55 protein-coding genes (1 of these 55 cut by a window edge) are annotated in these 55,783 nt (G+C 74.3%); 29 read left to right on the top strand and 26 right to left on the bottom strand.

Features of this window, described 5'->3' with window-relative positions; genetic code table 11:
- The 10 genes from AB0H28_RS15410 to AB0H28_RS15365 all read left to right on the top strand — a co-directional run.
- Window positions 1-250, top strand: partial view of a lysylphosphatidylglycerol synthase domain-containing protein gene (locus AB0H28_RS15410; protein ID WP_358039695.1) — the 3' portion only. 671 nt of this gene lie to the left of the window's left edge; only the last 250 of its 921 coding nucleotides appear in the window; the start codon falls outside the window, past its left edge; its stop codon occupies window positions 248-250.
- A gap of 70 nt (window positions 251-320) precedes the next feature.
- On the top strand, window positions 321-950 hold the full coding sequence (gene ribA, locus AB0H28_RS15405; protein ID WP_358039497.1) for a GTP cyclohydrolase II: 630 nt from the start codon (window positions 321-323) through the stop codon (window positions 948-950).
- Entirely contained in the window at window positions 947-1,636 is a 690-nt protein-coding gene (locus AB0H28_RS15400; RefSeq protein WP_358039494.1) for a RibD family protein, read from the top strand. Before ribA ends, AB0H28_RS15400 begins: the two co-directional genes overlap by 4 nt.
- A 102-nt stretch (window positions 1,637-1,738) precedes the next feature.
- The gene (locus AB0H28_RS15395; RefSeq protein ID WP_358039491.1) at window positions 1,739-3,418 is read left to right on the top strand and encodes an extracellular solute-binding protein; all 1,680 of its coding nucleotides are present in this window, start codon (window positions 1,739-1,741) and stop codon (window positions 3,416-3,418) included.
- Window positions 3,415-4,425 (top strand): ABC transporter permease subunit, encoded by a 1,011-nt coding sequence (locus AB0H28_RS15390; RefSeq protein ID WP_358039488.1) that lies wholly within the window; start codon window positions 3,415-3,417, stop codon window positions 4,423-4,425. Before AB0H28_RS15395 ends, AB0H28_RS15390 begins: the two co-directional genes overlap by 4 nt.
- Window positions 4,425-5,345 carry a carbohydrate ABC transporter permease gene (locus tag AB0H28_RS15385; RefSeq protein ID WP_358039485.1) on the top strand — a complete coding sequence of 307 codons (921 nt, stop codon included), beginning with the start codon at window positions 4,425-4,427 and terminating at the stop codon, window positions 5,343-5,345. Before AB0H28_RS15390 ends, AB0H28_RS15385 begins: the two co-directional genes overlap by 1 nt.
- Before the next feature lie 47 nt (window positions 5,346-5,392).
- Complete coding sequence (locus AB0H28_RS15380; protein WP_358039482.1) at window positions 5,393-5,965, top strand: PadR family transcriptional regulator; 573 nt, start codon at window positions 5,393-5,395, stop codon at window positions 5,963-5,965.
- Window positions 5,962-7,683 carry an acyl-CoA dehydrogenase family protein gene (locus tag AB0H28_RS15375; RefSeq protein WP_358039479.1) on the top strand — a complete coding sequence of 574 codons (1,722 nt, stop codon included), beginning with the start codon at window positions 5,962-5,964 and terminating at the stop codon, window positions 7,681-7,683. Before AB0H28_RS15380 ends, AB0H28_RS15375 begins: the two co-directional genes overlap by 4 nt.
- Window positions 7,684-7,733: 50 nt before the next feature.
- Entirely contained in the window at window positions 7,734-8,276 is a 543-nt protein-coding gene (locus AB0H28_RS15370) for a GNAT family protein (RefSeq protein WP_358039476.1), read from the top strand.
- 38 nt (window positions 8,277-8,314) lie between these two features.
- Window positions 8,315-8,725, top strand: a complete 411-nt coding sequence (locus AB0H28_RS15365; RefSeq protein ID WP_358039473.1) for a type II toxin-antitoxin system Phd/YefM family antitoxin — start codon at window positions 8,315-8,317, stop codon at window positions 8,723-8,725.
- Between the two features lie 95 nt (window positions 8,726-8,820).
- Here the strand turns inward: AB0H28_RS15365 and pgi are convergent, their stop codons facing one another.
- The gene (gene pgi / locus AB0H28_RS15360) at window positions 8,821-10,455 is read right to left on the bottom strand and encodes a glucose-6-phosphate isomerase (RefSeq protein WP_358039470.1); all 1,635 of its coding nucleotides are present in this window, start codon (window positions 10,453-10,455) and stop codon (window positions 8,821-8,823) included.
- Window positions 10,456-10,688: 233 nt separating this feature from the next.
- Here pgi and AB0H28_RS15355 point away from each other — a divergent pair, with 233 nt between their 5' ends.
- Entirely contained in the window at window positions 10,689-12,629 is a 1,941-nt protein-coding gene (locus AB0H28_RS15355; RefSeq protein WP_358039468.1) for an ABC transporter ATP-binding protein, read from the top strand.
- 230 nt (window positions 12,630-12,859) lie between these two features.
- Here the strand turns inward: AB0H28_RS15355 and AB0H28_RS15350 are convergent, their stop codons facing one another.
- From AB0H28_RS15350 to AB0H28_RS15335, 4 genes are all read right to left on the bottom strand, one after another.
- Window positions 12,860-13,369, bottom strand: a complete 510-nt coding sequence (locus AB0H28_RS15350; protein WP_358039465.1) for an NUDIX domain-containing protein — start codon at window positions 13,367-13,369, stop codon at window positions 12,860-12,862.
- Window positions 13,370-13,635: 266 nt separating this feature from the next.
- Window positions 13,636-14,298 (bottom strand): peptidoglycan recognition family protein, encoded by a 663-nt coding sequence (locus AB0H28_RS15345; protein ID WP_358039462.1) that lies wholly within the window; start codon window positions 14,296-14,298, stop codon window positions 13,636-13,638.
- A gap of 67 nt (window positions 14,299-14,365) precedes the next feature.
- Window positions 14,366-15,112, bottom strand: coding sequence for a lysozyme (locus AB0H28_RS15340; RefSeq protein ID WP_358039459.1), 747 nt, complete (start codon window positions 15,110-15,112; stop codon window positions 14,366-14,368).
- A gap of 127 nt (window positions 15,113-15,239) precedes the next feature.
- Window positions 15,240-16,565 carry an FAD-dependent oxidoreductase gene (locus AB0H28_RS15335; protein WP_358039456.1) on the bottom strand — a complete coding sequence of 442 codons (1,326 nt, stop codon included), beginning with the start codon at window positions 16,563-16,565 and terminating at the stop codon, window positions 15,240-15,242.
- 135 nt (window positions 16,566-16,700) lie between these two features.
- Between AB0H28_RS15335 and AB0H28_RS15330 the strand changes: the two genes are divergently transcribed.
- From AB0H28_RS15330 to AB0H28_RS15300, 7 genes are all read left to right on the top strand, one after another.
- Window positions 16,701-16,880 carry a hypothetical protein gene (locus tag AB0H28_RS15330; protein ID WP_358039453.1) on the top strand — a complete coding sequence of 60 codons (180 nt, stop codon included), beginning with the start codon at window positions 16,701-16,703 and terminating at the stop codon, window positions 16,878-16,880.
- A 73-nt stretch (window positions 16,881-16,953) separates the two neighbouring features.
- On the top strand, window positions 16,954-17,784 hold the full coding sequence (locus tag AB0H28_RS15325; RefSeq protein WP_358039450.1) for an ABC transporter ATP-binding protein: 831 nt from the start codon (window positions 16,954-16,956) through the stop codon (window positions 17,782-17,784).
- A complete protein-coding gene (locus AB0H28_RS15320) occupies window positions 17,781-18,497 on the top strand; it encodes an ABC transporter ATP-binding protein (RefSeq protein WP_358039447.1) in 717 nt (238 codons plus the stop codon). Before AB0H28_RS15325 ends, AB0H28_RS15320 begins: the two co-directional genes overlap by 4 nt.
- 13 nt (window positions 18,498-18,510) lie before the next feature.
- The gene (locus tag AB0H28_RS15315) at window positions 18,511-19,389 is read left to right on the top strand and encodes a branched-chain amino acid ABC transporter permease (protein WP_358039444.1); all 879 of its coding nucleotides are present in this window, start codon (window positions 18,511-18,513) and stop codon (window positions 19,387-19,389) included.
- Window positions 19,386-20,534, top strand: coding sequence for a branched-chain amino acid ABC transporter permease (locus tag AB0H28_RS15310; RefSeq protein ID WP_358039440.1), 1,149 nt, complete (start codon window positions 19,386-19,388; stop codon window positions 20,532-20,534). The genes AB0H28_RS15315 and AB0H28_RS15310 overlap by 4 nt, the downstream gene beginning before the upstream one ends.
- Before the next feature lie 50 nt (window positions 20,535-20,584).
- The gene (locus AB0H28_RS15305; protein ID WP_358039437.1) at window positions 20,585-21,856 is read left to right on the top strand and encodes an ABC transporter substrate-binding protein; all 1,272 of its coding nucleotides are present in this window, start codon (window positions 20,585-20,587) and stop codon (window positions 21,854-21,856) included.
- Between the two features lie 93 nt (window positions 21,857-21,949).
- The gene (locus tag AB0H28_RS15300; protein ID WP_358039434.1) at window positions 21,950-22,576 is read left to right on the top strand and encodes a TetR/AcrR family transcriptional regulator; all 627 of its coding nucleotides are present in this window, start codon (window positions 21,950-21,952) and stop codon (window positions 22,574-22,576) included.
- A 31-nt stretch (window positions 22,577-22,607) separates the two neighbouring features.
- Here AB0H28_RS15300 and AB0H28_RS15295 read toward each other — a convergent pair whose 3' ends face one another.
- Entirely contained in the window at window positions 22,608-23,027 is a 420-nt protein-coding gene (locus AB0H28_RS15295; protein ID WP_358039431.1) for a MarR family transcriptional regulator, read from the bottom strand.
- A gap of 122 nt (window positions 23,028-23,149) precedes the next feature.
- On the opposite strand from AB0H28_RS15295, the gene AB0H28_RS15290 reads away from it, so the two are divergent.
- Window positions 23,150-24,901 (top strand): ABC transporter ATP-binding protein, encoded by a 1,752-nt coding sequence (locus AB0H28_RS15290; RefSeq protein WP_358039428.1) that lies wholly within the window; start codon window positions 23,150-23,152, stop codon window positions 24,899-24,901.
- Window positions 24,902-25,010: 109 nt separating this feature from the next.
- Here the strand turns inward: AB0H28_RS15290 and AB0H28_RS15285 are convergent, their stop codons facing one another.
- Window positions 25,011-25,898 (bottom strand): hypothetical protein, encoded by an 888-nt coding sequence (locus AB0H28_RS15285; protein ID WP_358039425.1) that lies wholly within the window; start codon window positions 25,896-25,898, stop codon window positions 25,011-25,013.
- Between the two features lie 401 nt (window positions 25,899-26,299).
- Here AB0H28_RS15285 and AB0H28_RS15280 point away from each other — a divergent pair, with 401 nt between their 5' ends.
- A complete protein-coding gene (locus AB0H28_RS15280; protein WP_358039422.1) occupies window positions 26,300-27,487 on the top strand; it encodes a hypothetical protein in 1,188 nt (395 codons plus the stop codon).
- Here the strand turns inward: AB0H28_RS15280 and AB0H28_RS15275 are convergent.
- Window positions 27,415-27,771: a hypothetical protein gene (locus AB0H28_RS15275; protein ID WP_358039419.1), complete on the bottom strand. Its 357-nt coding sequence runs from the start codon at window positions 27,769-27,771 to the stop codon at window positions 27,415-27,417. The genes AB0H28_RS15280 and AB0H28_RS15275 overlap by 73 nt on opposite strands.
- A 464-nt stretch (window positions 27,772-28,235) precedes the next feature.
- Between AB0H28_RS15275 and AB0H28_RS15270 the strand changes: the two genes are divergently transcribed.
- Window positions 28,236-28,490 carry a winged helix-turn-helix domain-containing protein gene (locus tag AB0H28_RS15270; protein WP_358039416.1) on the top strand — a complete coding sequence of 85 codons (255 nt, stop codon included), beginning with the start codon at window positions 28,236-28,238 and terminating at the stop codon, window positions 28,488-28,490.
- A 437-nt stretch (window positions 28,491-28,927) separates the two neighbouring features.
- Here AB0H28_RS15270 and AB0H28_RS15265 read toward each other — a convergent pair whose 3' ends face one another.
- The 8 genes from AB0H28_RS15265 to AB0H28_RS15230 form a co-directional block, all read right to left on the bottom strand.
- Window positions 28,928-29,653 (bottom strand): HD domain-containing protein, encoded by a 726-nt coding sequence (locus AB0H28_RS15265; protein ID WP_358039413.1) that lies wholly within the window; start codon window positions 29,651-29,653, stop codon window positions 28,928-28,930.
- A gap of 7 nt (window positions 29,654-29,660) precedes the next feature.
- The gene (locus AB0H28_RS15260; RefSeq protein WP_358039410.1) at window positions 29,661-30,113 is read right to left on the bottom strand and encodes an ATP-binding protein; all 453 of its coding nucleotides are present in this window, start codon (window positions 30,111-30,113) and stop codon (window positions 29,661-29,663) included.
- A gap of 208 nt (window positions 30,114-30,321) precedes the next feature.
- Window positions 30,322-31,671, bottom strand: coding sequence for a pectate lyase (locus AB0H28_RS15255; RefSeq protein ID WP_358039407.1), 1,350 nt, complete (start codon window positions 31,669-31,671; stop codon window positions 30,322-30,324).
- A 16-nt stretch (window positions 31,672-31,687) separates the two neighbouring features.
- Entirely contained in the window at window positions 31,688-32,869 is a 1,182-nt protein-coding gene (locus AB0H28_RS15250; RefSeq protein ID WP_358039404.1) for a Gfo/Idh/MocA family oxidoreductase, read from the bottom strand.
- Window positions 32,866-34,356 carry a mannitol dehydrogenase family protein gene (locus AB0H28_RS15245; protein ID WP_358039401.1) on the bottom strand — a complete coding sequence of 497 codons (1,491 nt, stop codon included), beginning with the start codon at window positions 34,354-34,356 and terminating at the stop codon, window positions 32,866-32,868. The genes AB0H28_RS15250 and AB0H28_RS15245 overlap by 4 nt, the downstream gene beginning before the upstream one ends.
- Complete coding sequence (locus AB0H28_RS15240; protein WP_358039398.1) at window positions 34,347-35,648, bottom strand: enolase C-terminal domain-like protein; 1,302 nt, start codon at window positions 35,646-35,648, stop codon at window positions 34,347-34,349. Before AB0H28_RS15240 ends, AB0H28_RS15245 begins: the two co-directional genes overlap by 10 nt.
- Entirely contained in the window at window positions 35,645-37,078 is a 1,434-nt protein-coding gene (uxaC, locus tag AB0H28_RS15235) for a glucuronate isomerase (RefSeq protein ID WP_358039395.1), read from the bottom strand. The genes AB0H28_RS15240 and uxaC overlap by 4 nt, the downstream gene beginning before the upstream one ends.
- A gap of 17 nt (window positions 37,079-37,095) precedes the next feature.
- Entirely contained in the window at window positions 37,096-38,424 is a 1,329-nt protein-coding gene (locus tag AB0H28_RS15230) for a Gfo/Idh/MocA family oxidoreductase (protein ID WP_358039392.1), read from the bottom strand.
- Window positions 38,425-38,663: 239 nt separating this feature from the next.
- Between AB0H28_RS15230 and AB0H28_RS15225 the strand changes: the two genes are divergently transcribed.
- From AB0H28_RS15225 to AB0H28_RS15190, 8 genes are all read left to right on the top strand, one after another.
- Window positions 38,664-39,710 (top strand): LacI family DNA-binding transcriptional regulator, encoded by a 1,047-nt coding sequence (locus tag AB0H28_RS15225; protein ID WP_358039389.1) that lies wholly within the window; start codon window positions 38,664-38,666, stop codon window positions 39,708-39,710.
- Between the two features lie 97 nt (window positions 39,711-39,807).
- On the top strand, window positions 39,808-41,151 hold the full coding sequence (locus tag AB0H28_RS15220; RefSeq protein WP_358039386.1) for an extracellular solute-binding protein: 1,344 nt from the start codon (window positions 39,808-39,810) through the stop codon (window positions 41,149-41,151).
- Window positions 41,152-41,180: 29 nt separating this feature from the next.
- Complete coding sequence (locus AB0H28_RS15215) at window positions 41,181-42,161, top strand: sugar ABC transporter permease (protein WP_358039383.1); 981 nt, start codon at window positions 41,181-41,183, stop codon at window positions 42,159-42,161.
- Window positions 42,161-43,033 carry a carbohydrate ABC transporter permease gene (locus AB0H28_RS15210; protein ID WP_358039380.1) on the top strand — a complete coding sequence of 291 codons (873 nt, stop codon included), beginning with the start codon at window positions 42,161-42,163 and terminating at the stop codon, window positions 43,031-43,033. The genes AB0H28_RS15215 and AB0H28_RS15210 overlap by 1 nt, the downstream gene beginning before the upstream one ends.
- Window positions 43,030-43,671 (top strand): hypothetical protein, encoded by a 642-nt coding sequence (locus AB0H28_RS15205; protein ID WP_358039377.1) that lies wholly within the window; start codon window positions 43,030-43,032, stop codon window positions 43,669-43,671. Before AB0H28_RS15210 ends, AB0H28_RS15205 begins: the two co-directional genes overlap by 4 nt.
- Window positions 43,668-44,594: a DUF6807 family protein gene (locus tag AB0H28_RS15200; protein WP_358039374.1), complete on the top strand. Its 927-nt coding sequence runs from the start codon at window positions 43,668-43,670 to the stop codon at window positions 44,592-44,594. The genes AB0H28_RS15205 and AB0H28_RS15200 overlap by 4 nt, the downstream gene beginning before the upstream one ends.
- Window positions 44,591-45,574, top strand: coding sequence for a sugar kinase (locus tag AB0H28_RS15195; protein ID WP_358039371.1), 984 nt, complete (start codon window positions 44,591-44,593; stop codon window positions 45,572-45,574). Before AB0H28_RS15200 ends, AB0H28_RS15195 begins: the two co-directional genes overlap by 4 nt.
- Window positions 45,571-46,185, top strand: coding sequence for a bifunctional 4-hydroxy-2-oxoglutarate aldolase/2-dehydro-3-deoxy-phosphogluconate aldolase (locus tag AB0H28_RS15190; RefSeq protein ID WP_358039367.1), 615 nt, complete (start codon window positions 45,571-45,573; stop codon window positions 46,183-46,185). Before AB0H28_RS15195 ends, AB0H28_RS15190 begins: the two co-directional genes overlap by 4 nt.
- Here the strand turns inward: AB0H28_RS15190 and AB0H28_RS15185 are convergent.
- From AB0H28_RS15185 to AB0H28_RS15140, 10 genes are read right to left on the bottom strand one after another with little or no spacing between them, the layout of a single operon-like run.
- Entirely contained in the window at window positions 46,178-46,942 is a 765-nt protein-coding gene (locus AB0H28_RS15185) for a hypothetical protein (RefSeq protein ID WP_358039364.1), read from the bottom strand. The two genes, AB0H28_RS15190 and AB0H28_RS15185, sit on opposite strands and share 8 nt — an antisense overlap.
- 27 nt (window positions 46,943-46,969) lie before the next feature.
- The gene (locus AB0H28_RS15180) at window positions 46,970-47,446 is read right to left on the bottom strand and encodes a hypothetical protein (protein ID WP_358039361.1); all 477 of its coding nucleotides are present in this window, start codon (window positions 47,444-47,446) and stop codon (window positions 46,970-46,972) included.
- Window positions 47,447-47,501: 55 nt separating this feature from the next.
- The gene (locus tag AB0H28_RS15175; RefSeq protein WP_358039358.1) at window positions 47,502-48,422 is read right to left on the bottom strand and encodes a hypothetical protein; all 921 of its coding nucleotides are present in this window, start codon (window positions 48,420-48,422) and stop codon (window positions 47,502-47,504) included.
- Entirely contained in the window at window positions 48,419-49,015 is a 597-nt protein-coding gene (locus tag AB0H28_RS15170) for a phage tail protein (protein WP_358039355.1), read from the bottom strand. The genes AB0H28_RS15175 and AB0H28_RS15170 overlap by 4 nt, the downstream gene beginning before the upstream one ends.
- Window positions 48,996-51,656: a putative baseplate assembly protein gene (locus AB0H28_RS15165; RefSeq protein WP_358039352.1), complete on the bottom strand. Its 2,661-nt coding sequence runs from the start codon at window positions 51,654-51,656 to the stop codon at window positions 48,996-48,998. Before AB0H28_RS15165 ends, AB0H28_RS15170 begins: the two co-directional genes overlap by 20 nt.
- Complete coding sequence (locus AB0H28_RS15160; protein ID WP_358039349.1) at window positions 51,653-52,102, bottom strand: GPW/gp25 family protein; 450 nt, start codon at window positions 52,100-52,102, stop codon at window positions 51,653-51,655. Before AB0H28_RS15160 ends, AB0H28_RS15165 begins: the two co-directional genes overlap by 4 nt.
- Window positions 52,099-52,437, bottom strand: coding sequence for a hypothetical protein (locus tag AB0H28_RS15155; protein WP_358039346.1), 339 nt, complete (start codon window positions 52,435-52,437; stop codon window positions 52,099-52,101). The genes AB0H28_RS15160 and AB0H28_RS15155 overlap by 4 nt, the downstream gene beginning before the upstream one ends.
- The gene (locus AB0H28_RS15150) at window positions 52,437-54,008 is read right to left on the bottom strand and encodes a phage baseplate assembly protein V (RefSeq protein ID WP_358039343.1); all 1,572 of its coding nucleotides are present in this window, start codon (window positions 54,006-54,008) and stop codon (window positions 52,437-52,439) included. Before AB0H28_RS15150 ends, AB0H28_RS15155 begins: the two co-directional genes overlap by 1 nt.
- Window positions 54,005-54,745, bottom strand: a complete 741-nt coding sequence (locus tag AB0H28_RS15145) for a hypothetical protein (protein ID WP_358039340.1) — start codon at window positions 54,743-54,745, stop codon at window positions 54,005-54,007. The genes AB0H28_RS15150 and AB0H28_RS15145 overlap by 4 nt, the downstream gene beginning before the upstream one ends.
- A complete protein-coding gene (locus AB0H28_RS15140; protein ID WP_358039337.1) occupies window positions 54,745-55,251 on the bottom strand; it encodes a hypothetical protein in 507 nt (168 codons plus the stop codon). The genes AB0H28_RS15145 and AB0H28_RS15140 overlap by 1 nt, the downstream gene beginning before the upstream one ends.
- Window positions 55,252-55,783 lie beyond the last annotated feature (532 nt).

Below are 55,783 nucleotides of genomic sequence, written 5' to 3'. Positions count from 1 at the left end.
CCCGCTGTCCCGCCTGCTGCCGCTGACCCTGCTCGCCCTGCTGGCCATGGCCCTGCCGCTCAACGTGGGCGGCTTCGGGCCGCGCGAGGGGGTGGCGGCCTGGGCGTTCGCGGCGGCCGGCCTGACCGCGGCGCAGGGGGTGGCCACCGGCACGGTCTACGGCGTGCTGGTCCTGGTGGCCAGCCTGCCCGGCGCGGTGGTGCTGCTGGCGCGTCGGCTGCCCCGGCGGGAGCCCGGCAACTGTCGGTGATCCCGCCTACGGTGAGGGTGCGAGGTGTGTGTCGCCGGGGGTTTCCCCGGTGACCGGACGGAGGAGAACCATGGACGAAACCCTGCCCACCGCGACGGTCCGGACCCGGGTCACGGTCCCGCTTCGGTTCCCCGACGGTTACGTGACCACCGCCCTGGTGCACACCTTCCACGGCCTGGTGGACGGTCGCGAGCACCTGGCGTTCGGCCTGGGTGAGCACGGGGCGGCCGATCCGCCGTTGGTGCGTCCGCACAGCGAGTGCCTCACCGGCGACGTGTTCGGCAGCCAGCGCTGCGACTGCGGCCCGCAACTGCGCGAGGCGGTCGAGCGGATCGCCGACGCCGGCGGCTACCTGCTCTACCTGCGTCAGGAGGGCCGGGGCATCGGCCTCTACGCCAAGCTCGACGCGTACGCGCTGCAGGACGGCGGCCTGGACACCTACGAGGCGAACCTGGCGCTGGGCCGGGGCGCCGACGAACGGGACTACACGGTGGCCGCGCAGATGCTCGCCGCGCTGGGCGTGGACCGGGTCGCGCTGCTCAGCAACAATCCGGACAAGGCGGCCCAGCTCGAACGCCTCGGCGTCACGGTGGCCGACCGGGTGGTCACCGGCGTGCACCTGTCCCCGGCGAACGCCGACTACCTGGCGGCCAAGGTCAGTCGGGCCGACCACGCCCTCGACCTGCCGTTCGTGCCGTGACCACCCGCCCGTACGTGCTGCTGAGCTGCGCGATGTCGATCGACGGTTACATCGACGACGCGACGACCGAGCGGCTGCTGCTCTCGAACGACGACGACCTGGACCGGGTCGACGCGACGCGGGCCGGGTGCGACGCGATCATGGTGGGCGCGGCCACGGTCCGCCGGGACGATCCGCGGCTGCTGGTGCGCAGCGAGCGGCGGCGGGCCGAGCGGGTGGCCCGGGGGCTGCCCCCGTCACCGGTGAAGGTGACGGTCACCGGCAGTGGTGATCTCGACCCGAGGGCCCGGTTCTTCCGCGCCGGTGCCGGGCCCAAGCTGGTCTACTGCCCGAGCGGCGTGGTGGAGAAGGCCCGGGAGCAGGTCGGCGCGGTGGCGACGGTGGTCGACGCCGGCGAGCCGGCCACGCCGGAGGCGGTCGTCGCGGACCTGGCCGGGCGCGGGGTCGGCCGGCTGATGGTCGAGGGCGGCGGCACGGTGCACTGCCAGTTCCTCACCGCCGGCCTCGCCGACGAGCTGCACCTGGTGGTCGCCCCGTTCTTCGTGGGCGACGGGCGGGCGCCGCGGTTCGTGGGGGAGGGTCGCTTCCCCTGGCACCCGGGGCGACGGGCCCGGGTGGTCGAGGTGCGCCAGATCGGCGACGTGGTGCTGACCCGCTACGCGCTCTCCGAGCGCTGTCAGGCCTGACCGGCGCTGTCCGGTTCGCTCTTGTGCAAGCTCACGGTCGAGATTAGTTTGTTGACCATCCATACGAATACTCCTCCGTGCATCCCTCCGAAAGGGGGACCGATGAGCGTGCACCACCCCGAACCGGGCTCCTCCCGCCGCCACTTCCTCGGCCTGGTGGGCCTCGGCGTGGCCGCCACCACCGCCGGCCCGCTGCTCGCCGCCTGTTCCGAGAAGCCGGCCGGCTCCGGCGCCGCCCAGCAGCTCGACGCCGTCTCCGGCGTGCTGCCCACCCACAAGGAGCTGACCGGCGGCGTCAAGCCCGACATCGTCGGCACCCGCCCGGTGCCCGACGGCTACACCAGCTACCCGGCGAACCTGATCGACGCCATCACCGACAAGCCGGGCACCAGCGGCAAGCAGGTCACCGCGATGACGCCCGCCTGGGGCCCCGCGCCGCCCGGCGTCGCGCAGAGCGCCTACCTGCAGGCCGTCAACGCCGAGCTGGGCACGCCGGTCAACTTCACCATCCAGGACGGCAACACCTACGCCGACAAGCTCAACGCCATGTTCGGCGCCCGCGACGTGCCGGAGCTGCTGTGCGTGCCGGGGTGGGAGGTGGAGAAGATCCCGCGCTTCGCCGAGGCGATCAAGGTGCTCTTCGAGGACCTCACCGACCACCTCAAGGGCGACGCCGCGAACGCGTACCCGATGCTGGCCAGCTTCCCGACCGGCGCCTGGCGCGAAGCGGTCTGGAACGAGCGGCTGATGGCGGTGCCCAACCCCACCGACGGGCCGTTCCCCTGGGCGCTGTTCGCCCGCAAGGACCTGCTCGACGCGCGCGGCCTCGGGCTGCCGGCCAACCTGGACGAGCTGCTGTCCACCGCCAAGCAGGTCACCGACCCGGCCCGCAGGGTGTGGGCGTTCGACGACGTCTTCGCCATGATCCAGATGTTCCACCGGGTGCCCGGCTCCAACGGTGGCTGGCGGCTGCGCTCCGACGGGACGCCGGAGTTCAAGTACGAGACGCCGGAGTTCCGCCAGGCACTCGAGGTGATGGCGAAGGTCTACTCCGACGGCCTGGTCCACCCCGACGTGGTGGCCAGCAAGGGCGCCGACGCCAAGCAGTTGTTCGCCAAGAACGGCGCGATCGTGTTCAAGCAGGACGGCGTCGGCTTCTGGCAGGGCGCCCAGGCCGAGCACCAGAAGACCAACCCGAGGTTGAACATCCAGCCGGTGCCGATCTTCTCCGCCACCGGTGGCGACCCGCTGGTCTGGGGCGGGGACAAACCGATCTCCTTCACCTTCGTCAAGAAGGGCCTCGGCAAGGACCGCGTCCAGGAGCTGCTGCGCATCATCAACTGGTGTTCCGCGCCGCTGGGTAGCCAGGAGGCCCAGCTCCGCGACTTCGGCGTCGCGGGCAAGCACCACACCGCGTCGCCGAACGGGCCGGTCAAGACCGACCTGGCGTTCAAGGAGATCGCCAACCAATACTTCTTCATCAGCGGCCGTAACCCCACCATCGGGCCGTTCCCGGAGACCCCCCGCTACGTGCCGGACGTGCTGAACTACTCCAACCAGATGGTGAAGTTCCTGGAGAAGGACCCCTGGGCCGGGGTGAAGCTGGAGATGCCGGCCGCCTACAAGGCCAGCCAGGTGCCGACCGAGGACAAGTTCACCGACGTGCTGCGTGGCCGGCGTCCGCTCAGCGACGTGGACGCCATCGTCGCCGAGTGGAAGACCAACGGCGGGGAGGAAGCCCGCAAGCTGCTCGCCGACTCGCTGCCCAAGGCGGCCAAGTGAGCGAGCCGGCCGTCGTGGTCGGGCCCGGACGGGCCCGACCCGGCGACCCGGCCCCGCCGGAGCGCGCGCCCCGCCGTCGCCGGGTGCCGCTGGGCAGCCGGCTGCGCCGCGACTGGCAACTGCTGGCCATGGTGACGCCCGGCTTCGTCGTGCTGCTGGTCTTCAGCTACCTGCCGATCGCCGGCAACGTCATCGCGTTCCAGGACTACAACCCCTACCTGGGCGACAGCCCGTGGGCGGCGTTCGCGCACAGCAACTGGATCGGCTTCGGCCAGTTCCAGCTCCTCTTCGACGACCCGGCCTTCTGGGACGCGTTCCGCAACACCCTGGCCATCACCGCGTTCCAGCTCGTGTTCTTCTTCCCGCTGCCGATCCTGCTGGCGGTCATGCTGCACAACCTGCTCTCCAGCCGGCTGCGCGGGTTCGTCCAGACCGTCGTCTACCTGCCGCACTTCTTCAGCTGGGTGCTGGTGGTCAGCTTCTTCGTCGCCATGCTCGGTGGCGCCGGGCTGCTGGCGCAGACCATGCGCGACGCCGGCATGCAGCCGTGGCACGTGATGACCAACCCGGACACGTTCATCGTCCTGGTCACCGCCGAAGCGGTGTGGAAGGACGTGGGCTGGGGCACCATCGTGTTCCTGGCCGCGCTGTCCACCATCGACCAGCACCTCTACGAGGCCGCCGCCGCGGACGGCGCCGGGCGGTGGCGGCGGCTGTGGCACATCACCCTGCCCGGCCTGCGCCCGGTCATCGTGCTGCTGCTCATTCTGCGCCTCGGCGACGCGCTCTCGGTCGGCTTCGAGCAGTTCCTGCTGCAACGCGACGCCGTCGGCCGGCAGGTCGCCGAGGTGCTCGACACCTTCGTCTACCACTTCTCCATCGCCACCGGGAACTACGGCTACGGCGCGGCGGCCGGCCTGTTCAAGGCCGTCGTCGGCCTCGTGCTGATCCTGGCCGCGAACCGGGTGGCGCACCTGCTCGGCGAACGAGGGATCTACTCGAAGTGATGACCGCGACCATCCGCCGGCCACCCGGCGCGCGACCCCGTCGCCCGGTCTGGGAGGAGCCGCCGACCCCTCTCGGCCAGGGGCTCAAGGCGCTCCTGCTCACCCTGCTGGTGCTCGGCGTGCTCTTCCCGCTCTGGGTGGTGCTGGTGACCAGCCTCTCCTCCCGGCAGACCATCGCCGACGCCGGCGGCCTGGTGGTCGTGCCGAAGGGCATCGACACCTCCGCCTACCAGACCATCCTGGCCGGCGGCGCGGTCACCCGGGCGCTGTGGATCAGCACCCTGGTCACCGTCTGCGGCACCGCGATCGCGTTGACCGCCACCGTGCTGGCGGCGTACGGGCTGTCCCGGCCGGGTTCGGTCGGTCACCGCTGGCTGCTGGCGTACTTCCTGATCCCGTTCCTGGTCTATCCGCCGCTGGTGCCCCGCTATCTGGTGGTCACCGGGCTGGGCCTCAAGGACACCATCTGGGCGCTGGTCCTGCCGCCGGCGATCAGCGTGTTCAACCTCGTCGTGGTGCGCGGCTTCTTCCAGGGCATCCCGCAGGAACTGCTGGACAGCGCCCGCATCGACGGGGCCAGCGACTTCCGCACGTTGGGTCGGATCGTGCTGCCGTTGTCCCGGGCGGTGATCGCCGTGGTCGGCCTCTTCTACGCGGTCAGCTACTGGAACGTCTGGTTCGACGCGCTGCTGTTCATCGACCGCAACGACAGGTATCCCATCCAGCGGGTGCTCCAGAGCTATCTGCTGGCCGGGCAGGCGCCGCACACCTCGGGCGGCACCACCGGGGTGACCATGCCACCGACCGAGGCGATCAAGATGGCGGTGGTGGTGCTGACCGTCGCGCCGATCGTCGCGGTCTACCCGTTCATCCAGCGGCACTTCATCAAGGGGGTGCTGATCGGCGCGGTGAAGGGCTGATCCTCCCGGGCTTGCTATGCAACAAAGTGCATAGCAAGATGGCCGGCATGTCCCTGGAGCACGCCATCCTCGTCTCGCTGCTGGAGCAACCCGCCTCCGGCTACGAGCTGGCCCGCCGCTTCGACCGCTCGATCGGGCGCTTCTGGACCGCCACCCACCAGCAGATCTATCGCGTGCTCAAGCAGATGGCCGACGACCGGCGGATCACCGGAGTCCTTGTCGGCCAGGAAAGCCTGCCCGACAAGAAGGTCTGGTCGGTCACCCCGGCCGGCCGGGCCGCGCTGGTCGGCTGGCTGCACGCCCCGGTGCGCCCCGAGGCGGTCCGGCACGACCTGGCCGTCAAGATCCGCGGCGCCGCGTTCGACGACGTCGCCGGCCGCGCCACCCTGGTCGCCGAGGTCGAGCGTTACCGCGCCGACCACGAGGCCGTCCTCGCCGGCTACCTGGCCGGCGAACGCCGCGACTTCGCCGGCCCCGCCGCCCCCGACGCCCGGGCGGCGTTGCAGCACGTCGTGCTGCGCGGCGGCATCGCGTACGAGCGGATGGTGCTGGCCTGGCTGGACGACGTCCTGGCCACCCTCCGCGCCCTCGACCCCGACCCGGAAAGGCCCGCCGCGTGAGCGACCCGCTGCTGTTCCACCCGCACCACTACGACCCCGCCGACCTCGATGACACCTCCCGGCGGCTGCTGCGCGCCACCATCGACTGGTTCGAGACCCGCGGCAAACGCGCCCTGGTCGACAGCTACCACGAGCGCGAGTGGTACGCCGACTTCCTCGCCTTCGCCGCCCGGGAACGCCTCTTCGCCACCTTCCTCACCCCGTCCGCCGACGGCGCGGACGACAAGGACAAGCGCTGGGACACCGCCCGCAACGCCGCGCTCAGCGAGATCCTCGGCTTCTACGGCCTCGGCTACTGGTACACCTGGCAGGTCACCGTGCTCGGCCTCGGACCCGTGTGGCAGAGCGGGAACGCCGCCGCCCGGGCCCGCGCCGCCGAACTGCTCGACCAGGGCCACGTGATGGCCTTCGGCCTCTCCGAACGGCCGCACGGCGCCGACATCTACGCCACCGGCATGCTGCTCACCCCCGACGGCGAAGGCGGCTTCCGGGCCACCGGCGGCAAGTACTACATCGGCAACGGCAACATCGCCGGGCTGGTCTCCGTCTTCGGCCGGCGCGCCGACGTCGAGGGCCCCGAGGGGTACGTGTTCTTCGCCGCCGACAGCCGCCACCCCGCCTACCGGCTGGTCCGCAACGTGGTCAACGCCCAGATGTACGTCTCCGAGTTCCGGCTGGAGGACTACCCGGTGCGGGCGCACGACGTGTTGCACACCGGACCGGCCGCCTTCGACGCCGCGCTGAACACGGTCAACGTCGGCAAGTTTAACCTCTGCACCGCGTCCATCGGCATCTGCGAGCACGCCATGTACGAGGCGGTCACCCACGCCCACGGCCGGGTGCTCTACGGCCGGCGGGTCACCGACTTCCCGCACGTGCGGCGCGAGCTGACCGACGCGTACGCCCGCCTGGTGGCGATGAAGCTGTTCAGCGACCGGGCGGTCGACTACTTCCGCTCGGCCGGCCCGGACGACCGCCGCTACCTGCTGTTCAACCCGATGACCAAGATGAAGGTCACCACCGAGGGCGAGAAGGTGGTCGACCTGCTCTGGGACGTCATCGCCGCCAAGGGTTTCGAGGCCGACACCTACTTCGACAAGGCCGCCAAGGACATCCGCGGCCTGCCGAAGCTGGAGGGCACGGTGCACGTCAACCTCGCCCTGATCCTCAAGTTCATGCCGAACTACCTGTTCCGGCCGCAGCCGTACCCGGCGGTGCCGACCCGGCGCGACGCCGCCGACGACGAGTTCCTGTTCCGGCAGGGCCCGGCCCGCGGCCTCGGCGCGATCCGCTTCCACGACTGGCGCGCCGCCTACGACGCGCACGCCCGGGTGCCGAACGTGGCCCGGTTCCGGGAGCAGGCCGACGGCCTGCTCGCACTGCTCGCCGCGCACGCGCCGGACGAGACACAGCAGCGCGACCTGGACTTCCTGCTCACCATCGGCCAGCTCTTCGCGCTCGTGGTCTACGGCCACCTCATCCTGGAGCAGGCCGAGGCGACCGACCTCGACGCGAACCTGCTGGACCAGATCTTCGACCTCCTGGTGCGGGACTTCTCCGGCTACGCCACCGAACTGCACGGCAAGCCCGCCGCCACCGACGAGCAGGCCGCCTGGGCGCTCGCCCACGTGCGCCGCCCGGTGGTGGACGCCGACCGCACGGCCCGCGTCTGGCAGCGGGTGGTCGAGCTGGCCGGGGCGTACGAGATGCGACCGTGACCGGCGGAATCGGCGGGCGGGACGGCTCGCCCGACCGGTACGGTGCACGGATGTTCGCGATCGCCCTGACCGACGACGCCGAGCTGCGGCCCTTGCAGCCCTGGCACGCCGACGAGTTCCTCGCCAACCTCGACCGCTGCCGGGAGCACATCAGGCCCTGGGTCGGCGCGTCGTTCGTCGCCACCGACGCCGGGTCGGCCCGCCGGGTCCTCCAGGCGTACGCCGACCGGTGGGCCCGCGACGACGGCGGGATCTGGGGCATCTGGCAGCGCGGCACGCTCGTCGGGGGAGTGCTGCTGGTGTCGCTGAGCACCGCCCGCGGGGTGTGCGAGGCCGGCTGCTGGCTGGAGGCGGACGCCCAGGGTCAGGGCCTGGTCACCCGGGCCGCCCGGGTGGTCGTCGACTGGGCGGTGCGGGAGCGCGGCATCCATCGCGTCGAGTGGGTGACCCGGGCCGGCAACGAGCGCAGCGTCGCGGTGGCCCGGCGGCTCGGCATGCGCCGCGACGGGGTGCTCCGGGGTGCCGCGCCGACCCCCGAGGGCCGGGCCGACATGGAGGTCTGGTCGGTGCTGGCGCCGGAGTGGACGGCCTGAGCGACCTTCTTGTCGTACCCGGACGTCAACATGTGTCCATGGCTGTCCCCGCACTGGCCGACCGGTCCCCCCAGCCGCGCGCCCTGCCGCTGCGCGAGGTCCGCACCCGGCTCACCCAACTCGTCACCCTCGCCGAGCTGACCGACACCGTCACCGTGGTCACCCGCGACGGCGACCCGCGTCCGATCGCCGCCATCGTGCCCGCTTCGGCGGCCCGCACCGCGGCCCAGGCCCGTGCCGACGCCGACCGGGTCGCCGCCGTCAGCGCCGGCTGGGCCCGCCGCCTGGAGGAGCTGCACCGCCAGTCCGGGCGGCGGCACGCCGCCGAGCTGCGCGCGCTGACCGACGCGCTCGCCGAGGCGTGGGCCGAGCTGGATCGGCGCGCGCCGGCCGGAGATCCGGCGCTCACCCGGCTCCGCGCCGCCCACGCCGACCTGCTGCGTCCCTGACCCACGGCCGGCGCTCCCGGCGAACCGGGGCGGGCGGTTCCGGGAGGCGACGGTGACGCCCGCGCGGTCGACGGCGCGGGCGTCACCGATGGCGGTCAGTTCCGGCCGCGCTCGGCGCGGTAGCGGCGGATCAGCTCCGCGGTGGACGTGTCCACGTCGGCCAGGTCCGCCTCCGGGCCGGTGAGCTTCGGGGCGAGCTGGTTGGCCATCACCTTGCCCAACTCCACACCCCACTGGTCGAAGGCGTTGATGTCCCAGACCGCGGCCTCGGTGAAGACGATGTGCTCGTAGAGCGCGATCAGCTGGCCCAGCGTCGCCGGGGTGAGCTTCGGCGCGAGGATCGAGGTGCTCGGGTGGTTGCCGGCCATCACCCGGTGCGGCACCACCTCGGCCGCGGTGCCCTCGGCCTCCACCTGCTCCCGGGTCCGCCCGAAGGCCAGCGCGGCGGTCTGGGCGAAGAAGTTCGACATGAACAGGTCGTGCATGTCGCCCAGGTCGTGGTTGGGCCGGCTGAACGCGATGAAGTCCGCCGGGACCAGCCGGGTGCCCTGGTGGATGAGCTGGTAGAAGGCGTGCTGCCCGTTGGTGCCGGGCTCGCCCCAGAAGATCTCCCCGGTCGGGCAGGTCACCGGGGATCCGTCGACACGGGTCGACTTGCCGTTGCTCTCCATGGTGAGCTGCTGGAGGTAGGCCGGGAACCGGTGCAGATACTGCGCGTACGGCAGCACGGCGTGCGTCTCCGCGCCGAGGAAGTCGGTGTACCAGACGTTGAGCAGGCCGAGCAGCGCCGGCACGTTGCGCTCGACCGGCGTGGCGCGGAAGTGCTCGTCGACGGCGTGGTAGCCGGCCAGCATCTCGCGGAACCGGTCCGGGCCGATGGCCAGCATCACCGACAACCCGACCGCCGACGGCAGCGAGTAGCGCCCGCCCACCCAGTCCCAGAAGCCGAACATGTTCTCCGGGTCGATGCCGAAGTCGCGGACCCGCTGCTCGTTGGTGCTGACCGCGACGAAGTGCCGGGCGACGGCGTCGTCGTCGGCGTCCAGCCCGGCGAGCAGCCAGCGCCGCGCCTGGTCGGCGTTGGCCAGCGTCTCCTGGGTGGAGAACGTCTTCGAGACCACCACGAACAGGGTGCTCGCCGGGTCCAGGTCGGTGGTCTTGTCGTGGATGTCGGTCGGGTCGATGTTGGACACGAACCGGCAGGCGATCCCCGCGTCCCGGTAGGCCTTCAACGCCTCGTACGCCATCACCGGCCCCAGGTCGGAGCCGCCGATGCCGATGTTGACCACGGTGGTGATCCGCTCGCCGGTGTGGCCGCGCCACGTGCCGGAGCGCACCCGCTCGGCGAACGCCGCCATCCGGTCCAGCACGGCGTGCACGTCGGCGACGACGTCCTGGCCGTCCACGTCGAGCGAGGCGTCGCGGGGCAGGCGCAGCGCGGTGTGCAGCACCGCGCGGTCCTCGGTGAGGTTGATGTGCCGCCCGGCGAACATCGCCGCGATCCGCTTCGCCAGGCCGACCCGCTCGGCGAGCGCGGTGAGCAGCGCGACCGTCTCGTCGGTGACGAGGTTCTTGCTGTAGTCCACGTGCAGGTCGGCGACCTCGCCGGTGAGCCGTTCGCCGCGCTGCCCGTCGGCGGCGAAGAGTTCACGCAGGTGGGTGCCGCGCATCGCCTCGGCGTGCTTGCGCAGCGCCTGCCATTCGTCAGTGGTGGTGACGTCCACAGCCATCGGGTCGATCTTCTCCTTCACGACGGGCGGTCGGCATTTGCCGGCGACCCCACTAGCCTGCCACCCGGAGCCGGTCGTCGCGACGCGACCCGACGTCGCCCACCCGCTGGGCGTGCGGGGCGGCGGCGCGGCGACACGTGGTTGGGACACGTGTTCGACACGCCGATCACCGGCTGACACCGGATCGTCGCCGACAGTAGGATCCTGCTGCTCGACCGCACGCAGGAGGTGTCATGGCCGGGGTGGTTCATCCGCGTTCCGCATCCGACCCCGTCGACTCGGCCGACGAGCCGGCGCTGCCCGAGCTGGTCGATCCGCACTGGATGCACCGGGCGACCGAGCTGGCCGACACCGGTTTCTGGTCGGTGGCGCGGCGGCTGCCCGAGCTGGTCCGCGAGGCGATCAGCCTGGCCTGGTCGAGCAGTCGCCGGGACACCGCGGCGTCGCTCGGCCTCAACGTCGCCGCCGGTGTGCTCACCACGCTCGGCCTGCTCGCCACCACCGGGGTGCTCCAGCAGCTCTTCGCGGCCGGGCCGACCCCGAACCGGGTCCGGGCCGCGCTGCCCGCGCTGGCCCTGGCCGCGGCGGCCGTCACCGCCCGGGGCGCGCTCACCGTCGCCGCCGGGTGGGCGCAGGCCCGGCTCATCCCGCAGATCAACTACACGGTCGAGCAGCGGCTGTTCGAGACGACCTCGCAGGTCGAGCTGGCGGCCTTCGACGACGCCGGCTTCGCCGAGGAGATGGACCGCGCCCGCGACCGCGGGGTGGCGGAGGCGGGATCCCTGGTCAACGACACGGTCAACCTGGTCACCGGCGTGGTGGGGGTGGTGGCCACCGCCGCGGCGGTGACCATCATCCACCCGCTGCTGCTGCCCTGCCTGCTGGTCGCCGCCGCTCCGGAGGCGGTGACGGCGGTGCGGATGGCCCGCCGGCAGCGCGTCGACTGGCTCGCCCGGATCACCAGGCGCCGGCGCAAGTGGATGCTCGGCGACCTGATGGCCAACCGGCACACCGCGGCCGAGATCCGCGCCTACCAGATGCGGGACTTCCTGCTCTCGGAATTCCGGCTGATGACGCGCCTGGAAACGCGGGCCGAGCTGCGCCTGGCCCGGGCCCAGATGATCACCCGGGCCGTCGGCCTCACCGTCACCGGGCTCGCCACGTTCGGGCTCTACCTGGTGCTCGGCGGCCTGCTGCTCACCGGCGTGGTCGCGCTCGCGGCGGCGGCCACCGCGCTGCTCGCCCTCCAGGCCGCGCGCGGCAGTCTGCGCACGGCGATCTTCGCGACCAACTCGCTCTACGAGGACGCCCTCTACTACCAGGACTACCGCGACTTCCTCGATCGTGCCGGCCGGCGGATCCCGACCGGGGGCGAGCGGCCGGTCGACGGGTTCGACCGCATCGACCTCGACCGGGTCAGCCTGCGCTACCCGGACACCGACGGCGCGGCCGTCGACGAGGTCAGCCTGACGTTCCGACGCGGCGAGGTGGTCGCGCTGGTGGGGGAGAACGGCTCCGGCAAGACCACGTTGGCCAAGCTGATCGCCGGCCTCTACCGGCCCACCGGCGGCAGCGTCCGCTGGGACGGGGTGGACGCCACCGACCTCGACCCGAGGCAGGTCGCCGCCCAGGTCGCGGTGATGAGCCAGGACTGGTGGCGGTTCCCGTTCACCGCCGGGCAGAACATCCGGGTGGGTCGCCACGACCGGGCCGGCCGGGCCGGTCCGAGCGTGGAGACCGCCGCCCGGGAAGCCGCGGCGCACGAGATGATCAGCGAGCTGCCGTTCGGGTACGACACGTTGCTGGACCGGCAGTTCAAGGACGGCCAGGACCTCTCCGGCGGGCAGTGGCAGCGGCTGGTGGCCGCGCGCGGGCTGTATCGCGACGCCCGGCTGCTGATCTGCGACGAGCCCTCCGCGGCGCTGGACGCGCGGGCCGAGCACGGGCTCTTTCAACACCTGCGTCGGCACCCGGACCGGGCGGTCGTGCTGATCACCCACCGGTTGGCAAACGTCCGGCACGCCGACCGGATCTTCGTGCTGGACCACGGTCGGCTGGTGCAGCACGGCGACCACGACACGCTGATGGCCTCCGACGGGCTCTACCGGGAGCTGTTCGAGTTGCAGGCGTCCGGCTACCTGGCCGACGCCGGGGGACCGGCCGCCGACCGTTGACCCGCTCAATTCGGTCGACGAGGCCGGGCCGAGCGCCCACGCTGTCAGGGTGGAACACCGTGACCTGGTCCGGGTGAGCAAGCCGATGTCGCCGGCGCTGCGCCACCGGGTGTGGCTGACCGACGCCGTGCCGGCGGCCTACCTGACCGTCAGCCCGCCGTGATCGAAAGCGCCACCACGGCGTCGTAGCGGTCGGCTCACCACCGCTGAACCGACCCCGCCATGCCCGGTCAGCCCTGCCGCTGCGTGGCGAGGAAGTCGGCGAGCGCCCGGGTGTGCGTGGAGAACGCCAACTCGACCGGCTCGGTGAGCACCAGCCACTCGGTGGCCTCCTCGGTCGGCGCGGACGGCGGCAGGTCGCCGGCCAGCCGCTCGGGCAGCACCCCGAAGATCATCATGGTGCCGCCGGCCGGGGCGCCGTGCACCGCGAACAGCCGCGCGTCGCCGGCCTCGGCGTGCAGCCCGGTCTCCTCGCGCAACTCACGCACCAGCGCCTCGGACCACTCCTCGCCGTACTCGACGAAGCCACCGGGCAGCGCGAGCCGGCCACGGGCCGGTTCGATGTCGCGGCGGACGGCCACCACACCGACGCCCTCCGGCGTGCGGACCGGCAGCACCGCCACCGCGACCGGCACCGGGTTGCGCCACACCGTCTCCCCGCAGGCGGGGCAGACCCGCGGCCACCCGGCGTGCGCCGGGTAGGCCGCGCCGCAGAACGAGCAGTGCGAGTACGCGGTCACGCCGCAGCACGTTACCCCTCGGGTCCGGCCGGGACCCGCCGCGGGACAAGATCGCCGGACTGACCTGGGGCGGCGACGACCACGTGACGAAGCCGTTCTCGGTCGGCCGGGCCAACCGGTGGCGGCCCGGCCGGCGGAACCGGGCCACCGAGCGGGTGCCGGCGGGCTGATGGCGCGACGCCTGACGTCCGGCGCACCCGGTCCGTTGAGTTGAGCGGGGCCCCTTCCTCTACCGAATGCGTTAAGAAGGGGCCCCGCCTTACATCTCAGCCGCCGAGGCGGGCGGCGACGGTGCTCCGCAGCTCGGGCAGTCGGTCGTGCAGCAGGCCGGGGCACTGGGTGGAGTTGAAGTCCTTGTGCCCGTAGATCTCGGTCGGCGCGATGCCGTACTGCTGGCAGGTGAAGGCGCAGAACCAGACCAGGCTGTTCCAGAGCGCCTGCGGCGGCTGCACGTCGAGGTAGATGCCGTCGTTCTCGATGCCGATGGCCTGGCTGTTCTGCCCGACGCAGTGCGCGCCCTGCACCATGCTCTGCCCGTGCAGCAGCCCGTAGAGGCTGCCGTGCCGGCCCTCGGTGAGGTAGCCGCCGCGGCTGTTGGTGAAGTGCTGGCCGGAGTCGAGCCAGCCGTTGGAGTCCATGTGCAGGTTCTGGATGTCGCGGGAGTTGCGGTAGGCCTGGGCCCGGCTGTAGTCGGTGGTGTTCGGGAACGCGGTGTGATGAATGATGATCTTGTTGGGCCGGCTCTGCACCACGCTCACCGGCGACGAGGGCGGGCGGGCGCCCCAGGTCGCGCAGTTGGCGATGGTCGGCTGGTCGACCCGGGCCGCGGCGGCCCGGGCGTCGCCGCCGGCACTGGCCTGGGTGAGCGCGGTGGCGCCGAGCAGGACCGCGCCGCGCAGCACGGCTCGCCGGGGAAGGGGAACGGACATCGGGGCCTCCTCGTCGGTTCGGACACGGCGGTGGGGCGGGCCGCCGGGGCCCGCCCCGTCCGGTGGGTCAGCAGGGGCCGTTGCAGGCCAGCACGCGGAGCCGGTCCAGGGTGCCGTTCCAGACGTTCTGGTCGCCGGGGAAGACGCCGGAGGAGGACCACTGCCAGAACGAGTACGTGCCCCAGCCGGCCGGCAGCGTGCCGACGCTGCCGGCGTAGCGGGCGATCCACAGTGGGTTGTTGGCGGCGAACTGCGACGTGTTGCCGGTGCAGGTGCTCCACCAGTCGGTGGTGGTGTAGATGGTGGCCCACCGGCCGGTGCGGGCGTGGTACTGGTTGACGAACGAGGCGATCCAGTTGCGCATCGACGCCTGGCTCAGCCCGTAGCAGGTGGCGCCGTACGGGTTGTACTCGATGTCGAGCGCGCCAGGCAGCGTCCGGCCGTCCTTCGACCAGCCGCCGCCGTGGTCGACGAAGTAGTTGGCCTGGGTGGCGCCGGTGGTGGTGTCCGGGCGGGCGAAGTGGTAGGACCCGCGGATCATCCCGACGTTGTAGGAGCCGTTGTACTGCTGGGCGAAGTACGGGTTGGTGTAGTAGGTGCCCTCGGTCGCCTTGACGTAGGCGAACCGGGCGCCGTTGGCCCAGGCGGTGGACCAGTTCACGTTGCCCTGGTAGCCGGAGACGTCCATGCCGGGCAGGCCGCCCGGGGCGGCGTGGGCGGGGGCCGCGCCGATCAGGGCCGCCGCGGCGGCGGTGACGGCGGCGAGCGCGGCGGCGCCACCCGCGCGCAGCGCCGATCGCAGGAGACGGTGCATGTTTCCTCCCTGGGGGTTGCCGCGCGTCGGCGGCGGGAGTGCGACGAAAGGAACTGTCAACATTAGGTCACAGAGTGGAGAAACTTTTCAATAGATACATCGAAGATTTTCTTTGAGGCGCGGCTGCTCAGCCGAGCGCGGCGAGCGCCGCACCGGCGGCGCGCTCGCCGGCGGTCACCGCACCCTCCAGGTAGCCGCTCCACCGGGTAGCGGTCTCCGTCCCGGCCCAGTGCAGCCGGCCCACCGGCACCCGCAGCTCGGGCCCGTAGTCGCACCACGAGCCGGGGGTGAAAAAGCCGGAGAAGCAGCCCCGGGTCCACGGATCGGCCGACCAGTCGTACTCGGCGAGATCCTCGGGCTCGGCGGCGGCCGGGCCGAACAGCGCGACCAGCGCGTCCCGCAGCGCGGCGCGGCGCGCGGCGTCCGGCAGCCGGCGCAGCGCCCGCGCCTGCGCGCCGTAGCTGAACCCGGTGAGCACCCCGCCCGGCAGCCCCGGCAGCGAGTTGTCCACCGTCTCGGTGAGCGGCCCGGTGTCCGTGGTGGCCACCCCCGAGCGGCCGTCGGCCCGCCAGAACGGCTCCGGGTAGCGCGCGTGCACCTTCAACGCCGCGCCCATCGGCATCCGTTGGGTAAGCCCGTCGCGCAGCGCCGGCAACGGCGGGTCGTAGCGGATCCGGCCGGCCAGCGCCGGGGCCAGCGCGACCACCGCCGCGTCGCCGGCGTGCACCTCGTCACCGGCGCGGACCCGCACCCCGGCGGCGTCCTGGGCGATCGCGTCCACCGGCGCGCCCAGGCGCAGCCGCTCCGGCGGCAGCGCGGCGGCCATCCGCCGCGCCAGCGCCGCCGGCCCACCGACGATCCGGTCCTGCTGGGCGCCGCCGGCCATGCCGAGCAGCGAACCGGTGCCACCGCCGCTGCGCAGGTAGAACAGCATCTGTAACACCGACACCTCGTCCGGCGCGGCGGCCAGCAGGCCACCGGCGAGCAGACGGCCGGCGTAGCGCGCACAGACCGGGTCGCCCGCGGTGGCGTCGAGCCAGGCGCCGAGCGTGGTGCGGTCCCACTCCGCCGCCCCGGCGGCCCGCCACGGCGCACCGGGGTCGACCCCGGCGGCCAGTTCGTCCAGCGCGCCGAGCAGCCCGGCCAGCCCGGCCGGCTCGTCCGCGCCCGGCCGCCCGGCCAACAGCCGCGTCGGCGCGCCGTGCGCCGGCGACGGGAACGTCTCCAGGCCGTACGCGGCGACCAGCGCGTACATCCGGTCCTGGGTCGGGCCGATCCACTGCGCGCCGAGGTCGAGCCAGCCGCCGCCGGGCAGCGGGCGGCTCAGCGTCCGGCCGCCCACCCGGTCCCGGGCCTCCAGCAGCAGCGCCTCGGCGCCGGCCGCGTGCAGGGCGAGCGCGCAGGCCAGGCCGGAGAACCCCGCCCCCACCACGATCACCCGCCGCCCGCGCACGCACCGGCATACCCCGATCCCGGCCGGAAATCCGCACCCCCGGCGTGTCGAAACCGGCATCCGCCGTTGGTGTGAAAGGTGGAGGGCGGCACCGGGCCGCCGCAGTCGACGAGGAGCAAACCGTGAAGCACCCGGTTGGACCTGGCCGGCTACCACGTGTGGCACGCCGTCCGGGCCGACCTGCTGCGCCGACTCGACCGGCCGGCCGAGGCCCGGGTCGCGTACGAGGCGGCGATCGCCGGCACCGCGAACGCGGCGGAGCGGGCGTTCCTCGCCCGGGCCCGGGACCGGATGCCGGAGTCGCCGCGGCATTGACGCGGCGATCGAGAAAAGTACACTCCCGGTGTAAATAGTTTTTCCGCGCTCCGTCGACCGCCCCGAGGTGACGATGAGCCCACCGGCCGCCCCCGCCCCCGCCGACACCGACGCCCCCGGCCTGGCGCTGCACCACGTCGGCGTGCGCTTCGGCGGCCTGGTCGCCCTCGACGACGTCTCGCTGCGCGTGCCGCCCGGCCGCGTCGTCGGCGTGATCGGCCCGAACGGGGCCGGCAAGACCACGCTGTTCAACGTGGTCTGCGGCTTCGTCCGGCCGACCGGCGGCTCGCTCACGCTCGACGGCCGGCCGCTGCGGCCCCGCCCGCACCGGCTCACCCGGCTCGGCATCGCCCGCACCCTTCAGGGCGTCGGCCTGTTCGCCGGCCTGACCGTGCTGGAGAACGTGGTGGCCGGCGCGAGCCACACCGCCCGGGCCGGGTTCGCCGCCGCGCTGTTCGGCCTGCCCGGCAGCGACCGCGACGAGCGGCGGCTGCGCGCCCGCGCCCTCGACCTCCTCGCCGAGCTGGGCATCGACAGGCACGCCGACGCCGCCCCGGCCGCCCTGCCCTATCCGGTACGCAAACGGGTGGCGCTGGCCCGGGCGCTGATCGCCCGGCCCCGGCTGCTGCTGCTCGACGAACCGGCCGGCGGCCTCGGTGCCGACGACGTGGCCGAGCTGGCCGGCCTGGTCCGCGCGCTGCCCGAGCGCGACGACGGATGCGCCGTGCTGCTCGTGGAGCACCACATGGACCTGGTCATGTCCGTCTGCCACGACCTGGTGGTGCTCGACTTCGGTCAAGTGATCGCCGCCGGCCCGCCGGAGCGCGTCCGGGACGACCCGCGCGTCACCGAGGCATACCTCGGCGCCGACGTGCCCACCGAGCCGCATGGGAGCACGTCGTGACCGCGGTGCTGGAGGTCGAGGCGCTCAGCTGCGGCTACGGCCCGGTGCCGGTGCTGCGCGACGTCACGTTCACCGTTCCGGCCGGCACGGTCACCGCCGTGCTCGGCGCCAACGGCGCCGGGAAGACCACGCTGCTGCGCACCCTCTCGGGTCTGCTGCGGCCCAGCGGCGGCCGGATCCGCTTTGCGGGGGAGGACCTGCGCGGCGTCCGGGTGGAACACCTGGTCCGGCGCGGCCTGGCACACGTGCCGGAGGGGCGCGGCGTGGTGACCGAGCTGACCGTGGCGGAGAACCTGCGCCTGGGCGGGCTGTGGCGCCGCGACCGGGTCGACGCCCGGCGCGCGCAGGACGAGGTGTACGAGTTGTTCCCGCCCCTGGCCCACCGCCGCGACCACGCCGGCCATCAGCTCTCCGGCGGGGAACGGCAGATGCTCGCGATCGGCCGGGCGCTGATCGCCCGACCCCGGCTGCTGCTGCTCGACGAGCCGTCGCTCGGCCTGGCGCCCAAGGTGACCGCGCAGATCATGGCGCTGCTGCGGCGGCTGCGCGACGAGCGGGGGCTGACCGTGCTGCTGGTCGAACAGAACGTCCGCACCGCGCTCTGGGTGGCCGACCAGGGCATCGTCATGGCACTCGGCCGGGTGGTGACCGCCGCGCCGGCCGCCCGGCTGCGCGACGACGACCAACTCCGGCACGCGTACCTCGGATTCTAGGAAGGGGTCGCGGATGCAGCGGTTCTGGTTCCTCACCTTCGACGGGCTCGCCGCCGGGGCGGTCTACGCCGCGTTCGCGCTCGCGCTGGTGCTCATCTGGCGGGCCGCCCGGGTGGTCAACTTCGCCCAGGGCGCGATGGCCGTGGCCACCGCCTACGTCGGCTACGCTGTCGCCTCCGCCACCGGCTCGTACTGGCTGGGCCTGGCCGCCGCGGTGCTGTCCGGGCTGGCCCTGGGCGCGCTGGTGGAGCGGGTGCTGATGCGCTTCGCCGGGGCCGGCGGCCCGCTCAACCAGGTGATCGTCGCGCTCGGCCTGGTGCTGGTCATCCAGGCGGTGCTCGGAATGATCTTCGGCAACGGCTACCGGCCGGCGCCGGCGCCGTTCGACACCGACGCGCTCACCATCGGCGGGGTGGCCGCGCTGTCCCCGTACGACATCTGGGTGCTGGGCGCGGCGCTGACGGTGGTGGCGCTGCTCGCGGTGCTGTTCACCCGCACCCCGGTCGGCCTGCGGATGCGGGCCGCCGCGTTCGCCCCCGAGGTCTCCCGGCTGCTCGGCGTCAGCGTCGGGCGAATGCTCACGCTGGGCTGGGCGCTGGCCGCCGGGGTCGGCGCGCTCGCCGGGATGCTCGTCGTCCCCACCGGCCTCGGCCTGCACTCGCACGCCATGGACCTGGTCTTCGTCGTCGCGTTCACCGCCGCGGTGGTCGGTGGCCTGGACAGCCCGGTGGGCGCGGTGGTCGGCGGCCTGCTGGTCGGGCTGATCCTGTCCTACGTCACCGGCTACCTCGGACCGGACACCACCCCGCTGGCCGTCCTGGTGCTGCTGCTGGCCGTCCTGCTGGCCCGCCCCGGCGGGCTCTTCTCCGCGGCGAGAGCGAGGCACGTGTGACAGCCACCCCGACCGAGACCACGCCCGCCGCGCCGTCCCCGCTGCGCCGGCTGCTGCCCGGCGCGCCGCCCGGCGGCGGGCCGCGCGGCTCCACGCTGCTGCGCCACCTGGCCGTGGCGGTGCTCGCCGGCACGCTCGTCGTGCTGGTCACCAACCAGCTCGCGCCGTACCAGAACCTCCAGGTGGCGCGCGTCTGCGCGTTCCTCTGCGTCACCGCCGGGCACACCGTACTGGTCGGGCTCAACGGCCAGCTCTCGCTCGGGCACGGTGCGCTGATGGCCACCGGCGCCTACACCGTGGCCCTGACCCAGCGGGGCCTGGACGAACGGGCGGTCGGTGGCTGGTGGACGCTGCCGGCGTCGCTGCTCGCCGCCGTCGCGGTGACCGCGTTGGGCGGGCTGGTCGTCGGGTTGGCGGCGGCCCGGCTGCGGGGACCGTACCTGGCCGGCGTGACCCTGGCCGTGGCGACGCTGGTGCCGGCGGTCACCACGATCTTCACCGGCGTGTTCAACGGCGAACAGGGGCTGCGGTTCCCGGCCGCGACCCCACCGGCGGCGCTCGGCGCCTACTTCCAGCCGGAGCGCTGGCTGGCCTGGATCGCGCTGGCGGCGGCGCTGCTCACCATGCTGCTGCTGGCCAACCTGGTGCGCAGCCGCTTCGGCAGGTCGTTGCGGGCGGTCCGCGACGACGAGGTGGCGGCCCGCCTCGCCGGCATCCCGGTGGCCGGTACGCAGGTGCTCGCGTTCGTGGTCAGCGCCGGCTGCGCCGGCCTGGGTGGCGGCGTCTACGCGGTGCTCACCGCCACCGTCGCGCCCGGCAAGTTCCCGCTGGACCTGTCGCTGTTCCTGCTCATGGCGATCGTCATCGGCGGCCTGGGCAGCCTGGCCGGCGCGGTCTGGGGCGCGCTGCTGCTGGTCGCGCTCCAGGACCTGCCCGGCCTGCTGACCGAGCACCTGAGCCTGTCCGCCGGGCTGGCCCAGCGGCTGGAGGGCAACCTCGCGCTGGCCGTGTTCGGCCTGATCCTCATCGTCGTCATGCTGGCCGCCCCGGGCGGCCTGCAGGGCGGCCTGCGCGCCGTCGGCGCCCGGCTGCGGGGCGCGGTACGCCGCCGGCCCGCACCGGGTGGCCGGTCACCGGACCGCTGACCTCACTGGTTCCACCCACCGTCCGCACCGTCGCACCGGAATGGAGAACCATGCGCCCCACCACCCGCCGCGTTCTCGCGGCCACCGCCGGCCTGGCCCTGTTGGCCGCGTTGCCGGCCTGCGCCGACGACGAGAAGCAGGCCGCCGAGAACGTCCCCGGCGTCTCCGACACCGAGGTCGTCATCGGCACCCACCAACCGCTCACCGGCCCGGCCGCACCCGGCTACTCGAAGATCTCCGCCGCCACGAAGGCGTACTTCGAGCACGTCAACAGCAAGGGCGGGGTCCACGGGCGGAAGATCGTCTACAAGGTCATGGACGACGGCTACAACCCGGCCAACACCGAGAACGTGGTCCGCAAGCTGGTGCTCGACGACAAGGTCTTCGCGCTGCTCGGCGGCCTGGGCACGCCGACGCACACGAACGTGCTGGAGTTCGTCAAGACGCAGCGGGTGCCGGACCTGTTCGTGGCCTCCGGCAGCCGCAACTGGAACCAGCCGGAGAAATACCCGACCACGTTCGGCTGGCAGCCCGACTACACCGTCGAGGGCAAGATCCTGGCCGGCTACGTCAAGCGGGAGTTCCCCGGTGCGAAGGTCTGCCACTTCGGGCAGAACGACGACTTCGGGCGGGACTCGCTGGCCGGCGTGGAGCAGGTCCTCGGCCCGGTGGCGGCGAAGCAGACCTACACCACCACCAACCAGCAGGTCGGCCCGGCGATCGGCGCGCTGCGTGCGGCCGGCTGCCAGGTGGTCATCTCGGCCACCATCCCCGGCTTCACCGCGCTGGCCATGGGGCAGGCCGCCGGGCAGGGCTTCCGGGCGCAGTGGGTGGTCTCCAACGTGGGGGCCGACTACACCACGCTCGCCGCGCAGCTCGGCGACAAGAAGGTGATCCTGGAGGGCATGGTCGCCGACAACTACCTGCCGATGGTGGGCGACACCGCCAACCCGTGGATCCAGGAGTTCACCAAGATCCACCAGCGGTACAACGCGGGCAACCCGGTCGACGGCAACGCGATCTACGGCTACTCGATGGCGTACACGTTCGTCCAGGCGATGCTCGCCGCCGGGCCCGAACCCACCCGGGAGAAGCTGGTCGAGGCCGTGCGCAAGGGCGGCTTCCGCGGGCCGGGCCTGACCCCCTTCCGGTACGCAGAGGGCGTGCACGCCGGTTACGCCGGTGTCCGGCTGACCAGGGTGAGCAACGGCGCGCAGGCGTACTTCGGGCCCACCTACACCACCGACGACGGCGACGGCGCGGTCACCGAGTTCAGCGAGCCGCCGACCACCCCGCCGGCGGACGCCGTGCCGACCGCGTGACCGCCGTCGCGCCGCCGGGCGGCCGGTCGCCGGTCGCCCGGCGGCGCGACCGTAGAGTGGCCGCCGGTAGCCGAGCGCAGGAGAACCGTACCCATGATCGAGCTGGAGACCGACCCACCGCAACGGGTGGACGGCCGGGCCGCGCGCGCGGAGCGGACCCGGGCCGCGATCGTGGCGGCGCACCTGGCCCTGATCGACGCCGGTGACCTGCGGCCCACCGGGGAACGGATCGCGGAGCGGGCCGGGGTGTCGCTGCGCACCCTCTGGTCCAACTTCAAGGACATGGAGACGCTGTTCGCCGCGACCGGGCGGCGGGTCGGCGAGCGGCAGGCCGCGCTCTGGCGGCGGGTGTCGCCGGAGTTGCCGCTGACCGGCCGGGTCGCCGCGTTCTGCGACCAGCGTGCCCGGCTGCTGGAGGTGCTGGCCCCCGCGGCGCGCGCGTCGGCGCTGCGGGAGCCGTTCTCGCCGCAACTGCGGCGCAACCGGGAGGCGGCCGTCGCCCGGGTCCGGCAGGAGATCGAGGCGGTGTTCGGCCCGGAGCTGACGCACGCCGGAGCGGGCCGCGGGCAGTTGCTCGACGCGCTGGCCGTGGCCTGCACCTGGGCGGCTTGGTCGATGATGCGCGACGCGATGGGGCTCGACGTCGACGCCGCCCGCGCGGTCATGGCCCGCACCGTCGGCGCGCTGCTGGTCGACGCGATCGCCGCCGGCCTGCGCTGACCGCCCCGGGCCGGTTCCGCCGGCCGGCGGGTCAGTCGTCGCGCAGCCGGCGCAGGATCCGGGTCAGCTCCGTCCGGTCGGCCGGGTCGAGCGCGGCGAAGAACCGTTCCGCCTCGGTGGCCCGCGCCTGCTGGATGGCGGTGCCGACCCGGTCGCCCTCGTCGGTCGGCGCGACCAGCGTGGCCCGCCGGTCGGCCGGGTCTGCTCGGCGTTCGACCAGCCCGCGCTCCTGGAGGCCGTCGATGACCTCGGTGGCCGAGCGGGGGGCGATGCGCAGGTGCTCGGCGAGCGTGCCGGGCCGCAGCGCGCCGTGCCGCCGCAGCACGCCGAGCGCCCGCGCCTGACCGGGGCTGATCTCCCACGGCTCCAGCGCGCGTTTGGTCTGGTGGCGCAGCCGCCGGGTCACCGCCCAGAACGTCTCGGCCAGGCTCTCCTCGTCGCTGCCGGTCACGGGGAATACGGTAGCAGCATGTCCTGTTGTTCCCTCATGTTGAGGTAACCTCAGCATCGACCCCAGGACAGAGGAGCACCCCCTTGGCTCACACCTCCGACGGCCGCGGAGCCGGCCGAACCGTGTCCGCCGCCGAGAAGGCCCAGGCCCGCGACGTCTCACTGCGCCGCATCGGCGGGCTGTTCGCCGCCCACCGCGGCCCGCTCGCCGCCGTGGTGGCGATCATCGTGGCGTCCTCGATCATCGCGATGGCGTCGCCGTTCCTGCTGCGTGCCGTGATCGACGAGGCGCTGCCCGAGCGCGACCTGACCCTGCTGGTCTGGCTGGTCGCGGCCATGGTCGCGGTGGCCGCCGTGACCGCCGTGCTCGGCGTCGCCCAGACCTGGATCTCCACCCGGGTCGGCCAGCAGGTCATGCACCGGCTGCGCACCGACGTCTTCGCCCACCTCCAGCGGCAGTCGATCGGCTTCTTCGTGCGCACCCGCACCGGCGAGGTGCAGTCCCGCATCACCAACGACATCGGCGGCATGCAGGCCGTGGTCACCTCCACCGCCACCTCGATCGCCGCCAACCTCACCACAGTCGTTGCCACCACCGTCGCGATGCTGGCGCTGAGCTGGCGACTCACGCTCGTCTCGGTGCTCGTGCTGCCGCCCGCGCTCTGGCTCACCCGCCGGGTCGCCCGGCTGCGCCGGGAGATCACCGCCCGTCGCCAGCGGGAGTTGGCCGACCTCACCGTGACCATCGAGGAAGGGCTGTCGGTCAGCGGCATCCGGCTGGCCAAGACGCTCGGCACCGGAGCGGCGCTCGTCGACCGGTTCACCGCCTCCTCGGCCCGCCTGGTCGACCTGGAACTGCGCTCCGAACTGGCCGGCCGCTGGCGGATGGCCGCCATGACGATCGTCTTCGCCGCCATCCCCGCGGTGATCTACCTGGGCGCCGGCCTGCCCGGCACCGCCGGCACGCTCACCATCGGCACGCTCGTCGCCTTCACCGCGTTGCAGGGCAACCTGTTCCGCCCGCTGATGGGCCTGCTCAACGTCGGGGTCACGCTGACCGCCTCGCTCGCGCTGTTCGCCCGCATCTTCGAATACCTCGACCTGCCGGTGGAGGTCGCCGAGCCGGCCCGCCCGGCGATGCTGGACCCGGCCACCATCCGGGGCCACCTGCGCGTCGAGGAGGTCACCTTCAGCTACCCGGGCAGCGACACCGCCGCGCTCGCCGGCATCAGCCTGGACGTCCCGGCCGGCACCAGCCTGGCCCTGGTCGGCGAGACCGGCTCCGGCAAGAGCACACTCGCCGCCCTGATCAGCCGGCTGCACGACCCGGACGCCGGCCGGATCACCATCGACGGCGTCGACCTGCGCGACCTGCGCCTGGCCGACCTGGCCGCCGTCGTGGGCGTGGTCAGCCAGGAGACCTACCTGCTGCACGCCACCGTGCGCGACAACCTCCGGTACGCCCGCCCCGACGCCACCGACGCCGAGATCGAGGCCGCCGCGCGCGCCGCCCGCATCCACGACCTGATCGCCGCGCTGCCCGACGGGTACGACACCATGGTCGGCTCCCGCGGCCACCGCTTCTCCGGCGGCGAGCAGCAGCGCCTGGCCATCGCCCGGACGCTGCTGCGCGACCCGAAGATCCTGGTCCTCGACGAGGCGACCAGCGCGCTGGACACCGAGACCGAGCGCGCCGTGCAGCGGGCCCTGGACGAGCTGACCCGAGGCCGCACCGTGGTCACCATCGCGCATCGGCTGTCCACCGTGCGCGACGCCGACCGGATCGCCGTGCTCGACCACGGCCGCATCGTCGAGTCCGGCACCCACACCGCCCTGCTCGACCGCCAGGGCCGCTACGCCACCCTGCACGGCTGACCGGCGCGGCGCGCTCGGCGCGTCGATCTCGGTGGTGGCACCCCGGTGTCAGGTGGAGAGCGGCACCTCACCGCACCACCGGTTGAGGATCGACACGAGCGGGGCGGGTTCAGGGGGTGGGAGGTCCCGGGGCGTCCGGCGGGCGCTGGGCGGGGGCCGGGCGTGGGGTGGGCGGGGGCAGCAGCGGCTCCAGCGGGGTGAACGCCTCCACCGGAGCGCCCGGTCGTGGTCCACGCCGCGTCGCCCCGCTCGACGGGCGCACGTGCCCGGCTGCGGGGCGTGCCGCCCCGGGCGGGGGGCCGGCCGCGTGCCCGGCCGGGCGGCCCGCGTGTGCCGGGTCGGGTCCGGGGGGCTCGGGCGGGTCGGGCGCGACGCGCTCCTGTGCGTACTCGGCGCGCCGCCGGGCCAGGTCGCGCTCGCACTCCAACGCGATGCGCTGTTCCCAGTAGGGCTGGAGCAGCCGGCGCACCCGCTCGTCCAGCTGCACCGTGACGTCCGGCTCGCAGGCGAACGTCACCTCGCCGCGCGCGTACCTCCAGGGTGGCGGGTCGTCGGCGGCCAGCGCCGCGGTCAACGCGGTGAGCAGCTCACGTGGGCGGTGCGGCGGCACCTCGACCGCGCAGCGCAGCGCCAGGCGGTGCAGGCGCTGCGTCGCCTGTGGCTGGAAGTAGTCGACGTACCAGCCGAACAGCTCCGGGCGGGCGGTGTCGGAGGACCAGGTGAACGTGGCCCGGACGCCGAACACGTAGACCTGCCCCTGCGCCGGCACCACCAGCGGCGCCGGGAACCGCCGGTCGACGGTGGTCAACGGCGCCGCCGGCTCCTCGGTCCACCACAGGCGCCGCAGCGTCGGCTGCGCCCCGGCCCAGAGCCTGCGGGCGCGCCCGCCCGCCGCGCCGCCGAGCGCCCGCGCCCGGTCGGTCCAGCGGCGCCGCCGGCCGCCGACGGGTACGCCGGGTGTCGGCCGCCTGCCGGCGTGTCCCGGCTCTTTGCTCATCGCACCCCTCTCCGCCGGCCGGCAGCCACCCGCCGGAAGTCGCGGTTCGGCGGCTGCGGGCCGGTCTGGTGAGGGGTGTGCGGACCGCCGGGCACGGCGATCCGTGACTCAAACTAACAACTGCCTTCGGCCGTGGCCGGCAGCCGCGCGGACGGCAGGTCCGGCACATGACCGGCCGATCGGACGATGCCCGCCATAGTCCTGTTGACGGGACTGCGCGCCGAGTGTCTGTTAGCGTGCTCATGCGGTCGGTCCCGTCGATCGGACCGACCGTCCAAACCAGACGATCTCGCATCGTGATGTCTTGATTCCGCTAGGTGGCGCTTCTAGCGTGAGGCTCCGCATTCCGTCCGGTGGTGGGGCGCCGCCGGCAGGAATGCGCTCGTCACTGTGGGGTGTGCATGCTGATCGCCGGAGCCGTACCGGTCACGAGCGTCATGGCGGAACTAGGTGCCGAGCGTTCCCTGTTCCACTCCGAGGCCGACTTCCAACACGCGTTCGCCTGGACCGTGCGCCGGCTCGACGGGAGCATCCGGGTCCGCCTGGAGGTGCGCCAGGAGCAGAACGAACACCTGGACCTGCTCTGCCACGGCCCGGGCGGCCGGACAGCGGTCGAGGTGAAGTACTTCACCGCCCGGTGGAACGGCGTGGACCCGCGCACCGGCGAGGAGTACGGCCTACGCCATCACGCCGCCGCCGACGTCCTCCGACACCGCTTCGTCGCCGACATCGAGCGGCTGGAACGCTTCCGAGGCGCCGGCCCGGCCGGAGCGAACGGCCTCGCCGTTCTGCTGACCAACGACCAGGGCCTGTGGCGGGCGCCGGTCGCCGACCGGCCGACCCGGGACCGCGAGTTCCGGCTCCACGAGGGCCGGCGGCTCACCGGCGTCCTCAGGTGGGGGCTCGACGGGCGCTACTTCCTGCCCAACGAGCGTCACCTGAGCGGCGACTACCGGCTCGACTGGCGGGACTTCACCCGCCTGCCGGGACGCACGGCCAGTTCCGCTGGCTCGCCGTGCCGGTCGACGGGAGGCAGTGACCGCATGTGTGTGCAGGCTCGCCAGGAAACCGGACGGACCGTCGGGTTCCTCAGATCGCTCGCCGAGCGGCGGTACGACCGGGTGTGGACTCCCGCCGTCCTGCGCGGCGCCCCGGACGTGCAGGGCTTCGCCGTCCTGCACCACGGCGCGCTGTCGCTGGTCTTCGGCGCGGCCGTCCACGACGATCCGCCCCGCTGCCTCGTCCGGATGGCCTGCGCCGCCGGCGCGGACGTGTCCGACCTCGCCGAGGCGACGGTTTGGGCCGACATCAGGAACCAGTTGACCGACGAAGGTCACTACCACTGCGTCGCCACGACCGACCGGAGCGCCTGCCACGTGGTGTTCACCCGGGACGTGCGGCGTCCGCTGGCCGAGGACGTGACCGCCCCCGGGTCGCGGGCGGTACGCGACCTGCTCGACGGCGCGCTCGCGGCGTGCGTATACAACGCCAGGGCCGACCACCGCGACCTGTCCGCCTATCTCGCGGCCCGCCCGTTGGAGCCGACCGAGGCCGACGTGCGGACCCTGTTCGACTGCGCCCGGGGCTGAACCACCCGCACCGCGCGGCGCGGTGGCACCGGCTCCTCGGCCGGCCGCAGCCGGGCGAACCGGACGAAGATCTCCCGCCTCGCGGTGGCGACGCCCCGCCGGTCGAGGACGTAGCCGGTCAGCCAGGTCCAACCGGTGTACGTCAGCTCGGGGCCCACCGCCGCGACCCGGAACGTCAGCGCGCGGTCGCCGCCGAACTGCACCGAGGCGCTGCCGTCGACCCGCAGCAGGGCGCCCGGGCGTGGACGCGCCGCTACCAGTGACCCTGGTTCGGTGGGCGGCACTCGCGGGCGTGCATCGCCTGCCAATCGCGCAGCGCCCGCTTCAGGCGTTCGTTCTCCACGGTCAGTCGGCGTAACTGCCGGTGCAGGTCGGTCAGTTCGTCGGCGACCTCGGTCTGGAACGCGCGTACCTGCTCGGCGTCGACGCCGCCGGCGCGGGTCGAACGCGCGGGTGCGGGCCTCGTGCGGGGTCAACCGGGCCGGCAGGCCGGTCCCGAGGAGCCGGCCGGAGCGATACACCTCGGTCACGTCGGTCCTTTCTGAGGCAGGCGGAAGCGCGGAGGGCCGGTGCGGTGGGTCGGGACGGGCACGCGCACCCGCCCCGGCCGGGGGAAGCCTCCGCGCCTTGTTGCCACGCAAGGGGAGAGGCGCTTCTCAACTTAGCTGCCCCAGTCACCCTAGTCAGACAGCGAGTTGTTGCGGGGTGTCGTTGCGTGATCGAATTGGCGTGCCACGCAGGGGGAGTCATGCCGATTACCGCTGACTACATCCGGATCGCCGACGGGATCGTCGCCGATGTCAGGGCCAAGAAGCTCAAGCCGGGCGACAAGCTGCCCTCGATCTCGCAGCTCGCCGCGACGCACGCGGTCAGCCCGTCGACCGTCAAGCAGGTCTACGTCCGGCTCGAAGCCCTGCGGGTCATCCGGCGGCATCAGGGCAAGGGTGTCTTCGTGAACGACCCGAAGCTCTGGATGCGCGAGCCGCAAGCACCCGGCTCGTAAGGGGAACATCCTGTGCCATGCCGGGCATCGTACCGGCACCTGTCCATATCAGAACTTTTCGGAAACAGTACCTGGTCGCAGTCTGCTCGCCGGTCGCCCGAGGCGGCCGGCGCCCAGCCATCACGCACTGTAATTGATGGGTGTTTGGCTGGTGTCGGCGAGACGATCATCCTGGTCGGATGTCGGGACGGGCTTCGCCGTCCGACGATGAGAGGAGGGCCCGCGCGCGCACCATCCCGTGCGTTGACGGGGACCACCGCCCTCTTCATGGCAGCCGGCACGGTCCTGACCGCCCATCGCCGAGTCCAGGCGTCCACCCGTTGACCCCGCCGCCGCCCGCTTGGCCCCGCCCGCCCCGCTGTTTCACGGAAAGAGCGGCTAATTCCTCCGCCATGGCCACTCTTTCCGTGAAAGAGGCCGCTGGTGGGGGTGGGGGGTCAGGTGGGGTGGTCGAGGATGGCGCTGAAGCGTTCCTCGGCCAGGTCGAGCTGGGCGAAGATGTGCCGCTTGACCGGGGCGGACAGCGGCGTGTCGGGGCGGGCGATCAGCTCGCGGAAGACCGGGACCAGCGGGCGGTACTTGGCCGCCGAGCGGGCCACCTTCGGGCCGACGGTGTGGATCACGCCGACGCCGTTGTCGGTGAAGTCCGACACCTTGATCACCCGGGCCCAGGGCTCCCGGTCCAGGCTGGCCGCCACGTGCTCCCGGTACTGCGTGTCCCGGTCCCGGCCCGGGTCGTAGACCGGGTTGGTGACCGCCGCGACGAGCCGCGCCACCCGTGGGCCGAACCGGTCGGCCAGCGCGGCCAGCGCCGCCCCGGTCACGTCGTCGTCGCCGGGCGATCCGGCGCCGGCCAACTCGGCCGGGTGGTCCTCCACCGCGTCGTGCAGCAGCCCCGCGACGATCACGTCCACGTCCCGCACCTGGTAGTGGTGCATCAACCGGATCGCCACCCGCAGCAGGTGGTTCAGGTAGGGCTCGCGGACCCGGCGGTTGTCGCGGTGCAGGTCGGCGGCGAGATCCAGCGCCTCGGTCAGCCGGGCGCGCGCGGCCTCGTCGAACGCCTCGACCTCCAGCCGGAAGCGGGCCAGCAGGCCGGGCTCGCCGTGGATCTCGGTGATCGCGTGCATCGGCATGGTGGCCAGGTACGCGGGAAACTCCATGCGTCCCTTATAGCTGATCTTCGCGGCCGGTGGATGTCGGCTGGCCGACCCGCGGGCGGTCCCCGCCGGTCAGCCACTTGACCAGTCGTACGCGGGTGCCCTCCGGGGTGCCGACGATGGTCGCCTCGTCCATCACCCGGGCCATGATCAGTCGCCCTCGGCCCCGGTCGCCGCCGTCGTCGTCGGTCGGCCGCCAGCCGCCGTGGTCGCGTACCTCGATCTCCAGCCGGTCGTCGCGCAGCTCGACCCGCAGCGTGGTGATCCCCTCGGGCGCGAAGCGGTAGCCGTGCTCGATGGCGTTGGCGCACGCCTCCCCGGTGGCGATCAGCACCGTCTCGACGTCCCACTCGCCGACACCGTGGGCGTGCAACCAGCCGCGCAGCCGCTCCCGGGTGGGCGCGAGCCGGCCGGGATCGGCCGGGAGGTCGATGGTGAGGAACCGTGACGTCCCACCCGTCACGTCCGGTCCTCCGTCCCGCGCCCGGCGCCCACTCGCGCTGTCACCCCCTCCTGTCCCCACCGAGGGCGGATTCATGCCACCCGCGGCGAGGACGTCAAAGGTGATCATCGCGCATCGCGGGCGGCGTGTCAGCCGACACCCCCGAGCAACCGGGTCGGGCCGGCGTCCCGGTGGGGGAGACGCCGGCCCGCGCGCGGGGCGGCCCGGGTCAGAGCGGCAGTCGGCCGGCGCCCGCCCAGGCGTCGACGGCCAGCGGGACCAGCGGCGTCGGCAGCGGCGGCGCGGCGCGCCGGGTGGGCGTCCACCCGGCGTTCCCGCCGAGGTCCGGGTCGTGCACCGCGTTGTACGCGGCGCGCAGGTCCACCGGCCGGGGCCGCCGGTCGCCCCGCCGGACCCAGCTCCCGCGCTCGGTGAGCGCGGTGCCGCCCCAGTCGTGGATGAGATCCGCCGGGTCGACGTCGTCGGCCAGGGTGAAGAAGTTGTTCTCCGCGTATATCGCGGACTGCACGCCGACGCCGAGGGCGTACTCGAAGCCGACGCCGCCGAGCCGGTAGTGGTTCTCGTGCACATCGACCTGGCCGAAGCGCACCCGGGGCAGCCGTTGCCAAGAGCCGTCGAAGAGGTTGTGGTGCACGGTGACCTTCAACCGGCCGACGTCCGGGCCGACCGTGTTGGAGGAGCCGATCAACATCAGCTTGTCCCGGCCGACGAACCGGTTCCAGGAGGCGGTGACCAGGCTGGCGGTGTGCGTGACGTCGAGCGAGCCGTCGTGCACCTGCCAGGGCCGGCCGAAGTGGACCGGCTGGGCGTCGTCCGGGTTGTCGCCGTCGGTGAACGTGTTGTGGTCCACCCAGACGTGCTCGCTGCGCCGTACCGAGATCTGGTCGTACTGGGAGTTCCAGTTGCCGGCGCCACCGTCGGTGGGGGACCAGGCCGGGAAGCAGTCCCGGGCGTCGACGAACTCCAGGTTGCGCACGATCACGTTGGCGACCCGGTCGATCATCAGGGTCAGCCCGGTGAGCCGGGCGCCGCGCAACCCGACGATCGTGGTGTTGGACCCGACGTTGATCTGCGTCTGCCGGGTCTGGGCGGCCACCGACCGCACCCGGGCCGCCTCCAGCGGCCCGCTCGGGTCCACCCGTCCCCAGACCGCCGGGTCGTACGCGGCCAGGTAGGCCGGCAGCGAGTACTCCGGGTCGGCCAGGTCCGCGCAGTCGAGGAGCGCGCCGTCGGGCCCCTCGAACCCGTCGACCCTGCCGGCCACGTAGATGATCTTCGGAGTGGCGTCGGCGGCGTTCGTGGCATTGTCCCCGCCGAGCGCGGCGACCAGCTCGGCGCGGGTACGCACCACGCGCACCCGGTCGGCGGTGGCGGCCGAGCCGCCGGTGGTGCCGGCGCCCTCGGCGGCCCAGCCGTCGTTCGCCGCCAGCGCCTGGCGGCCGATCAACTCCGCCGCCCGGCTCGGTGTCGCGCTCGCGGGAGCGGCCGGCGCGGGCGCGGCGACGGTGAGCGTGAGCGCGGCGGCGAGGACCGCGGCGCCGAGTGTTCGGATGCGCATGACTCGTTCCGTCCTGTCAGATGGTGGGTGGGATGGGCAGGTCCACGTCGTACGGCCGGGCCGCCCACGGCACCCCGGCCTCGGACGGCAGCGCTCCGTCGCGCGCCGCCGTCCGCAGCACCTCGTTCACGCCCCGGATGACCCGCACCCGGTCCGGCCCGTCGCCCACCGTGCGCACCACGTCACCGTCGAGCAGCGTCGGCTCCGGGGCGTCCCGCAGCGCGTCCAGCACCACGGTGAACGGCCCGGTACGCGCCAGCGGCGCGATCAGCGGCACCCCGCTGGCCCGGTGGTCGAGCAGGTTCGCCAGCAGCCCCCGCCGGCCGGGCACGGCCCGGAGGCGGGCGTCGCCGGGCAGGCACAGCCGGTCGGTCGGATATTCCAGGACCGCCCGTCCCCGCTCGCCGGTGACCAGCACGTCCCCGGCGACGTGCCGTTCGGCGGCCAGGGTGAGCGCGGCCAGCACCGGCGGGCCGGCGTGCGGGGTGAGCCGCAGGATCGCGGTGTCGTCCACCTCGATCGGGCGGACCCGGTAGCGCTCCACCTCGATCCGGGCCGGCCGCACCGGCGCGCCGGTCACCGCCTCGGCCACCGCCAGGCACTGCATCAGCGCGTGCGCGAGCGGGTTGGCCAGCGCGCCGTCGAGCGCCGGGCGGCCGTCCACCGACCGGCGTCCGGCCCAGCCGGAGCGCGCGTAGTAGGCGTCGGGGCGCTGCCAGGCGGCGACCGTGGCGATGCCGGTGACCGCACCGAGCCGGCCGGCGGCCAGCGCGCCGGTCAGCTCCGACAGCGCCGCCGAGCCGAGCGCCTGGAAGTTGACCTGCACCGCCCGCCCGGCGGCGGCGGACGCGGCCAGCAGCGCCCGGTGCTCGGCCAGGTCGAGCACCGGCGGCTTCTCCAGCAGCAGGTCGGCGCCGGCGGCGAGGACGTCCCGGGCGATCGGCAGGTGGGTGTGCGGCGGGGTGCAGACCACCACCACGTCGGGGCGGGACGTGGCGAGCATCGCCCGGTGATCGGTGAAGATCTGCGTCCCGGGTGGCGTCGGTGCCTCCGGTTCGGGCTCCGGCGCTCGCACGTCGACCAGGGCGGCCAGCCGCAGCCGGCCGGCGGCGTGCAGCGCGGCGATCACCCGCCGGTGCCACCGACCGTGCCCGTTCGCGCCCACCAGCGCCACCCGGGGCGGCCCACCGCCGCTCACCGGGCACCGGCCAGCGTGGCCCGGACGCCGTGCCGTTCCAGTGCGGTCAGCCAGCCGGTCACGTCCGCCCGGAACTCCTCGTCGGCGGTCAGCTCGGCGGGGAAGACCTCGCGGACCGCGAAGACCGCGTCGACCACGCCGGTCGGGGTGTGCCGGCCGGCGGCCAGCGCGGCGCGCAGCCGGTCGGCGAGCGGGTCGTCCAGCGGCAACGGGCTACCGTCGTCGGCGTGCCCGTGCAGGAACCGCAGCCAGGCCGCCACCACCAGCGCGCTGCACCGGGCCGGCCGGCCCGCCGCGCGCAGGTCGGCGACCGTGTGCAGGACCCGCTGCGGCAGCTTCTGCGAGCCGTCGGCGGCGACCTGCGCGGTGCGGTGGCGGATCGCCGGGTTGCCGAAGCGGGCGAGCACCTGCTCGCCGTAGTCGGGCACGCAGACGCCGGGCGGCGGGGTGAAGCTCGGCGCGATCTCCTCGGCGACCAGCCGCCGCAGCACCGCCTCCAGGTGCGGCAGCGCCAGCGCGTCGAGCACCGTCTCCGCACCCGCGACGGCGCCCAGGTAGGCGGTGGCCGAGTGCACCCCGTTGAGCGCGCGCAGCTTCAACCGTTCCCACGGGCCGGCGTCGTCGGTGAGGATCGCGCCGGCCCGCTCCCAGGCGGGCCGGCCGCCGGGGAAGTCGTCCTCGATCACCCACTGCGACCACGGCTCGGCCGCGACCGCCGCCAGGTCGGTCACGCCGAGCGCCAGCCGGGCGGTCTCCCGGGTCTCGTCGGTGCTGGCCGGCACGATCCGGTCGACCATGGTGCCGGGGCAGGTGAGCTGCGCCGCCACCCGGGCCAGCGTCGCGTCGGGCGTGCCGGCCAGCGCCAGGCACTGGTCCACCAGGCCGCGCAGCCGGCGTCCGTTGGCCGGCAGGTTGTCGCAGCTCACCAGCGCCAGCGGCCCGGCGTCGGCGGCGGCGCGGGCGAGCAGCCCGCGTGCCAGCAGCCCCGGCACGGTGCGCGGCGGCCGGTCGGTGGTCAGGTCGGTGGTCAGCTCCGCGTCGGCGGCCAGCGCGCCGGTCACCGGGTCGAGCTGGTAGGCCTTCTCGGTCACGGTGAGCGTGACCACCCGGATCGCCGGGTCGGCGAGCAGGCGCACCACCGCGTCCGGGTCGCTCGCCGCGTGCCGCACCCCGGCCAGCGCGCCGACCACCCGGGTCGACGCGCCCCCGGCGGCGAGCGTGGTGACGCTGAACAGCGCGTCCTGCGCGGCCAGCGCCTCGACCACGTCGGTGCTGCGCGGCGCGACGCCGACGATGCCCCAGTCGCCGCCGGCCGCGCCGACCGCGGCCTCGGTGTGCACGGCCTGGTGGGCGCGGTGGAACGCGCCGAGCCCCAGGTGGACGATGCCGGCCGGCACGGTGCCGGGGCGCACCAGCGGCCGGCTCGCCTCGGGCAGCCGGCGCAGCGTGGCCAGTCCGAGCCGGCCGGTGTCGACGGTCAGCGCCATGCCGGGCCGTCCGGGAAGCGGAACTGCGCGATCGACTCCGGCCGCATGGTCGCGCTGTAGCCGGGCGCGGTGGGCAGCAGGTAGCGCCCGCCCCGGGTGCGGACCGGGTCGACGAAGTGCTCATGCAGGTGGTCCACGTACTCGACCATCCGGCCGTCCAGGCCGGTGCTCACCCGCAGGTGGTCGAAGACGGCGAGGTGCTGCACGTACTCGCACAGCCCGACCCCGCCGGCGTGCGGGCAGACCGGCACCCCGAACTTCGCCGCCAGCAGCAGCTCGGCGAGCACCTCGTCGACGCCGCCGACCCGGCACGCGTCGACCTGCATCACGCCGATCGCCTCGGCCTGGAGCAACTGCTTGAAGATGACCCGGTTGGCGGCGACCTCGCCGGTGGCGACCCGGCACCGGCCGCCGGACAGCTCGGTCACCGCGCGGGCGATCCGGGCGTGCCCGAGCACGTCGTCGGCGTGTGTGGGCTCCTCGATCCAGTACGGGTCGACCTCGACCAGCACCGCCATCGCGGCGATCGCCTCGTCGACGTCCCAGACCTGGTTGGCGTCCATCATCAGCAGCGCGTCCGGGCCGATCTCGGCCCGGATGATCCTCGCCCGTCGCAGGTCGTCGTCGAGCCGCCCGCCGACCTTCATCTTCACCGCGCGCCACCCCGCCGCGTACGCGTCGCGGGTCAGCGCGCGCACCCGCTCGTCCGGGTAGCCGAGCCAGCCGACCGAGGTGGTGTAGGAGGCGAAGCCGTCGCGTTCCAGCGCGGCGAGCCGGTCGGCGAGACCGTCACGGCCCTTGTCCAGGATCGCCGCCGCCTCGTCCGGGGTGAGCGCGTCGGTGATGTGGTGGAAGTCGACGGTTGCCACCAGCTCGTCGGTCGGCGTCTCGGCGAGGTACCGCCACATCGGCTTGCCGGCGAGCTTGGCGCGCAGGTCCCAGACCGCGTTGACCAGCGCGCCGGCAGCCATGTGGATCACCCCCTTCTCCGGGCCGAGCCAACGCAGCTGCACGTCGGCGGTGAGCGAGCGCCAGAACGCCACCGGCTCGGCGGCGATCTCGGCGACCGAGCGCCCGCGCACGTGGTGGGCGAGCGCGCGCACCGCCGCGCAGGTGATCTCGTTGCCCCGGCCGTTGGTGAAGGTGAACCCGCCGCCGGTCGGCCCGCCGTCGGTGGTCAGTTCCACGTAGGTGGCCGAGTAGTCACCCCGGTTGATCGCGTCCGACCCGTCGCCGCTGGCGGCGGTCGGGAAGCGCACGTCGTGCACCGCGACGTCGACGATCCTGGTCATGACCGCTCACCTCCGAACTTGAAGACCTGCTTGGGCAGCCGGTAGGCCAGGTCGACGATGGTCTCGGCGGCCTCGTCGGCGGCGAGGCGGTGCTCGGCGACCAGGCGGGCCAGGAAGCCGGCGTCGACCCGGCGGGCCACGTCGTGGCGCACCGGGATGGAGCAGAACGCGCGGGTGTCGTCGACGAACCCGGCGGTGTTGTAGAAGCCGGCCGTCTCGGTGACCGCCTCCCGGAACCGGCGCAGCACCTCCGGCGAGTCGAGGAACCACCAGGGCGCGCCGAGGCGCAACGCGGCGTAGCCGCCGGCCAGCGGCGCCAACTCCCGGGTGAAGGTGTCCTCGTCGAGCGTGTAGAGCACCACGGTCAGCCGGCTGTCGTTGCCGTGCGCGTCCAGCAGCGGGGCCAGCCCGTGCACGTAGTCGGTGGCCTGCGGCACGTCGCCGCCGACGTCGCGGCCGTGCCGGGCGTGCAGCCAGCGGTTGTGGTTGCGCACCGCGCCGGGGTGCACCTGCATCACCAGGCCGTCGTCGAGCGACATCCGGGCGAACTCCAGCAGCATGTGCGCCCGGAACGCCTCCGCCTCGCCCGCGTCGGCCAAGCCGCGCCGGCCCTTGTCGTAGAGCGCCGCGGCCTGCGCCGGGTCGAGGTCGAGGGTACGGGCGGTGGGGTGGCCGTGGTCGGTGGAGGTGGCGCCGGCGGCGGCGAACGCGGCCCGGCGCGCCCGCAGCGCGGCCAGGTAGCCGGCGTACGTGCCGGTGTCCTCGCCGGAGACGTCGGCGAGCCGGTCCACGTTGGCCGCCCAGCCGTCGAACTCCATGTCCACCACGTCGTCGGGGCGGAACGTGGTGACCACCCGTCCGCCCGGCCCGCCCCAGCCGTCGGCGGCGAGCTTGGCGTGCCGGCCCAGGTCGTCCAGCGGCGACTCGGTGGTGGCGAGCACCTCGATGCCGAAGCGGGTGAACAGTTCCCGGGGCCGGAACGCCGGCTCGGCGAGGCGGGCGGCGAGCGCGTCGTAGACGGCGTCGGCGGTGGCCGGGGACAGCGGCGTGTCCACGCCGAACACGTTGCGGAACGTCTGTTCCAGCCACAGCCGCGACGGGGTGCCCCGGAACAGGTGCCAGTGCGCGGCGAAGCGCCGCCAGATGGCCCGCCCGTCGGTCTCGACCGGGCTGCCGTCGACGCTCGGCACGCCCAGGTCGGCCGGGGGCACGCCCTGGCTGAGCAGCATCCGGGTGAGGTAGTGGTCGGGCACGATCAGCAGCCGGGCCGGGTCGGGGAACGGGCGGTCCTCGGCCAGCAGCGCCGGGTCGACGTGCCCGTGCGGGGAGATGATCGGCTGCTCGGCGGCCAGCGCGTACAGCTCGCGCGCCAGGGCGCGCTGGCCGGGCTCGGCGGGCAGCAGCAGATTGCTGGGGGAGATGATCGGCACGGGGGAGGGCTCCTCGGTCAGGGCAGGGTGAGCAGGTCGGCGACCCGGACGGGCGCGCCGGTCTCCAGCGAGCGGTTGGCGGCCAGGCCGGTGAGCAGCGCCAGCGCCCCGTCGTACGCGGTGGCGGCGCGGCCGAGCGGGTCGGTTTCGCCGCCGAGCAGCACCCCTGTCATCCGGGCGTCCGCGCCGCCGTGCCCGCGCCGGGTCCAGCCGTCCACCGGGATCTGGACCGGCGGTTGCCAGAACGGCCGCAGGGTGAGCCGGGCCGCGCCGCGCTCCACGGCGGCCTCGTCGCCGTGCAGGGCCGCGCCCTTGAGCGCGGACGCGCCGCCGGGGCTGACGTGGTCGCTCTCGGTCACCTCCAGTTCGAGGCGGCCCCGGCTGCCGTTGACCATCACCCGGTAGCCCTCCCAGGGCGCGTACGCGGTGAGGTGGTAGGTCATCGTGGCGCCGGTGGAGTAGCGGGCCAGCACCGCGAGGTCGTCCTCGATGGTCACGCCGGGGGCGAAGACGTTGCGGTCGCGGTGGTAGCCGTCCTCGGCCTCGGCGTCGAGGTAGAGCTCGCGCAGCCGGGGGTGCTCGGCCAGCCGTAGCGCGAACGGGTCGCCGGCGGCGTCGGGGGCGCCGTGCGCGCGGTCGTAGTCGCGGGCGTAGCCGTGCCGGCGGCCGGCCTCGCCGTAGAAGAACAGCCGGCCGGCCGCGTGCACCTCGACCGGGCGCGCGTCCAGCCACCAGTTGACCAGGTCGAAGTGGTGGCTGGCCTTGTGCACGAGCAACCCGCCGGAGGTGGCCTTGTCCCGGTGCCAGCGGCGGAAGTAGTCGGCGCCGTGGCGCACGTCGAGCAGCCACTCGAAGTGCACCGAGCCGATCTCGCCTACCGCGCCGTCGGCGAGCAGCCGCCGGAGCTGCTCGTGCAACGGGTTGTAGCGGTAGTTGAAGGCCACGGTGACCTGCCGGCCGGTTTCGGCGACCGCGTCCAGGATGCGCCGGCAACGGGGCGCGTCGACGGTCATCGGCTTCTCGGTGACCACGTCGCAGCCGGCCCGCAGCGCCGCCACCACGTACTCGTCGTGGGTGACGTCGACGCTTGTCACCAGCACCACGTCGACCCGCTCCTTCGCCAGCATGGCGGTGAAGTCGGCGGCGGCGTACGTGGGCACCGGCGGGTGGCCGAGGTCGGTCAGCCAGCGGTTGTGCGCGTTCATCCGGGTGTGGTTGACGTCGGCGAGCGCGACCAGCTCGGCGGTGTCGGCGTGGTCGAGGGCGAGCGCGCGGACGAACATCTCGGCGCGCGCTCCGGCGCCGACCAGGGCGTGGCGGACCCGTTTCCGGGCCGGTGGTGACATGACGTCGGCCTCCCGTGATGCTGCAAAGGTTTGCAGCCGAAGAAACCATGTCGACCGATGTCTCGTCAACGGTCGATGAACAACTCGACCCATGTATCCGTATTCACGCCTCATTGCGCGCCCGCCGGGCGTGGCACCGCAATCGAGACGTAACAATGGACCGTTGACATGAGAGCAACCGTTTGCATTAATTGGCGGCACCCACGTGACCCCCACCACATCGGACGAGGGAGCCCGCCGTGCCAGCCACCATCCGGGACGTCGCCCGGGCCTCCGGCGTGCACATCTCCACCGTCTCCCGCACGTTCTCCGCCCCGCACCTGGTCAACCCGGAAACCCGGGTCCGGGTGCTGGCCTGCGCGGAGGACCTCGGCTACCGACCCAACCGGGCCGCCCGCGCCCTGATCACCGGCCGGACGCACAACATCGGCCTGATCGTGGCCGACATCGCCAACCCGTTCTTCCCGCCGCTGATCAAGGCGGCGGAGGGGCAGGCCCGGCAGCGCGACTACCACGTGTTCGTGGCCGACACCAACGAGGACGTGATCGCCGAGGAGGACCTGGTCCACGCGCTGGCCAAGCAGGTCGACGGCGTGCTGCTGTGCAGCCCCCGGATGAGCAACAGCCTGATCGAGCAGGTCAGCCGCGAGGTCCCGGTGGTGGTGATCAACCGCCAGGTCGCCGGCCTGCCCTGCGTGATGATGGACGTCGGGCAGGGCGCCCGGGCCGCGATCGAGCACCTGCTCGGCCTCGGCCACCGGCGGATCGCGCTGCTCGGCGGCCCGCGCGGCTCGTGGACCGCGCGGGAGATGCGCCGGGCCGCCTCGGCCGCCGCCCGGGCCGGTGGCGCCGAGCTGACCGTCATCGGCCCCAACCAACCCACCGAGACCGGCGGCGGCGCCCTCGCCGAGCAGGTACGCCGGGGCGGGGTCACCGCCGTGCTCGCCTACAACGACCTGATGGCGATCGGCCTCATCGAGGGGCTCGACGCGCTGGGGCTGCGGGTGCCGCAGGACGTCAGCGTGATCGGCGTCGACGACATCGCGCTGAGCCGGCTCACCCGCCCCAAGTTGACGACGGTGGCCACGCCGACCGCGGCCGCCGGCCGGACGGCCGTCGACATGCTGCTGCAACTCGACTCCGACGCGCCACGCGGCGCGCGGGGGCGGGGCGCGGCAGCCAGCGACCGTCGCACCACCGCACAGGTAATGCTCCAGACCGTACTTGTCGTCCGCGACTCGACCGGGCCCGTGCCCGAGCCCGGTCGGGACGGCGCCGGGGCCTGAGCAGGTGGCCCGGGCCCGCATAGCGGTGCGGACCCGGGCGGCCCGTGGACGGCCACCGGTGACGTCGTCGCCTCCCACAGCCGAGGAGTGAGCGCAGATGCACCCCGCAACGTCCCCCACCGCCGGCATACCCGCTGGGCGGAATCACCGTACCCCCCTGTCCCGACGTCGATTCGTCCGCGGCCTCGCCGCCGTCGCGTTGGCCGCGCCGCTCGCCCTCGGCGCGGCCGGCTGCGGCGACGACTCCGGCGGCGGCGACGGCGGCCAGGTCACGCTCTCCATCTTCTGGTGGGGCGGCGAGGCCCGGGCCAAACTCACCGAGGACGTCCTGGCCCTCTACACCAGGAAGCACCCCGAGGTGACCTTCGAGAAGACCTGGCAGGCCAACCAGGGCTACTTCGACAAGCTCGCCACGCTCACCGCCGGCGGCAACCCGCCCGACCTGTTCCAGATCGACGACAACTACCTGGCCGAGTACGCCGGCCGCAGCACCACGCTCGACCTGGGCAGCTACCGCGACTCCGGCAAGCTCGACGTGGCGAAGTTCCCCAAGAGCCTGCTGGAGTACGGCGTGGTCGACGGCAAGCTCGCCGGGGTGGCCGCCGGGGAGAACACCCAGGGCCTGGTCTACAACAAGACGCTGCTGGTGGAGAACGGGCTGCCCGAGCCCACCACCGGAACGAGCTGGGAGGAGCACATCGCCTGGGCCGAGCAGGTGGCGAAGAAGACGAAGGTCCCGGGCACCCAGGACCCCAGCGCCGACTACAAGGCGCTCTGGGTCTGGCTGCGCCAGCAGGGCAAGGACCTCTACCAGGGCAAGGAACTCGGCTTCACCGTCGAGGACGTGACGAAGTGGTTCGAGCTGTGGAAGGGCGCCCGGGACGCCGGCGCCACCCCGACCGCGGACGTCATCCACCAGGGCAACGCCAGCGACGTGACCAAGCAGCTCGTGGTCACCGGGAAGGCGGCCACCTCCTGGGTCTGGGTCAACCAGATGCCGGACCTGAAGAAGAACACCAAGGACGAGTTGGGTGTGGTCGCCTATCCCGGTGACCCCAGCGGCCAGTGGGCCCGCGCCTCGATGTACTGGTCGGTGTTCAAGGGCAGCAAGCACCGCGACGCCGCCGTCGACGTGATCAACTTCCTGAGCAACGACCCGGAGGCGGTCGCGCTGCTCGGCACCGACCGGGGGCTGCCGTCCAACATGGACCTGCGGGCCAAGGTCAGCGAAACCGCCACCGACCCGGCCATGAAGCAGTCCATCCAGGTCGAGACCGAGCTGGCGCAGAAATTCGGCCCGTCGCCGCAGGTGCCGATCAAGGGACACAGCAAGGTCAAGTCCGAGCTGGTCAAGGCCGCCGAGAACGCCCAGTACGGCCGGGTCACCCCGGCGCAGGCGGCGGAGCAGTTCGTCACCGCCTGCAGGTCCGCGATCGCCTGACCCGCCGCCGAGAAGAAAGGAACCGGCCCGTGGCCCTCACCACGGCACCCGGCCGGACCCCCCGGACCGGACCGGTCGGCCCCCACCCCACGCGGCGCGGGGCCGGCCGGGCCCGGTACGGCGAGGGCCTGGCGGGGTACGTCTTCCTCTCGCCCTGGCTCATCGGACTGATGGGCATCACGGCGATCCCGATGCTGCTCTCGCTCTGGCTGAGCTTTACCGACTACGACATCCTCACCCCGCTGTCCGAGGTGCGCTGGGTCGGGCTGGCGAACTACGAACGGATGTTCACCGCCGACCCGTCGTACTGGCACGCGGTGCGGGTCACGCTGACGTTCGCGCTGGTCGCCGTGCCGCTGAAGCTGGCCGCCGCGCTCGGCGTCGCGCTGCTGCTCAACCGCGCCTGGCGCGGCGTCGGGCTGTTCCGCGGCCTGTTCTACCTGCCGTCGCTGCTCGGCGGCAGCGTGGCGCTGGCCATCGTCTGGGTCAACATGTTCAACCGGGACGGCGCGTTCAACTCGTTCCTCGCGCTGTTCGGCATCGAGGGGCTGCCCTGGGTCGCCGACCCGGACTGGGCGCTGCAGACGCTGATGGTGCTGGCGATCTGGCAGTTCGGCGCGCCCATGGTGATCTTCCTGGCCGGGCTCAAGCAGGTCCCCACCGAGCTGTACGAGGCGGCGGCGGTGGACGGCGCCGGAGCCTGGCGCCGGTTCCGCGCGGTCACCCTGCCGATGCTCTCCCCGGTGATCTTCTTCAACCTGGTGCTGGAGACCATCCACGGCTTTCAGGGCTTCACCGCCGCGTTCGTGCTCAGCAACGGCACCGGCGGCCCGGTCGACTCCACCCTGATGTACACGCTCAAGCTCTACATCTCCGGCTTCACCGACCTGGAGATGGGCTACGCCTCGGCGATGGCCTGGGTGTTCCTGCTGGCCATCGCGCTCATCACGGCCGTGTTCTTCAGCACCGGCCGGTTCTGGGTGCACTACTCGGACGGGGGGAACGACTGATGACCGCGGCGACCGCCGGTCCGGTCCGCCGTCGCCCGCGCCACCGGCAGGCGCTGCGCCTGCTGGTGCTCGTGGCGATCGTGGCCGTGGTGCTCTACCCGCTGATCTGGATGCTCGGCACCTCGGTCAAGTCGCCGGCCGAGATCGTCAACAACATCGGCCTGCTGCCGGAGACGTTCACCCCCGGCAACTACGTCGACGGCTGGACCAACTTCGACGTCAGCTTCGGCCGGTTCTTCCTCAACAGCGCCATGGTCAGCCTGCTCACCGTGGTCGGCAACGCGCTGTCCTGCCTGCTGGCCGCGTACGCCCTCGGCCGACTGCGGTTCCGGCTGCGCTCGGTGTGGTTCGCCGTCATGATCGGCACCCTGCTGCTGCCCGGGCACGTGCTGATCGTGCCGCAGTACATCCTGTTCCGCAGCCTCGGCCTGGTCGGCGGCGACTGGCCGTACCTGCCGCTGCTCATCCCGCACTTCCTGGCCACCGAGGCGTTCTTCGTCTTTCTGATGGTGCAGTTCATGCGCGGCATCCCGCGCGAGCTGGACGAGGCCGCCAAGATCGACGGCGCCACGCCGTACGGCGTGTTCCGGCACGTGATCCTGCCGCTGAGCCGGCCCGCGCTGGTCACCACCGCGATCTTCTCGTTCATCTGGACCTGGAACGACTTCTTCCGGCAACTGGTCTTCCTGTCCACGCTGCAGGACTACACCGTCCCGGTGGCGCTGACCCTGTTCATCGACTCGACCAGCCAGAGCGCGGTCGGCCCGATGTTCGCCATGTCGGTGCTGTCCCTGCTGCCGGTGTTCCTGTTCTTCCTCGCGTTCCAGCGGATGCTAGTCGAGGGCATCAACACCAGCGGGCTGAAGGGATGACCACCGCGCCCAGCCGCCGGGACTGGCGGGACACCGTGGCCGAGGCGGCCGACCTGGCGTTGCTCGGCCTGGTCGTGGCGGTGGCCGCGCTGCCGCTGCTCACCCTCGCCCCGGCCGTCGCCACCGCCGCCGCCGCGCTGCACGACCGGTCGGTCACCGGGAGCTGGCCGCCGCCGCGGACCAGCCTGGCCCGGTTCGGCCGGGCGCTCCCGGCCGGGGCGGCGGTCAGCGCCGTCGCGCTCGCCGCCGTCGCGCTCCTCGCCGCCGACCTGCTCGCGCTGGCCACCGGCCGGGTGCCCGGCGGCGGGCCCGCGCTCGCGGTCACCGCCGTCGCGGTCGCGGCCCTGCTCGGGTACGCGGGCCTGGTCGCCGTCGCGGTCGGGCGCACCGGCGGCCGGGGCTGGCGGGCCGCCGCCCGGCACACGGCCCGCACCTGCGCGCGGCACCCCGGCGCCTGGGTCGCCGCCGCCGGGACCTGCGGCGTCGCCGCGCTGCTGGCCGTGCTGGTCACCCCGGTCGCGGTGCCGATCCTCGGCGGGTACGCCCTCGCGGCGGTGCACGCGGTCGACGCCCGCCGCCGGGCGCGTGCCGCCGGACCGGCGGAGGTGCCGGCACCGCTGCGGCCGGAGGCGTCGTGACCGGCCGTCCCCGCGCCGCCGCGTCCGCTGCCGGCCCCGTCGAGCCCGGTGACCGCGCGCCGGGTGGCGCCGCCGCTGTCGAGCCCGGCCCGGAGCGCCTGGCCGTCGCCGGCGTCGAGGTGGCCCGCTACGTGGTCCGGCCCGACCTGGACTCCCGGCACGGACCCCGGCCCTACCTGCACCCGGTGCGGACCCGCGCCGGCACCCCGGTCACCGACGCGCTGCCCGCGGACCACGTCTGGCACCTCGGCGCGTCCCTGGCCGTGCCGGACGTCGACGGCGCCAACCTCTGGGGCGGCCGGACCTACGTACGCGGCACCGGCTACACCTGGCGCGACGACCACGGCGTCATCGTCCACACCGGCTGGCGGGAGCGGGCCGCCGACCGACTCGACCACTACCTGCGATGGCGGGACGCAACCGGCCGGACGCTGCTGCGCGAACGCCGCCGGCTCACCGCCGCCCCGGCCGGCGACGACGGGTGGTGGCTGACGCTGACCAGCACGCTCACGTCCGCCACCGGCGCCGACGTCCACCTGGGCAGCCCGGCCACCAACGGCCGCCCCGGCGGCGCCGGCTACGGCGGCTTCTTCTGGCGGGCGGTCGCCGACGCCGAACCCCGCGTCTTCACCGGTGAGGCGACCGGCGAGGAGGCGGTCAACGGCTCGGTCGCGCCGTGGCTGGCGCTCGCCGGCACCGCGCCCGACGGCGGCCCGTACACGCTGGTGTTCACCGGTCTGGGGCCGGGCGACAGGTGGTTCGTCCGCACCGCCGGGTACCCGGGCGTCTGCGTCGCGTACGCCTTCGACCGGCCGGCCGTGGTCGCCGCCGGCACACCCCGCCGCAACCGGCACCGGGTGCTTGTCGTCGACGGCCACCTCGCCCCGGCCGCCGCCGCGGCCCGCCTCGCGGCGCCGTCATGACCGAGCCGGAGGTCGCCTGTGTGGGGGAGAGCATGGTGGTGCTCGCCCCCGACGACGGCGGGCCGCTGCAACACGCCGCCCGGCTCACGGTCGGCGTCGGCGGCGCCGAGTCGAACGTGGCGATGGGGCTGGCCCGGCTCGGTCACCACGCCGCCTGGGTGAGCCGGGTCGGCGACGACCCGTTCGGCCGCCGGGTGGTCGCCGAGATCGCCGCCGCCGGGGTCGACATCGGCCTGGTCACGATCGACCCGGCCGCCCCGACCGGTGTCTACCTCAAGGACCCCGGCCCGGCCGGCACCCGGGTCCACTACCACCGGGCCGGGTCGGCGGCGAGCCGGCTCTGCGCGGCCGACCTCGCCGACCCCCGGCTGGCCGGGGCGCGGCTGCTGCACCTGTCCGGGATCACCGCCGCGCTCTCCGACTCCTGCCGGGACCTGCTCGCGCACGCGCTGGCCGGGCGGGCGACGCCCGGCGCCCGGGTCACCTTCGACGTCAACCACCGCCCCGCGCTCTGGCCCGCCGGCCGGGCCGCCCCGGTCCTGCGGGAGTTGGCCGACCGCGCCGACGTGGTGCTCGTCGGGCTGGACGAGGCCGCCACGCTCTGGGGCAGCGCCGACCCGGCCGCCGTCCGCGACCTGCTGCCCGGGCCGGAACTGGTGGTGGTCAAGGACGGGCCGGTCGGCGTCACCGCGCTGCCGCGCACCGCGACGGCGGTCTTCGTGCCGGCGTTGCCAGTGGCCGTGGTGGAACCGGTCGGCGCCGGGGACGCGTTCGCCGCCGGCTTCCTCTCCGGGCTGCTGCGCGAGCTGGACCTGCGATCCTGTCTCCGCCTGGGCCACCTCACCGCGGCGCCGGTGCTGGCCGTGCCGGGCGACACCGCGCCACCGCCGGACCCGGCCGGCATCGCCCGGGCGCTGGCGCTGACCGACCGGGACTGGTCGACGCCGGTGCGGCGTCGCGACGAAGGGAACCACAGATGACCGGGCACGACTTCGCACCGCTGTTCGGTGACGCGCGGGTGATGGTGATCCTGCGCGACCTGCCGCTGGCGGAGACGGTTCGGCTCGCGGAGCTGGCCTGGGACCTCGGCATCGACGTGGTGGAGGTGCCGATCCGCACGCCGGGGGCGGTGCCCGCGCTGCGCGCCGCCGCCGCGGCCGGCCGGCGCCGGGACCGGATCGTCGGCGCCGGCACGGTCCGCACCCCGGCCCAGGTCCGCCAGGCGGTCGGCGCCGGGGCGGCGTTCACCGTCGCGCCCGGCCTGGACCTGGCGGTCGCCGACGCGGCGCGCAGCTACGGCATCCCGCACCTGCCCGGCGTGGCCACCCCCACCGAGGCGCAGCAGGCGCTCGACCACGGCCTGGTGTGGCTCAAGGCGTTCCCGGCGGTCAGCCTCGGCCCGGCCTGGTTCCGGGCGGTCGCCGGGCCGCTCCCGGAGGCCCGGTTCGTGGCCACCGGCGGCATCGACGCCGGCAACGCGGGGGACTTCCTGGCCGCCGGCGTCCGGGTGGTGGCGGTCGGCTCGGCGCTCACCGACCCGGCGCAGCTCCCGCGCCTGGCCGAACTCGCCACCGGCCGCCCGGTCAGCTGACCGGGCGGCCGGACGTCGTCACCGTGACGCGCACCGCCTTGACGATCGCCGGGATCGACCCGACCAGCAGCACCAGCGCCCAGATCAGCGCCACCACGGCGAACACCACCGCGCCGAGGTCGTCGACGACGCTGACCAGGATCACCGGCACCAGACCGTGCAGGAACTGCAGCACCACGGTGCACAGCAGCGTGGTCGACGCCAGCAGCACCAGCCCCTTGTTGCGCAGGAAACGCGGCTGGGCGGCCAGCAGCAGCCCGGCCCAGACCAGCTTGAGCAGCAGCACCAGGCCGAGCAGCACGGCCGCGTCGTCGACCGGGAAGAACCCCCACACCGCCAGGTAGGCCAGGGTGCCGAACGGAGGCGCCAGGAACAGCGAGACCATCACGGTCAGCTCCACGAACGCCACGACCAGCAGGACCAGCGACACCAGCAGCAGCACGACCGAGAAGACCAGCGTGGCCACCCCCTGGACCCGGCCCTGCACGCGGTCCGGCAGCACCAGGCTCAGCGCGAACAGCCCGGTGGTCCAGAGCGCCACCACGTCGATCAGCGCCAGGTGGCCGGTGCCCCGGCCGGACGGCTCGGCCACCCCGCCCACGTCGCCCAGCTCGACGCCGAGCTGCCCGGCGCGCTCGCGCAGCGCCGCACCCGCGTCCCCGCCGCCGGTCAGCGCCGCCGCGCCCAACTCCACGGCGACCACCAGCGCCACCACGAACAGCGCCAGCAGCAGGAACGGTTTACGCAGCTCACCCATGTCGCGCCTCCGCGTCGGCGGGCCCGGTCAGGACCGGGCGACAGTGACCGTGCACCCGCCACCTCCCCGGCACCGCAGGAGCACCTCGGTCTGCCGGTCCACCGCCACCTTCGCCACCGCCGCGCCATCCGGCCCGGGCGTGACCTCGTCGGTGACCGTGACGTCCGCGCCGCCGGGCGCGCGGGCCGTCACCTCGAACGGCGTCGCGCCGCGCAGCACCAGCGTGCGCAGGGCGCCCGGGTCGGCGACCCGCAGCCGGCAGGTGGCGCCGAAGGCGAGCACCACCCCTTCGGCGGTGCCCACCGGTTCGGCGGCCGGCGGCACGCACGCCACGGTCACCGTCGCCGGGTCCACCGCCGCGCCGCCGCGCCCGAGCCGGGCCAGCGGACCCGGTCCGGCGGCCGGGTCGCCCGGGTCGTCCCGCCGGCCGGCCACCGCCACCAGCCAGAGCGCCACCAGCAGCGCGGCCAGCGCGACCAGCAGCACCTTCTGCCGACCGCTCACGGTGCCTGCTCGGTTCGCGACTGCGGGGCTCGCAACACCGGCTCACTCCTCGCGCTCACGGGCGTCCGGCCGGGGTGAACCGGATCAGGTCCACCCCGGCGAAGTAGGCGTCGGTGCCCTGGGTCCGGCTCACCGCCACCAACGTCAGCTCGTGCGGCCCCCGGGTCAGCTCCACGGTGTCCACCTCCGTCTCGTCGGTGCGCGCCACGCCCGGGCTGAAGCCGAAGAACGTGTCGCCGACCTGCCGGCCGTCGATCAGCCAGATCGTGTTCGCGTAGTCGGGCGCGGTGGTGCGCACGGCGGAGAACCGCCAGGTGCCGTCCGCCGGCAGGTCCACCGGCACGGTCACCCGGTCGCCGACCGCGCGGCCGAGGAAGAACAACTGCCGGTCGCCGGAGAAGACCACGCCGCAGCAGTTGTCCTGCGCCAGCACCGCCGCCTTGGCGGCGGTCTTCGACGTGACCTCGGCGTCGGCGACGAGCGTCTCCGCCTCCACCGCGACCGGCCCGGCCGACGGGGTCGGCGGGGTGTCCGGGCCGCGGGTCACCAGCCACACCGCCACGCCGGCCACCACCAGCAGCAGCGCCGCCGCGGCGGCCAGCCACGGCCACGGCGAGCGCTTCGGCGCCACCACCGCCCGCACGTCGTAGGTCACCCGGCCGCTGGAGCGGGAACTCTCCTCCGGTGCGGTGTTCGCCGAGTACGCGAACCCGGTCATGTCGTAGCGCCGGGGCGGGGTGCCGGCCGGCACGGCGAGGCGGACCAGGACCGAAACCGACCCCTGCCCAGGCACCACCCGCTGCGGCTCGGCCACCGTGAACCAGGCGCGCTGGCTGCCCTCGCCGGGTGCGACGTCGAACACCACGGTGTCCGGCGCCGTGCCCGGGTTCGACACGGTGAAGGTCAACTCACCGGCGTTGCGGGCGTCCAGGGTGAACTGTTCGGCGGCGGCGACGACGGTCCATTCGGTGGTCATGAGGGCTCCTCGGGCGGGTGGTGGGGCTCAGGTGGGGGCACGTGCGCCCGGCCGACCGCGCGTACCGGCTCGGGTGCGGAATCGTCGTCGGCGGGGCCGCGCACCTCGACGGTGACCGCTGCCGGCTTCTCCGCCTCGACGATCCGGGTGACCAGCGCCAGCCGGTCAGCGGCAGCCGGCGGCACGCGTACCACCAGGTGGAACGGCCGTTCCGCCGGCTCGTCCAGGACGAACCCGGTCACCCCGGTGGCCAGCTCCAGGGCGGTGCGCATCCCGAACGGCGTGCCCCGCCAGCTCGCCAGCAGCGCGCCGTGCGCGACCAGGTCACGCAGCCGACCCAGCGGAAGCGGCAACGGCACGTCCGCGCGCGGCGCGGCCACCACGTGGTCCATCGCCACCCAGCGGGTCAGGTACGCCACGAACCCGTCCGGCGTCCGGTACGGCCCGAACAGCGCGTCGACGTCGGCGAGCACCGCCTCGTCCGGGGCGTGCAGCGCCTCCATCACGTCCAACAGCGCGCCCAGCACGCTGCCCGGGCCGGCGGCCCGCTGGTAGGCGGCCGGCAGCAGCCGCTCAATCGCGGTTCGACGCATCCTGCCGCACCACCTCGATGTCGTGCTCGCCGGAGCAGAGCAGCCAGGTGCCGGGGACGGTGACCACGTCGGCGGTGGCCTGGTTGGCGCTGGCCGTCCAGTCCTCGCCGTCGCCGCTGCGGTACACGCCGCGCTCGCCCCCGGCCAGCACCAACCGGTCGCCGCCGGCGGACGGCGTGGTGGCGGCGATGGCGTCCACCGGTGAGAACCGGGTCCGGTCCCGCAACGGCAGCCCGCAGTTGACCATCACCGGCCGCCACTGCGGCTGCCCGGCGAGGGTGTCCAGCCGGACCACGCCGCCGCTCTGCGTGGCGGCCAGCGCCAGCGGGCCGCTGAACGCCAGGTCCCGGCAGGTGCCGCCGATCCAACCGGCGGCCATCGACTGCCACTGCACGTCCGACTCGAACAGCCGGGTGCGGTGGGCGCCCTGGCCGGGCTTCTTCGGGTCCGGCTCGCCCGCGCCGCACCACAGCAGCGTGGCCGGGCCGTCGTACTGCACGGCGAGGACACGGTTGTCCACGTTGGCGAGGCCGACGTGGGCGAACGTGCCGGGGCGGCCGGCCGCGGTGGACAGGTAGACCCCGAAGCCGGCCTGCGCGGCGACGGCCACCCCGGGCGCGCCGCGCTCGGAGACGAACGACCGCACCGCGTAGAAACCCCGGTCCGCGTCGGCCGGGTCGACCAGGATCTGCAACGGCACCGCCCCGGGCAGCAGCGGCACCTCGTACAGCCCGGCGTCGGTGGCCAGCAGCAGCGCGCCGCTGCCGTCCCGGTCGATCCACGCCAGGTCCCGCACGCCGGCCTCCAGGTCGGTCAGCAGCGTCCAGGTCTCACCCAGGTCGGTGCTCAGCCGCACCCGGGAGCCGCCGGCGTCGCGGGCGGTCACCACCGCCACCGAGCCGGCCCGGGGCACCACGCCGGGGCGTGCCGGGGCGGGCGCGGGCGCCACCCGCACCACCGTCTCGTCGTCGAACCGGCCGGCCGGTTCCCAGCCCGCGCCGGCGTCGGTCGAACGGAACAGCACCGGCCCGCGCCCGGCGTACCAGGTGTCCGGCTGGTACTGGTCCACCGCGACGGTGCGGACCTGCGCGTCCGGCGCCTCGTCGACCACGAACCGCACCGACTCGACGTAGCGCACGCCCGGCTCGGCGTGCTCCAGCATCCGGTAGACGTTGGAGGCGCGCAGCGGCTCGCCGAACGCCCAGCCGGCCGGGTTGAGCGGCGTGGGCAGCGGGCTCAGCGTCTGGTGCAGCCGGTCGTGGATGCGGCGGCGGACCGCGTCCACGTCCTCCTCGCGCCGCACCACCACCCGGGCGCGCACCGAGACCGCCTTGTAGCGGGCCCAGCCGGCGCGCACCGCCGTGCCCAGGGCGCGGCGTTGCTCCAGGTCGGCCTCGACCCGGCGGCGCGCCTCCTCCACCTCGTGCTCGCGCAGCACCGCCACCGGCAGCCGGCCGCCGGGGCGGGCCGCCGGGGGCACGTACGGCACCAGCACCACCTCCACCTCGCCGGGGCGGGCGAAGCTGTAGACCGCGGCGCGGGTGAACGCGCGGGCCCGGGCCACCGCGCCGGAGCCGGTGGCGAGGATCTCGAAGTCCCGCGCGGTGACGGCGCGCTGCTGGGCGAAGAACTCGTACGGCCCCCGGGCCAGCACCGACTCCAGCGCCTCCAGTTCCCGCCCGCCGGTGGCCGGCCTCGGGTTGTCCACCCGGAGCCCGGGCAGCGGATCCCGCAGGCTGGTCAGCACGCCGGCCGCCACGTTGCCGGCCGGCCCTCCGCCGCACCGGTACCAGAGCCGCACCTGCCGCCCGGCCGGCGGCACCGCCGCCACCGTCGTCACCCCGGCCACCGGCGTCGCGTCCGGCCCGGTTCCGGCGTCCGGCCCGGTCCCGCTGCCCGGCCCGGCCCCGGCGGGCGCGACCGGGCGCAGGTCCAGCGCCGGGGCGAACGTGACCACCCCGGAGGCCCGGTCGACCAGGTAGACCTTGGCCTGCGGGCCGAGGCCGGCGAAGCTGTCCACCGGCCGCCAGATCTCATAGGTGCGGCCGTCGTGCTCGCGGGCGGCGGCGCCCAGCTCCACCGAACCGGCCGGCACCTCCACCCCGAGCAGCAGGTCCAGCGCCTCGGTGGTGCGGGTCAGCGGCGCGCGGGCCGCCCGGAACGTCTGCCCCGGCTGGCCGGTGCCGGTGCCCAGCAGCTCCGCCTCGACCGGCTCGCAGTGGTGCACCCGTACCGTCACCTCGGTCTCGCCGGCGGGCAGCAGGGCCGGCTCGGTGGTCACGAAGACGACCGGCCGGGGATCCGCGCCGCGGGCCGCCGCGACCCGGGTCCCGGCCGGCACCCGCACCGCGCCGCGGTCCGCGCCGGTGCGGGTCAGGCGCACGTCCGCCCAGGCCGCCGCCGGCGGGTGCCGGGTCGCGCCGAGCAGGTTCAGGAACGCCACGTACGCCTTCTCCGGCAACTGGTTCAGCCGGTAGATCATCACCTCGGTCAGGTAGGCGAACGCCTCCAGCAGCGCCATCCCCGGGTCGTGCGCGGACAGATCGGTCCAGTCCGGGCAGGAGCTGCGGATCCGTTCCCGCGCCTCGGTGACCAGATCGAGGAACGCGCGGTCGTCCAGGTGCGGCACCGGCAGCGTCATGACGTGGCCTCCTCGCCCGGCCGGTCGCCGGGTTCGTCGTCGGGCGGCAGCAGGTCCACGGAGAACACCAGCTGGCCGGGGGAGAGGCTGGCCCGCACCCGGTAGTCCAGCCGGATCACCAGGCGCCACGGGTCGTCCGGGTCCGGTCCGGCGTCCACGTCGAGCACCTCCACCCGCGGCTCCCAGCGCCGGATCGCCTGCCGGACGTAGTGGATGGCCAGCCCGGCGGTGGTGTCGTCGTTCGGCGCGAAGACCAGCCGGTGCAGCCGGGAGCCGTACCCGGGACGCATCAGCCGCTCGCCCGGCGTGGTGGACAGCAGCAGGTACAGCGCCTGGCGTACCGTCTCGTCGCCCTCGGTCATGGCGAGCCCGCCGGCGGCGGTCAGCGCGAGCCCACCGGCGCGGCCGGCGTCGAAGCCGGCGCCGACGAAGCGGAACGCCCTCATCCGTCCGCCCCCAGGAACATCTGCCGCGGGTCACGGACCTGGTGGTGCACGGTCCCCGGCGGGGTGCCGTCGGTGAGGCCGTCCAGGTGCGACAGCACCACCGGCCGCCGGTCGATGCGCACCCAGGCGCTGTAGCCCACGGTGACGGTCTTGGTGTGCAGGCAAGGTTTGATCGTCGGGCCGTAGTTCGGGCAGGCGGTGATGTCGCGCTCCTCCGGGTCGGGCCGCACCAGGGCGGGCACCCCCCGCACGGTCACCCAGTGTTGCGACGGACGGTTCGCCACCCGCCCGTCGTGTCCGCAGGTGATCAGCGAGTCGCGGTGGATCCAACGCATCAGCCACCTCCGGCGGAGCGGGCGAGGGTACGGGCCTGCGCGGCGGCGGTCTCCGCGTCCTCGGCCGCCGGGGCGTGCAGGAAGTCGACGGTCTTCGCGCGCACCACGATGGCCCGCCCCGGCGCGGAGAGCACCAGGTCGCCGGCGGCGTGCACGGTGGTCAGCTCGGGGCGCAGCTCGACGAAGCTGCCCGCGTCGGTGGCCAGCCGCAGCGTGCGCCCGTCGTCGTCGATCACGATCGACTGGCCGGTGCCGGTCCGCACCGACCACCGCCGGGACCGGCCGGAGACGATCCCCGCGTCGTACGGCTCGACGACGCCGAACAGCGAGCCGAGCACCACGCCCGCCACCGGCTCACCGCCGGGCAGCGCCACCAGCACGGTGTCGTCCGGGTCGGGCAGCGCGACGATGCCCTTGCCCCGGCCCGCGCCCGGGCAGAGCACGGCGAGCCACCCGGCGTCCAGCCCCCCGTAGGCGGGCAACGTCACCCGGGCCCGGCCCAGCCCGTCCGGGTCGTCCACGTCGGTGACCGTGCCGAGCGTGACCGTCGCCGCCGGGGGCGCGGCCGACGGGGGCGGCTCCGGCGGGGCGGTGGAGAACCGGGTCAGGTGGCCGTCGGCGTCCACCGTGTGCACCACGTCGGTGAGCACGTACACGCCGGCCACCGGCTCCGGGACGCCGGCCAGCGCGATCCGCCGGCCCGGCCGCAACGCCGGGTCACCCTCGGCGGTGCCCTCGGCGGTGACCAGCGCGGCGACCCGCGCGTCCAGCCCGGCCTGGGCCAGCGCGGCCAGCTCGTCGTCGCTGCGCGCGGGCTGGTCCACCGCGGTACGCACGCCGTCCGCGCCGACGTCGCCGGGCGCCGGGCGCAGCGGGATCCGCCGCCCGCTGCGTGCCTCGCCGGCCCGCTGGCCCAGCGGCTCGGCGCGCTGCGGGTGCCAGCCCAGCGCGGCGCACTCCGCGCCGGCCCGGTCCAGGTTCTCGGTGACCCGCAGCTCGTGCACGGTCGCGCCGAGGGCCAGCGGCACCGGCTCGCCGTAACCGTCGAGGGTGAGCAGCCGCAGCCGGTCGGCGTCCACGCTCAGGTGCAGCCCGGCCCGGCCGGCCACCTCGCACAGCAGCTCCAGATCGGTGTGCCGGTGCTGCAGCAGCCGGTCCAGGCGTGGCCCGTCGGCCTCGGCGACCACGCTCAGCCCCAGCCCGGCGCACAGCTCCCCGGCCAGCTCGGCGACCGTCATCGACTCGAACACCCGCAGCTCCTGTCGCTTGCGCAGCCGGTGCAGCGGGTCGTACGCCCGCAGCCGCAGCAGCGCGGCGCCGTCACCGGCGTACGCCACCTGCACGGCGGTGACCTCGCCGGTGAACAGGGCCTCCGGGTGATCTTCCAGGCGCACGTCCAGGGCGGCGCCGGGGCGTACCGGCGGGTCGAGGGCGCCCGCGCCGGGCGCGGTGGCCAGGGCCAGCTCGCACTGGGTCGGCCGGTCCAGCCGGGCGGCGACCCGGATGCCACGCAGCCGGGTCGGGTCGGCCAGCGGCCGGCCGTCCACGGTCACCGTCGCGGCCCGGTTCACGGCGTGCCTCCCGTCATCGTGGCGACGCCGGTCGCCGGCACCGCCAGCGCGGTGCCGGCCGGCACCGCGAGCGGGTCGGTGATCCGGTTGTGCTCGGCGAGCAACCGCCAGCGCAGCGGCGACCCCAACGCGTCGTGGGCGAGCAGGTCGAAGCGCACGCCGGACCAGCCCGGCTCGGCCGCGCCGTCGGCGGCGGCGACCACCGCGGAGCCGGGCGGCACGCTCGGTGTGCCCGCCGCGGCCAGTTCCTCCTCGAAGCCGGCCCGGGCCGCGTCCGCGGTCTCCGCCACCCGGACCAGCCGCATCCGTAGCCAGGAGCGGCGCGGCGTGCCGGTGAGCGTGAACGCGTCGAAGCGTTCCGCGATGGCCGCGACGACGCCCGGCACGTTCCAGGTCTTGCCCCAGACCAGCCGGACCAGCGGTGGGCGGGGCCAGCCGTGCTCGACCGCGGAGTTCTCGGCGAGCATCCACAGCGGCCGGGTCAGCGCGCGGACGTCCTCGGGGCGGGCCGGTGACTCCACGAAGTCGAGGTCGAAAAGCAGGTCCAGCACCAGCTCGGTGCGCCCGCCACCGGTGAAGACCAGCGGGTCGTCGGCCAGGCCGGCACCGGTCAGCGGCCCGTCCGGCCCGGACCGGGGACGCAGCCCGGCCAGCCGGGTGACCTGCACGGTCTCCGGGTTGAGCAGGCAGTCGACCCGGGTGCCGGACTCGTCCACGAGAAACGCGACGCGCTCCATCAGCGACCCGCCTGTTCGCGGTCCAGCACCGCTTCGTGCCAGGTCGGGCGCGAGGTGGTCGCCGGGCGGGACGCCTGCTCGTCGGGCAGCGCCGGCCACCGGTCGGGTCGTGCCGCGCCGCCGGCGGTCGGTCGCCCGTCCACCGGCCGACCCGCGCTGCCCGAACCCGTCGCGCCGGCCTCGCCCGGCAGGGCCGGCCACGGGTGGTGGGCGCGTCGTCGGTCTCCGTCGTCCGTCGTCGTCGCCCGGTCCGGCCGCCACCTCAGTCGCGCAAGCCGGGGCGCCTCCCGCGTCGGGTCGGAGCCGTCGGCGCGGGACGACCTGGCGATCCGCGCCCGGCCGTGGCCGGCGGTGCCGTGGCGTCCGGACCCGTCGACCACGGCCGGTCCGCGCCGGGCGGGCGCGAGGGAGAGCGGGAGTACGCCGTCCCGGGCCGGCCATCCGTCCGCGCCGGTGCCTGCCGGCGTGACGGTGGCGTCGGCCCGGTTGCCGGGGGGCGTGTCCACCCGGACACCGTCCCGATGGTGCCGTGCCCCGCTCCGCCCCGGCCGCCCGGTGGTCCCGGCCGCCCCGGCCGCCCCGGTCGGATCCGTGTCACCGGTCGGACCCGTGGCGTCGTGGGCACCCGCGGCGCCCGCTCCGGCGGCGCGGCCCGTTCCGCCGACGCCCGCCGGTGCCGACGTGCCGTGCGGTCCGCCGGCCCCCGCCCGACCGGCGACGCCGCCCGATGCCCATGCGCCGTCCGATCCGGATGCGCCCCCCGAGCCCCGTGCGCCGTCCGATCCGGATGCGCCCCCCGAGCCACGTGCGCCGTCCGATCCGGATGCGCCGTCCGAGCCCCGTGCGCCCGCCGATCCGGATGCGCCGTCCGATCTGGATGCGCCGTCCGATCCCCACGTGCCGGGCCGCCCCGACATGCCGCGCGCTCCGGTGACGCCGGCCGGACCCGAGGCGCTGCCCGCCCCCGGGACGCTGCCCGAGCCCGCAGTCTCGCTCCCGTGGGTGCGGCGACGGGTCGCGGAAATGCCGCCGGACGAC

This window comes from Micromonospora sp. NPDC050980, from assembly GCF_040653835.1.
Classification (GTDB): domain Bacteria; phylum Actinomycetota; class Actinomycetes; order Mycobacteriales; family Micromonosporaceae; genus Micromonospora.
The sequence above is the reverse complement of the archived record's forward strand: the minus strand, read 5'-3'. Positions and strand labels throughout refer to the sequence as shown.

Excerpts from the sequence above, each read along its gene's own strand:
- AB0H28_RS15325 (WP_358039450.1), top strand. The coding sequence starts at position 16,954 with ATGAGCCCACCGGCCGCCCCCGCCCCCGCCGACACCGACGCCCCCGGC.
- AB0H28_RS15210 (WP_358039380.1), top strand. The coding sequence starts at position 42,161 with ATGACCGCGGCGACCGCCGGTCCGGTCCGCCGTCGCCCGCGCCACCGG.
- AB0H28_RS15175 (WP_358039358.1), bottom strand. The coding sequence starts at position 48,422 with ATGACCACCGAATGGACCGTCGTCGCCGCCGCCGAACAGTTCACCCTG.
- AB0H28_RS15280 (WP_358039422.1), top strand. The coding sequence starts at position 26,300 with ATGCTGATCGCCGGAGCCGTACCGGTCACGAGCGTCATGGCGGAACTA.
- AB0H28_RS15395 (WP_358039491.1), top strand. The coding sequence starts at position 1,739 with ATGAGCGTGCACCACCCCGAACCGGGCTCCTCCCGCCGCCACTTCCTC.
- AB0H28_RS15370 (WP_358039476.1), top strand. The coding sequence starts at position 7,734 with ATGTTCGCGATCGCCCTGACCGACGACGCCGAGCTGCGGCCCTTGCAG.
- AB0H28_RS15340 (WP_358039459.1), bottom strand. The coding sequence starts at position 15,112 with ATGCACCGTCTCCTGCGATCGGCGCTGCGCGCGGGTGGCGCCGCCGCG.
- AB0H28_RS15185 (WP_358039364.1), bottom strand. The coding sequence starts at position 46,942 with ATGGGTGAGCTGCGTAAACCGTTCCTGCTGCTGGCGCTGTTCGTGGTG.
- AB0H28_RS15190 (WP_358039367.1), top strand. The coding sequence starts at position 45,571 with ATGACCGGGCACGACTTCGCACCGCTGTTCGGTGACGCGCGGGTGATG.
- AB0H28_RS15270 (WP_358039416.1), top strand. The coding sequence starts at position 28,236 with ATGCCGATTACCGCTGACTACATCCGGATCGCCGACGGGATCGTCGCC.
- AB0H28_RS15155 (WP_358039346.1), bottom strand. The coding sequence starts at position 52,437 with ATGCGTTGGATCCACCGCGACTCGCTGATCACCTGCGGACACGACGGG.
- pgi (WP_358039470.1), bottom strand. The coding sequence starts at position 10,455 with ATGGCTGTGGACGTCACCACCACTGACGAATGGCAGGCGCTGCGCAAG.
- AB0H28_RS15170 (WP_358039355.1), bottom strand. The coding sequence starts at position 49,015 with ATGCGTCGAACCGCGATTGAGCGGCTGCTGCCGGCCGCCTACCAGCGG.
- AB0H28_RS15160 (WP_358039349.1), bottom strand. The coding sequence starts at position 52,102 with ATGAGGGCGTTCCGCTTCGTCGGCGCCGGCTTCGACGCCGGCCGCGCC.
- AB0H28_RS15165 (WP_358039352.1), bottom strand. The coding sequence starts at position 51,656 with ATGACGCTGCCGGTGCCGCACCTGGACGACCGCGCGTTCCTCGATCTG.
- AB0H28_RS15265 (WP_358039413.1), bottom strand. The coding sequence starts at position 29,653 with ATGGAGTTTCCCGCGTACCTGGCCACCATGCCGATGCACGCGATCACC.
- AB0H28_RS15145 (WP_358039340.1), bottom strand. The coding sequence starts at position 54,745 with ATGGAGCGCGTCGCGTTTCTCGTGGACGAGTCCGGCACCCGGGTCGAC.
- AB0H28_RS15345 (WP_358039462.1), bottom strand. The coding sequence starts at position 14,298 with ATGTCCGTTCCCCTTCCCCGGCGAGCCGTGCTGCGCGGCGCGGTCCTG.
- AB0H28_RS15245 (WP_358039401.1), bottom strand. The coding sequence starts at position 34,356 with ATGGCGCTGACCGTCGACACCGGCCGGCTCGGACTGGCCACGCTGCGC.
- AB0H28_RS15355 (WP_358039468.1), top strand. The coding sequence starts at position 10,689 with ATGGCCGGGGTGGTTCATCCGCGTTCCGCATCCGACCCCGTCGACTCG.
- AB0H28_RS15380 (WP_358039482.1), top strand. The coding sequence starts at position 5,393 with ATGTCCCTGGAGCACGCCATCCTCGTCTCGCTGCTGGAGCAACCCGCC.
- AB0H28_RS15305 (WP_358039437.1), top strand. The coding sequence starts at position 20,585 with ATGCGCCCCACCACCCGCCGCGTTCTCGCGGCCACCGCCGGCCTGGCC.
- AB0H28_RS15315 (WP_358039444.1), top strand. The coding sequence starts at position 18,511 with ATGCAGCGGTTCTGGTTCCTCACCTTCGACGGGCTCGCCGCCGGGGCG.
- ribA (WP_358039497.1), top strand. The coding sequence starts at position 321 with ATGGACGAAACCCTGCCCACCGCGACGGTCCGGACCCGGGTCACGGTC.
- AB0H28_RS15240 (WP_358039398.1), bottom strand. The coding sequence starts at position 35,648 with ATGACCAGGATCGTCGACGTCGCGGTGCACGACGTGCGCTTCCCGACC.
- AB0H28_RS15205 (WP_358039377.1), top strand. The coding sequence starts at position 43,030 with ATGACCACCGCGCCCAGCCGCCGGGACTGGCGGGACACCGTGGCCGAG.
- AB0H28_RS15255 (WP_358039407.1), bottom strand. The coding sequence starts at position 31,671 with ATGCGCATCCGAACACTCGGCGCCGCGGTCCTCGCCGCCGCGCTCACG.
- AB0H28_RS15230 (WP_358039392.1), bottom strand. The coding sequence starts at position 38,424 with ATGTCACCACCGGCCCGGAAACGGGTCCGCCACGCCCTGGTCGGCGCC.
- AB0H28_RS15300 (WP_358039434.1), top strand. The coding sequence starts at position 21,950 with ATGATCGAGCTGGAGACCGACCCACCGCAACGGGTGGACGGCCGGGCC.
- AB0H28_RS15365 (WP_358039473.1), top strand. The coding sequence starts at position 8,315 with ATGGCTGTCCCCGCACTGGCCGACCGGTCCCCCCAGCCGCGCGCCCTG.
- AB0H28_RS15220 (WP_358039386.1), top strand. The coding sequence starts at position 39,808 with ATGCACCCCGCAACGTCCCCCACCGCCGGCATACCCGCTGGGCGGAAT.
- AB0H28_RS15385 (WP_358039485.1), top strand. The coding sequence starts at position 4,425 with ATGACCGCGACCATCCGCCGGCCACCCGGCGCGCGACCCCGTCGCCCG.
- AB0H28_RS15285 (WP_358039425.1), bottom strand. The coding sequence starts at position 25,898 with ATGAGCAAAGAGCCGGGACACGCCGGCAGGCGGCCGACACCCGGCGTA.
- AB0H28_RS15195 (WP_358039371.1), top strand. The coding sequence starts at position 44,591 with ATGACCGAGCCGGAGGTCGCCTGTGTGGGGGAGAGCATGGTGGTGCTC.